Origin of the sequence: Sphingomonas montana (genome assembly GCF_001956315.1) — a bacterium.
Taxonomy (GTDB): Bacteria; Pseudomonadota; Alphaproteobacteria; order Sphingomonadales; family Sphingomonadaceae; genus Sphingomonas_R; species Sphingomonas_R montana.
Genome location: NZ_MOLY01000037.1, coordinates 57672 through 113759 on the forward strand (window position 1 = coordinate 57672; position 56088 = coordinate 113759).

Below are 56088 nucleotides of genomic sequence, written 5' to 3' on the forward strand. Positions count from 1 at the left end.
GTTCCGGCATCCCGTTGGCGCGCGGCCCCTGGAATCGCATGACCAGCACCAGGTCGCCGGTTAGCGTGCCGGCCTTGAACGCCTCCAGCACAGCATCCTGATCGGTGAACACCCGCGCCGGCGCTTCGATCGTCCAGCGGCTCGGGTCGACCGCGCTCGTCTTCATCGTCGCACGGCCCAGATTGCCCCGCACCAGCCGCATGCCGCCATCGGGCAGGAACGGATCGGACACCGGCCGCAACATCGTCCGGTCGAGCGGCTCGGCCGGCCCGTCGATCCAGGTCAGCCCGTCGTCCACCAGCAACGGATCGCGCGCATAGGCCTCCAGCCCGCCCTCCGCGATCGTCAGGATGTCGGCATGCAGCAGCCCATGGTCGATCAGCGTGCGGATGACATAGGCCATGCCGCCCGCCGCCTGGAAATGGTTCACGTCGCCCGACCCGTTGGGATAAACCCGCGCGATCAGCGGCACGACCGCCGACAGCCGGTCGATATCCTCCCAGTCGATCACGATTCCCGCCGCGCGCGCGATCGCCGGGATGTGGATCGCATGGTTGGTCGATCCGCCAGTGGCTAGGAGACCCACAACCGCGTTCACGATCGCCTTCTCGTCGATGCAATGCCCCAGCGGCCGGTAGTCGTCCCCGTCCCAGCCGATCGCCGCCACCCGCTGCGTCGCGGCGCGCGTCAGCTCGGTGCGCAGCTTTGTACCCGGATTGACGAACGCGGCACCCGGCACGTGCAGGCCCATCACCTCCATCATCATCTGGTTGGAATTGGCCGTGCCGTAGAAGGTGCAGGTGCCCGCACCATGATAGCTCGCCGACTCCGCCTCCAGCAGTTCGGCACGCCCCACCTTGCCCTCGGCATATAGCTGCCGGACGCGCTGCTTCTCCTTGTTGGCGAGGCCCGACGGCATGGGTCCTGCCGGCACCAGCACGGTCGGCAGATGCCCGAACCGCAGCGCACCCATTAGCAGCCCCGGCACGATCTTGTCGCAGATGCCCAGCAGTGCCGCGCCCTCGAACATGCCGTGGCTCAGCCCGATCGCGGTCGACATCGCGATCGTGTCGCGGCTGAACAGCGACAGCTCCATCCCGGCCTGGCCCTGCGTCACGCCGTCGCACATCGCCGGCACGGCGCCCGCCACCTGCGCCGTGGCACCCACTTCGCGCGCGAACAGCTTCATCTGTTCGGGGTAGCGATGGTAGGGCTGATGCGCCGACAGCATGTCGTTATAGGCGGTCACGATCCCGATGTTCATCGCCCCGCCCGCGCGGATTACGGCCTTGTCCTCGCCGCTGGCGGCAAAGCCGTGCGCCAGGTTGCCGCATCCCATCCGGCTGCGATCCACGCCGTTGTCCCGCGCACGCGCGATCTGGTCGAGATAGGCGGTCCGGCGGTCCCGCGATCGTTCCACGATCCGCGCCGTGACGGCCGCGACGACAGGTGCGATATCAGTCATTCCATGTCACTCCGTCGCGTTCGGTCAGCGCGATCGCCGCCGACGGGCCCCAGGTTCCGGCGGCATAGGGCTTGGGTTCCATCCCGTTCGCCGCCCAGCCCGCCCGGATCCCGTCGATCCATTCCCACTGCGCCTCCACCTCGTCGCGGCGGACGAACAGCGTCGGGTCGCCCTCGATCAGGTCCAGCATCAGCCGCTCATACGCGATCCGCCGGCGCGTATCGGCAAAGGCGTTGGCCATGCCGATGTCCAGCGGCACCTCGCGCAGGCGGATGCCGTCGCGGTCCAGCCCCGGCTGCTTGGTCATCATCGTCAAGCGGATATTCTCGGCCGGCTGCAACCGGATCAGCAGGCGGTTCGGCTGCGTCACTGCGCCTTTGGTGGCGAAGATCGAATGCGGCACCGGCTTGAACTGGATCACGATTTCGGAATGGCGCGACGGCATCCGCTTGCCCGTCCGCAGGTAGAAGGGCACGCCCGCCCAGCGCCAGTTGTCGACATGCGCCTTGATCGCCACGAACGTCTCCGTGCTCGACGCACGCCCCAGCTCGCTCGCATAACCCGCCACCGGCTGCCCGGCCACCGCGCCTTCGCCATATTGGCCGATCACGCTGTTGCGCGCCGCGTCGCCCGCCCCGATCCGGCGCAGCGACCGCAGCACCTTCACCTTTTCGTCGCGGATCGCGGTCGCGTCGAACTGCGCGGGCGGCTCCATCGCCACCAGCGCCAGCAGCTGGAGCATGTGGTTCTGCAACATATCGCGCAGACTCCCGGACCCGTCGAAATATCCGGTCCGCCCCTCCAGCCCGACCGTCTCGGCCACCGTGATCTGCACATGGTCGATGCCCGTCGCGTTCCACAATGGTTCGAACAACGTGTTCGCGAAACGCAGCGCAAGCAGGTTCTGGACGGTTTCCTTGCCCAGATAATGGTCGATCCGGAACGTGCGTTCCTCCGGAAACACCGCCGCGACCGCATCGTTGATGATCCGGCTCGACGCCAGATCCGCGCCCAGCGGCTTTTCGAGCGCCAGCCGGACGTTCGGCCCCGACAGGCCGGCGCGGTTCAGCCCGGCGATCGTCGCGCCGAACAGGCTGGGCGCGGTCGACAGGAAGATCGACAGTCCGGTCCGCGCTGCATCGCCCACCGCATCGGCCAGCGTCACGAACTGTTCCGGGTCCGACGCATCGACCGCGACATAGCGCAACCGGTCCAGGAAACGCGTCACCACGTCGGGCACCAGCCGGTCCGCGTCGATATGGTCGGCCAGCGCCTGTTGCGCGACCGCGCGGAACCCGGCGTCGTCCAGCACGCTGCGCGCCGTCCCGACGATCACCAGTCCGGGCGGCAGCAGCCCGTCCGCATCCAGCCCGAACAACGACGGCAACAGCATGCGCTGCGCCAGGTCGCCGGTCGCGCCGAACAGCAACAGTGCGTCTGCGGGGTGCTGCATCGTCCTCGTCCTCTCTTGGCCGGCCATGACCGCCGGACCCGGCATCGTCCCGGTGTCCGCCCTCCTACCCCGACGTTGACAACCTTGTCATCCATCATTCAAGTCGCGCCCAGCAAACGCACGACGCGACATGACACGGCGCCGCCCGTCCCGGCCGGCCGGACGCCGCACAGCAGGAGAGATGCACGATGGCCCTGGCCCCCACGAGAATGGCAACCCCGGACGATGACGATACCGGTCCGGCCGCCCCGGCCGAACTGCGCTGGTTCGTCTTCGCGCTGTTCTTCATATTCGGCGGCATCACCAGCCTGAACGACGTGCTGATCCCGAAGCTGAAGGACCTGTTCGAACTGTCCTATGCGGAGGCGATGCTGGTCCAGTCCGCCTTCTTCGCGGCCTATTTCTTCGTGTCGTTCCCGGCGGCCGCCATCGTCCGCCGCGCCGGTTACCTGCGCACCGCCGCGATCGGGCTGCTCGTCATGACCGCCGGCTGCCTGCTGTTCGTGCCGGCGGCGAAGGCGGGTGTGTTCGTCACCTTCCTGCTTGCGCTGTTCGTGCTGGGTGCCGGCATCACCATCGTGCAGGTCGTCGCCAATCCGCTCATCTCCCGGCTCGGCCGGCCCGCCACCGCATCCAGCCGTCTGACGTTCGCGCAAGGGTTCAATTCGCTCGGCACCACGCTCTTCCCGCATTTCGGGGCGATCCTCATCCTGGGTTCGCTGGCCGCGATCGATCCCGCGACGCTGTCGGCGGCGGGCCGTGCGGCCTATCGCGCCGCCGAAAGTGCGGTGATCGTGAACGCCTATCTCGGTATCGCCGCGGCGCTGGTCGTCATCGCGCTGGTCGTCTGGCTCCGCCGCAACGCGCTGGTCGAACAGCGGGCCGAGGGCGGTGGCCTGCGCGCCGCGATCGGCCTGCTGCGCCGTCCGCGTTTCGCCTTCGGCACGCTCGGCATCTTTCTCTACGTCGGCGCGGAGGTTTCGATCGGCAGCCTGATCGTCAACTATCTGATGCGCGCCGACACGCTGGGCCTGGCCCAGGATGCCGCCGGCAGCCACGTCGCATATTATTGGGGCGGCGCAATGGTCGGGCGGTTCATCGGGGCGGCCCTGCTGCGCTATGCGGCCCCGGCGAAGGTCCTGGCCAGTGCGGCGCTCTGCGTCCTCCTGCTGCTCGGCCTGTCCGCAGGCACGACGGGCGCACTGTCCGCATGGTCGCTGCTCGCCATCGGGCTGTTCAATTCGATCATGTTCCCGACGATCTTCAGCCTGGCCAGCGAGCGCCTCGGCCTGCGCACGCCGGAAGGGTCGGGGCTGATCTGCATGGCGATCGTCGGCGGGGCGATCGTGCCGCCGCTGACCGGGCTGCTGGCGGATCAGGTCGGGCTGCGCGGCGCGCTCGCCGTGCCGGCGCTGTGCTATGCGATCATTCTGGCGTTCGGGCTGTATGCGCGCCGGCCCGCGCCGCCGATCGATGATCTCGTCGCCTGATCGCGGACCCGACCGCCCGTTTGACCGTTACAACCCATGCCGGTGCCGCGCAGAGACGGCACGACAGATCAGGAGAGCCACGATGACCGATCAAGCCCGTACCGCAAGCGACGCGATGACCGGATCGATGAAGGCCGCGACCGACCAGTTGAAGGCAGCCGGCGGCAAGGCGGCCGAAACGTCGCAGGCCCTGAACGGCAAGATCCTCGACCAGGCCGAAACCAATGTGCGCGAGGCCTTCGCCGCCCTGCGCGCGGCCGCGACCGCCGGTTCGATGGGCGACGTTCTCAAGGTCCAGGGCGACTATGTCCGTGAACAGAGCGCGCGCAACATGGCGCAGGCCAAGGAAATCGGCGAGATGATCGCCAACTTCGGCCGCACCGCGATGGACGGCATGAGCAACATCCCCGGTACGCCCGGCACCGACAAGAACTGACGGGTTTGGTCGGCCCTTAGGGGCGGGATCAACAATCGGCGCCTTTAGCTGCTACGCTTGGCCTAATGTATCGCACCCCCGCAAAGGCGGGGGCCAGGGTCGCAAGCGATACCGTTTGTGGCCCTGCATTTTGTCCGAGCGAAGCACGCGCATGCTCCGACCGAGTGTAGACTCGACCTCCTGGGGGTATTCACCGTTGCATGGTCGGCAACCGCAACTCGGTCGTCACGCCCCCCGCGGAACGGACCAGCCGCATCTCGCCCCCATGCGTCCGCGCGATCGACCGTGCGAGCGCCAGCCCGGGGCCCTTCGGCTTCGTGCCACCGGCCCGGTCCGCCCGTGCCCGCAATCCCGGCGCGAACCCGCCCGATACCGGCCGTGGCGTATCGCCGATCGCGACGACCGCCATGCCATCCTCGACCCCGGTTCGCATCGACACCATCCCGTCCTGCCGGCGCGCATAGCCGATCAGCACGTCCAGCAGCCGCGTGATCGCATCGCCGTCCACCTCCACCCACAGGGGCTCGTCGGCCTCGGCAACCACCGGCTCGCCCCGTGCCGCCGCGGTCGTCGCCGCCGCCCGGACGAGGGCGGACAGATCATGCCGGACGAGCGCCACCGGGGCCGTAGCATCGGCCAGGAACAGCGCCAGCGCCGCGACAGCCTCCTCGATGTCGGTCACGTCGTCGTGAAACGCCTCGCGGATCTGGCGCGGCGCATCGTCCAGCCCGGCACGCAGCCGCTTCAGCGGTGCCTGCAGCTCGGTCCGCAGCGTGCCAGCAAAGGCGCTCCGGTCCGCGATCAGCGCCTGCACCCGCCCCTGCAAACGGGCCAGTGCCACGACCGCGGGCATCAGTTCCGGTGGCATCGCTCGCGTCGCCACCCCGTCCGCCGGATCGCGCCCGGCCCGTTCGGCCGCCGCCCCGAACGCGCGCAACGGCCGAACCAGCCATAGCGCCGCCACCCAGGTCAGTGGCACCGTGACCGCCAGCGCAACCAGGAACCAGAGCAGTACCGCCTGCTGCGCTGTCGTCGGGAACACTTCCGGCCGCGGCTCCACGATCGCCCAGCCGCCGGACGGCAACCGCAAGGCCGCGCGAAACGCCCCACGCAGCTCCGGCATCGGACCGCTCGACGGCGCGGGCATGGCTACCGCGGGCGTGGGCATGGCCGGGGCGGCGACCGGAACAGGCGCGGCCGCCACATCCGGAACGGTCGTGGGGACCGCAACGACCGCCGGCGCGGGAATGACCGGTGCCGCCGCCCGCGCCGGACGCACCCGCCGCGCCGGTCGTTTCGGCGGCACCGATCGCGCCGCCGGATCGGGTCGCGGCCCTGCGGTCGGCGCAGGCGTCGCCATGACCCGCGGCGGCGGGGCGGCCGGTGCCGGCACGGCGATCACCGGCGGCACCGGCTGTTCCTGGTCGATCAGTAGGAACCCCGCCCGGATCGTCGCCTGTCCCGCGGCCGCCTGCCGCTCCGGCCGCATCCGCATCGGCACTGCGATCGACAGGCGGACGTCGCGCGGATCGACGCGCAGGATCGCGGCCAGCCGCCGCTGCCCACCGGCCGCCGTCGCCCAGCGGTCGCTGCGCTCGGCCGGCGGCACCGCAGCGGTCGTCCGCGCCAGCGTCGCGTCGCCCGTCCCGCGCAGCGCAGCGGCGATCGCGTCCAGCCGCACCGCGCGCCCCTCCCCCGCCGGCACCAGCGCCGCCATCGCCATCGCGATCGCGCAGGCCAGCACGACCGCGACCACCGCCAGCCCGGTGAGACGGTGCCGCATCGCGAATCGCGATCCGCCGGACGGGAGGAGGAGCCACTGCATCGCCCCCGCTATGCCATGCCGCACTTCCCGCCGTCACCCGCATCATCCGTCGCGGCTACCCCGACCACCCGGTGCACCGCGGCGATTGCGGGGCCGCCGCCGGCGGCCTATCTGTCACGCACGCGCGGCCCGATCCCCCGGGCCTGCCCGACAAGGTGACGCCCGCATGAAGCAGTTGATCGCATTCGACCTCGACGGAACGCTGGCCGAAAGCAAGCAGGCGATCGACGCCGAAATGGCGGCCCTGCTCGCCCGGCTGACCCACGTCGCGACCGTCGCGGTCATCTCCGGCGGCGACTGGCCGCAATATGAATCGCAGCTGATCGGCAACCTGCCCGCCGACACCGATTTTGCCCGCCTGCTGGCGATGCCCACTTCGGGTACCAAGCTCTACCGCAACGACGGCACTGGCTGGAACCAGGTCTATGCCGACGATTTCAGCACGGAAGAACGCGACACCATCCTCGCCGCGCTCGACAAGGCGATTGTCGAGGCCGGGTTGCAGGACGATCCGGCTTGGGGCGACAAGATCGAGGATCGCGGCAGCCAGATCACCTTCTCCGCGCTGGGCCAGCAGGCCCCGCTCGACGCCAAGCATGCCTGGGACCCGGATTTCGCCAAGCGCAAGCGGATGCAGGCGATCCTCGAACCCGTCCTGCCAGACTTCACCGTCCGGACCGGCGGCTCCACCTCGCTCGACATCACGCGCAAGGGCATCGACAAGGCCTACGGCATCCGCCGCCTGGCGGAAATCAGCGGCATCGCGACGACCGACATGATCTTCATGGGCGATGCGATCTATCCGGGCGGCAACGACTATGCAGTCCGCGCGGCCGGCGTTGATTCGGTCGCGATCCGCGACGTCACCGAAACCAAGCGCGTGATCGAAACGATCCTGTTCTGCCTGACGCCGGCCTGACGGCGATGCCGGGGCGCGCCACGCATTTCTACGAACCATCGGCCGGCCACCGCCTGCCGCATGATCCGTTCAAGGCGATCGTGGCGCCGCGGCCGATCGGCTGGATATCGACGGTCGATGCCGACGGCCGCCCGAACCTGGCGCCCTACAGCTATTTCAACGCGGTCTGCGATGTGCCGCCGATGATCCTGTTTTCCAGCAACGGGCGTAAGGATACGCTGCGCAATGCGGAGGCGACGGGTGGTTTCGTCTGGAACCTGGCAACCCGTCCGCTCGCCGAACGGATGAACGCGACCTCCGCCCCGGTGGCCCCCGGCGTGGACGAATTCACGCTGTCCGGCCTCACCGCCGCGCCCAGCCGACTGGTCGCCGCCCCGCGCGTCGCCGAAAGCCCCGCCGCGCTTGAATGCCGGGTGCTCCAGGTCATCCCGCTCGCCGATCTGGACGGCGCGTCGGCGGATCACTGGATGGTCGTCGGCCAGGTCGTCGGTGTCCACATCGACCCTGCTTTCCTCAACGACGGCCTGTTCGACACCGCCGCCGCCCAGCCCATCCTCCGCGCCGGCTACCGGGGCGACTATACCACGATCGATGCGGGCTCGATGTTCCAGATGATCCGCCCGACCCGCTGAAGCACGACACAGCCGGCCATATCGCACCCCGGCGCAGGCCGAGACCTGCACGAACCGCTTCCACCTAGCCCCCGGCCTGCGCCGGGGTATGATGACCGGACGGCGGGACATGTTCCGCGACCAACGCCGCATCCGCCCGCGCCAGCGCCACCAGCCGCACCCCCGCCTCGGCCGCGCGGGTTACCGCCAGGCTGGTCGGCGCCGATATCGTGACCAGCATCGGACAGCCGGCGAGCGCGGCCTTCTCCACAAGTTCGTACGAACAGCGCGCGGACAGCAGCGCGAACCCGCCGTCCCACGCCCGCCGCGCCCGCGCCATCGCTCCCAGCAGTTTGTCGAACGCGTTATGCCGCCCGACATCCTCCCGCACGGTCAGGATCTCGCCATCCGCGGTGCAGCACGCGGCCGCATGCACCGCCCCCGTCTCCGCGTTCAGCGGCTGCACCGCTCGCAACCCGGCCAGCGCGCGGAACACCGCCGCATCCGCCACCGCCGGCGCGCCCCCAACCCGCGGCAACGGCCGCAGCGCCTGTTCCAGATTTTCGATCCCGCACAGTCCGCAACTGCTTTCCGACACGCGGTGCCGCACGCGCTCCACCACCCGCCCGCTCCGCGCCGGCACCAGCGTGATGCGCAGCACCATGCCCCCCGGTGCCGCATGGGTATCCACGTCGATCACGTCGGCCACCCCGTCGATCAACCGTTCCGACAGGCAGAACCCATAGGCGAAATCGTCCAGCGCCACCGGCGTCGCCATCATAACGGCATAGCCCAGCCCGTTGATCTCGACCGCGATCGGCATCTCCACCGCCAGCGTCCGGACCGCCGCCGTCGCCGCGCCGTCGGGCACGATCCGCAGGAACGGTGCCACGACGGTCGCTGCATCCATCATTGTCGGCGCCGCCGATCCGTCATGTTCCATCGACGCTCGCTCCGATCATGGGTATATGGGTCCGAAACGATCAGAGGCGCGTTACCGGCACCATGAACGATCGCCCCCTTCCCCGCCAGGCTGTCCTGATCGTCAACGCGCGTTCGCGCAAGGGACGCAAGCTGTTCCGCCATGCGGCGCGCAGCCTGAAGGCGGCCGGGGTCGATATCATCCGCTCCCATGCCGTGCGCGATCCGGCGAAGCTGAAGGTCCATGTCTGCGAAGCGGTCGCGGACGGCGCACCCATGGTCATCGTGGGCGGCGGCGACGGGTCGCTCTCCTCCTCCGTCGATCACCTTGTTGGGCATGACACGGTCTTCGCGCTGTTGCCGCTCGGCACCGCGAACAGCTTCGCCCGCACGCTCGGCATCCCGCTCGATCTCGACGGCGCAATCGCGGTCATCGCCAACGGCAAGCGCCGCCGCATCGACCTCGGCATGATCGATGATGACTATTATGCCAACTGCGCCACGCTCGGCATCGCCCCGCTGATCGCCGAAACCGTCCCGCACGGCTTGAAGAAGGTCCTCGGCCGGCCCGGCTACCTCGCATGGGCGGCGTACCAGATGTTCCGGTTCAAACCGTTCCGCCTGACCGTGGGCGAAGGGGCCGACGCCGAAACGCTCGACGCGCTCGAAGTCCGCGTCGCCAACGGCACCTATCATGGCGGCGCGGAAATGGTCGACAGCGCCTCGGTCGATTCGGGCGAGATCGTCGTTCAGGTCGTGACCGGCCGGATGCGTGGTCGCCTCGCCTGGAGCTGGATCGCCAGCGTATTGAAGCTGGAGGCGCGCAAGGACACCGTGCGCGAATTCCACGGCAAGTCCATCCGCATCGCCACCGACCGCCCGATGCCCGTCTCGATCGACGGCGAACTGCTCGCCACCACCCCCTTCACCGCCCGCATCGCCCGCGCGGTCATCGACGTCGCCGTTCCGGCCTGAGTAGTTCGGGGATCAGTCGAGGCGTCGTTGTAATTGGCCACGGACTGACCCGACCGTAGTGATAATGGATCCTGACCTCCGTCAGGATGACGGCAGAGCGGTCGGCGCGCGGTGCCGACCAATCGGCAAGCCACCAACCCCTTCCCCGTCATCCCAGCGGAGGCTGGGATCCATTATCACTACACGGCAGACGAACCCGACCCGTGTCACAACCCAACCAGCGCACCGGACGCACCCATCATCCTACCCCAGCCGCGCCAGCGCCGCACGCAGCCGGTCCGCCTCCGCCGACCGCAGCGCATGGTCCTCGCGCGCCTTGGCCACCGCATCCGGCTTCGCGCGCTCCACGAACGCCGCGCTGCCGAGCCGCCCGGCCAGCGCGTCGCGTTCCTTTTCCGCCACCGCGATGCCCTTGGCCAGCCGCGCGCGTTCCGCATCCAGATCGATCACCCCGTCCAGCGGCAGGACGAACGTCGCCTCGTCCACCACCACCTGCGCGGCCCCGCCGGTTGCCGGTTCGAAAGACACCGACGCGATCCGCGCCAGCCGCGCCAGCACGGTGGCCTGCGACGCCAGCCGCGCCCGCGTCAGATCCGACGCATCGCGGACATGCGCAACCAGCTTGGCCCCCGGCGGCACGTTCAGCTCCGCCCGCGCCGCGCGGATCTCGCCGACCAGCCGGATCGTCCAGTCGATCTCCTGGCTCGCGGCCGGGTCCATCGCACGCGCATCCGCCATCGGCCATGCCGCGACGATCAGGTCATGTTCGCGGGGGGCCAGCGCGTGCCACAATTCCTCGGTGATGAACGGCATGAACGGGTGCAGCATGACCAGTATCTGGTCCAGCACCCAGCCCGCCACCGCGCGCGTCTCCGCCGCACCGTCCGCATCGGCCTCTACCGCCAGCGACGGCTTGATGAGTTCCAGATACCAGTCGCAGAATGTCGCCCAGACGAACTGGTAGACGGTGTTCGCCGCCTCGTCGAACCGCAGGTCGGCCAGCGCCAGGTCCAGCGCCTGCACCGTCTTTGCGGTCTCCGCCAGGATCCAGCGGTTGACCGACAGCTTCGCACGCGGCGGCTCCAGCATTGCCGACCCGCCGATCCCGTTCGACTGTGCGAACCGCGCCGCGTTCCACAGCTTCGTCGCGAAGTTGCGATATCCCTCGACGCGCCGCTCATCCAGCTTGATGTCGCGCCCCTGGCTCTCCATCGCCGCCATCGTGAACCGCAGCGCATCCGCGCCATAGCGATCGATCAGCCCCAGCGGATCGACCGTATTGCCCTTGGACTTGGACATCTTCGCCCCGTCCGGCGCACGCACCAGCCCATGCAGGTACAGCGTCCGGAACGGCACCTCCCCCATGAACTCCAGCCCCTGCATCAGCATGCGGGCGCACCAGAAAGGTAAAATATCGAAGCCAGAAACAAGGATGTCGTTAGGATAGCGCCCGGCTAGATGCCTGTCCTCGTTTTCCGGCCACCCTAGTGTTGCAAACGGCCAGAGCGCAGAAGAGAACCAAGTATCAAGTACGTCCGGATCTCGTGTAAGGACAACATCTGGTCCTGCTTTGGACGACGCCTCAGCCTCGGTTTCGGCCACGTAGATGTTTCCATCGTCGCCAAACCATGCCGGGATCTGATGCCCCCACCATAGCTGGCGGGAGACGCACCACGGACGGATATTTTCCATCCAGTTGAAGTAGGTTTTTTCCCAGCTGTCCGGAACGATGCGGGTCGCGCCGGACCGCACCGCCTCGATCGCAGGCCCTGCCAGCGTCTTGGCATCGACATACCATTGATCGGTCAGCCATGGTTCAATCACCACGCCCGACCGGTCACCATACGGCGTCTGGATCGTGCGATCCTCCACCCGGTCGAGCAGCCCCGCTTCCTCCAGCGCCGCGACCACCGCGACGCGCGCATCGCGCACCGACAGGCCGAGATAGGCGTCAGGGATCAGCCCGTCCGCCACCTGCACCACATGCGCCTTCGCATCGAGCATGTTGAGCATGTCGCCTGCCGCGAACCCCGCCCGGCGCCCGACCTCGAAATCGTTGAAGTCGTGCCCCGGCGTGATCTTCACCGCGCCGGACCCGAGTTCCGGGTCGGCATGCTCGTCCGCCACGATCCGGATCTGCCGGCCGGTGATCGGCAACGTCACGGACCGGCCGACCAGCGCGGCATAGCGTTCGTCGGTCGGATGCACCGCGACAGCCATGTCGGCCAGCAACGTCTCGGGCCGCGTCGTCGCCACCGCGATATGCCCCGATCCGTCGGCCAGCGGATAACGCAGGTGATAGAATTTGCCCTGCACCTCGCGCGTCTCGACCTCTAGGTCCGAAATCGCGGTGCCCAGGCCCGGGTCCCAGTTCACCAGCCGCTTGTCGCGGTAGATCAGCCCCTTGGCGTGCAGGTCGACGAACACCTTCAGCACCGCACGCGAAAAGCCTGCGTCCATCGTGAACCGCTCGTTCGCCCAGTCGCACGACGCACCCAGCCGGCGCAGCTGCCCGGTGATCGTGCCGCCGCTCTCCTCCTTCCATGCCCAGACCCGCTCGACAAACTGTTCGCGGGTCAGGTCGGTGCGCTTCTGCCCCACGGCGTTCATCTGCCGCTCGACCACCATCTGCGTCGCGATGCCGGCATGGTCGGTGCCCACCACCCACAGCGCGTCCTTGCCCTTCAACCGCGCATGGCGGACGAGGATATCCTGCAACGTATTGTCCAGCGCATGGCCGATGTGCAGCGATCCGGTGACGTTGGGCGGCGGGATGACGATCGTGAACGGCTCCGCGTCGGGCCGCTCCGGCCGGAACCCGTTCGTCGCTTCCCAATGCGGATACCAGCGCGCTTCGATGGCGGCGGGGTCGAATGTCTTGTCGATCGTCATGCGACTGCCTTAGCGGGGCCGGTTGCCGTCCGAAACCCCGGACCGCGCGAAGCAGCCCCGCAGCCGCCCGACCACCACGCGCCGCCTGACCCGAACCCATTCGGTTCGAGCCTGTGAGGAACCGCTTGCAGACGCCCCCGACCGTTGGTTCCGAGAAGGGTTAAGCGCAGTCGATGACGCAGAAGCACGACAGGAGACAGGTCCCACCATCCTGCGGACCGAGCCCTGACCCCGTTCGGAGGTCAGATGGCTCTCCAAGACCCGTCCATCCCGAGCGAAGTCGAGGGACCGACCGAGCGAAGTCGAGGTCCCCAAGCCGCGCGCTTCTCGACTACGCTCGAAGAGGTCCCTCGACTGCGCTAGGGATGGGCGGATAACAGGCGATTGGCGGACAGAGGACCGGGCGGCAGACAACGGGAGCATGATCGCATCAGTTTGTTCTGACGGATGATCGGTTCGGTTCGAGCCTGTCGAGAACCCCACGAAAGGGTCCCGACACACTTGAACCAGAGGCGATTGCAGCAAGAAATTCCGATCGATCCGGTCGCGGCCCGAGCCGGGCGCAACCTCGAACCCTCAGCCCTGCTGCCCCGTAATCCGCGCGATCTCGCGCGCCACCAGCGTCTCGACCACTTCGGGCAAGCGCGCGTCGAGCCATTCCTTCAGCATCGGGCGCAGCATTTCGCGTACCATGCCTTCCAGCGTGATTTCGGTCGGTGCAGGCGACGGGGCGGGCGCCGCGACGGTCCGCATCATCAGCGCGGACAGCACGTCGAGCGACTGCTTGCTCGCCCCCGCCACGTCGGGCGATATCAGCGGCGGGGCGGGCTCGGTCAGTTCCAGCACGTCGGTCGGTGGCGCAGGCGGCACCGGCGCCGGCGTCTCCACTGGCGGCGCGACGGCGTCGGCGACCGGCCGGCGCGGACGCGGCGCGACCACGCTCGCGCCGTCGTCGGCGATGATGCGTTTGATGGAAGCCAGTATATCTTCCATTGACGATTCCTGACGTACGTCCCCCATCCGCCCGCTATTCCCTATTTCGCCGGCGGTGTCACCGGATTTACCGCCCCGGCGCGCGGCATGTTACCCGGTATGTCACGCGATGCCGCCGGCACCGCGGGGCCGTAGACCGTTTGCGGCAGGACGACGGTCGTCGGCGACGGCAGGCCCGCGGTCGACGCCGCCACCGGAACCGGGGCCGGATCGTCGCGCCAGTCGCTCAACGAATTGCGCACCCGCCGATAATTCACCGTCGGATCATAAAGTGGCCCGCCGTCCAGCCCCAGGTCGCGCGCCTCCGCCCGGCCCAGTGCCGCAAGCAGCGCGAATCCGGCGACATACGCATCGCGCCGCGCCGTCACCAGCTGCACCCGCACGTTCAGCAATTCCTGTTCGGCGTTCAGCACGTCCAGCACGTTGCGCGTGCCCACGCTGTTTTCCGCACGCACGCCTTCCAGCGCCAGTTCGCTGGCCGACACCGCCCGTTCGGACGACGCGATCACGCCGAGTGCCGCGGAATAAAGCGAATAGGTCGCGCGCGAATCAGCCACCACCGATCGTTCGACCAACGCGATCTGCTCGATCGCCTGGCTGGACCGTGCCTGCGCCTGTCGCACGCGCGCCGCCGGCAACCCGCCCTGGTACAGCGGCAGGTTCGCACTCAGTCCGATCGTCGCGGTCTTCTGCGATTGCTGCGCGCTTTCGACGATGGTGCCGGGCTGTGTCGGATCGCCCGTTCCGCCGCCCGGATTGACCACCACCGATCCCGGCCGTGATCCGAGGAAGTTGGTATAATTGCCCTGTGCGAAGCCCGACAATGTCGGCAGGCGCGATGCCTGCGCGGTCCGGATATCGAAATTCGCCGCCCGCGCCGCCGCCCGCGCGGCGATGAGGTCGGGGTTGTTCTCGATCGCCACGTCGGCTGCCGCATCCGCATTCGCCGGAAACAACGGCAGCGGCGGCGGCGGCTCAAGCGCGTCCGGCACCGCACCGATGATCCGCAGATAGTTTTCACGGCTCGAATCGAGCTGCGCCATCGCGGACTGCAACTGGCTCTGCGCGATCGACAGCCGCGCCTGCGATTGCGCCACGTCGGTGCGGGTCAGGTCGCCGACCTCGAACCGGTCGCTCGACGCCTGGACGTTGGTCTCCAGCACGCGGACATTGCCGCGGTTCAGTTCTACGATCGCCAGGTCGCGGATGACGTCCATGTAACTGCCGACCGCCTGGACGAAGATGTTCGCCTCGGTCGACCGCAATTGCGCGCGGCCCGAATCGACGCGCGCGTCCGCCGCCCGGATCGAACTGCGCACGCCGCCGCCCTGGTACAGTGGCACGCTGACGTTCAGCCCGGCATTGGCGGACCGCGCGGGCGAAAACGCCCCGCCGATCCCACGCTGCACGAATTCGCTGTACGACCCGGTGCCCGCCACCGTCGGCCGCCCCTGCGACAGCGCGATCGGCACATTCTCGTCGACCGCCCGCTGTCCGGCGCGTGCCCCGGTCAGCGTGGGGTTGCCGGTATAGGTACGGACCAGCGCCTCGCGCAGCGTCGCGCCGAACGTTGGGGCCGTCGGCAACGCCATCATGCCCGCAACCGCCCCTGCCGTCGCCAGCGCGATCGCCCTCGTCCCCGCCATCATGCCCGTGTCGCCCCCGCTCTATGCTTCAGAATGTGAAGGTCGGTGGTGCGGCGAACCCGGGCAGTATGACCGCCTCGGCATCCGCCACCGTCACCAGCCCGAAACCATTGCCCGCCCGCCGGCCGATCGCCAGCCGCGTCACGCCGCGTTCGACCAGCCCGGTCGCCAGCCGCCCACCGTCGACCAGCTGTTCGCTGACCGCCGCGGGCACCGCCTCGACCGCGCCGTCGATCACGATCAGATCATATGGCCCGCCCGCGGCCCAGCCGGCCGCCAGCGGCCCGGACACGAATGTCACGCCGTCCGTCGCGACCGGTGTCAGTGCGGCATCCTCCTCCAGCGCGGTCACCGACGCGACCAGCGGCGCCAGCACCGCGGCGGCATAGCCGGTGGCCGATCCGATCACGAGCACGCGGTCCGTCGCGGTCGGGCGCGCTTCCGAAATCAGCCGCGCGGTCGCCAGCGGCGCATTCAGCCAGCGTCCGCCGCCCAGCGGCACCGGCCGGTCGATATAGGCCGCCACCCGCGCCGCTTCGGGCACGAACCGCTCGCGCGGTACTTCGGACAGCACCGTCAGCAGCCGCGGCTCGCTGATCGTGTTGGGGCGCAACTGGCTGTCCACCATGGCGCGTCGCATCTGGTCATAATCTGGATGGGTCACGGAAAGCCTCGTCGCACGACTGTATTGAATAGGCAACACAGCTGGCCGCCCGTTCGTCGTCTATCCTGTCGCTTTCGTCGCGCCAAGCGCGAAGCGTGGGCACGGCGTCCAGCCCGGCGCGTGACGTTCATACAGATTGCGCATCGCCGACTTGCCAAGTGCGACGATCTGGACCTGACATCGAACCAGACGGCATCCCGAGAATGCTCTGATCCGACCCATCGCGCGCCACGGCGCGGTCCGCCAGCGATCTCGACAGCTTGGGGGAAAGCTGGAGGCCCGACCGGGAATCGAACCCGGGTGCGAGGATTTGCAGTCCTCTACGTCACCACTCCGCCATCGGGCCGATCGCTGTGGAGGCGCGCATCTGCAAGGGTTTCGCGTCAGGGTCAACCCGAACTTCGCAGCACCCCCGCAAAAACGGTCAATCCAGCGCCTCCAGCAGGATCCGCTTCACGCGGACCCCCAGCACGGTCAACCGCCACGCATTTTCCGACTTTGCCCGCCGTTCGATCAGCCCGCGCGCATCGCGGATCGCCAGCATCCGCTTGGCGGTGCGGTGATCGTCGGCACTCTCCCATCCGTCAGACAGCGCCAGCACGACGCGGCGCTGCGCCACGCCCAGTTCGGCTGCGACCAGCATCGCTTCCTCGTCGCCGTCGTCCTGATCGTTCTGGTCGTGCATGTCGGCTCGCCTCACCCCCGGCTGCCCTGCCGCCCGGCGCTCGAGGGGCCGGCACGGTCGGGACGAATACGGCTGGTGGGCGGTGACGGGTTCGAACCGCCGACATCCTGCGTGTAAAGCAGGCGCTCTACCGGCTGAGCTAACCGCCCGCCGCAGCGCGGTCGTTGCCACCGTCGGCGCGTCACTGCAAGCCCCAAGCGTCGCTTCTCAGGCCGCGTCGCGCAGCTGCACCGCCCGGACATAGGCGCTCATCGCGTCTGCCGTGGCCGGCGACAGCGTGATGAACACCCGCCGTCCGTCCTGATTGTCCGGCGTGCGGATCAACAGGCCACGCTGCGTCAGCGCCTGGATCCAGCGCAGCGCCGCCGTCGCCGGCACCGCCGCCGCGATGCACAGGCTCGACACCGCGACCGGGTTTCCCTCCAGCCGCGCCGCCGCCAGATCCAGCAAGATGTCCCACGCCGGATCGGAAAACAGCCCGTCGCCCAGATACAGGTCGCGCAGCCTGCGCCGCCGCAGGATCCGCCGGAACGCGTCGGCATCCACCGCCACCGCCTCGCTGTCCGCCGGCGCGACGTTCGCTGCCGGGCCGATGCTGGCCTGCGGCGAAGGCGACGTGGCCATTCCCGGATCCACCGCCGCGACCAGCCGGTCCGCGATCCGCGACAGTTCCGTGCTGATCGTGCGCAGCTGTTCCTCGCGGCCCGGCGTTTCCTCGCGCAGCCGGCAGGCACTTGCCGCCAGCGCCATCTCGATCGCGGCCAGCCGGTCGCCCGCCCGCCCGGCACACAGCAACCCGACCGGCGCATCGCCCAGCGCGGCATCGGTGACGTCGATCAGCTCGGGGCGGATCGCGACGACCGTCGCCTGCCCGCCACGCGCGCGACCCGCGGCACGCGCCAGCAGCGCGTCATAGACGACACCGGGGTCCGCATCGACCTCGATGAACAGCAGGTCGGCCGCGAACGCGCGATCTTCCGCCGCCGCGGCTTCCGCCACCGTCCAGTCGGCGGACAGCGTCAGCCCGGCGTCGCGCGCCGTCGCGGCCCCGCGCGCCCTGGCGGACGGTCCGTCCGACACCAGCACCATCGTCCGCCGGGCCGGCGACGCACCATATTCCATCATAGATTCCCGTTAGGTTATACCGGATCGGCAGGCAGCGATGCCGGCCTCGCCCCGTCCGCCTGGATCGCCAGCAGCAGTTCGGCGGCCATACCACCCTGCAACGCCATCGCCACCCCATTCCCCAGCCCGCCCAGCAACAGATTGACGATCAGCGTCGCCGGCGCGGGATGCATCAATTGCGCCAGCCGCGTCGCCATCGCCCGTTGCACCGCCGCCGGATCGCCGGCCGCCGGCATCATCGTGCCCATGTCGCCGATCTGGACCGCGATCGCGGGCATCAGCGCCACCATCGCCATCAGGCCGAGCAGGACATAACCGAGCAGCAGGAACCAGAACCGCCCCCTGCCCAGCCGCCATGCATCGCGGATCGCGATCCGCCCGCGCTGCACCGTCAACGGCACCGCCAGCGACAGCCGCACCCAGCAATAGAGCGCGCAGAACGGCGCCGCGACGATCAGCGCGCCGCCCATCACCACCGCGGCCGCCAAGGTCACCCCGCCCAGCGTCGCATTCGCCGCGCCGATCAGTCCCGCCAGCAGGATGATCGTCACGACCAGCGCCAGGTAGATCCCGAACCCCAGCAGCAGCATGACCGCCAGCACGCGCAATTCGGTCCCGCCGAACCGCAACCACGCCGGCCTGGACTGATACGGCTGCAACACGCTCCGCATCGCCGCCACCACGATCGCGACGCACAGCAAGCTCGTCAGGACACCGATCGCCCCCAGGCCGGCCAGCACGCCCGGCTGGAACCCGCCCGATGCTCCCGCCATCACGGCCGCCTGCCGCGCCATCAACGGCAACAGGAGGATGCTCGACAGCACGCCCAGTCCTGCCATCATGGCGCACCAGATCAGCACCGGCCGCCATTCGCGTCGCAACCCGGCGAGCGTCCGTTCGATGACCGTCCCGATATCCGCGTCCGCACCGGGCGCGCCGACGCGGTTGGTCAATGCGCCATCGCCTTCACGATATCGTCGACCATCTTCTTGGCATCGGCCAGCAGCATCATGGTATTGTCCATGTAGAATACGCTGTTGTCGACGCCGGCATAACCGACCCCGCCCATCGATCGCTTCACGAACAACACCGTCTTGGCCTTTTCCACGTCCAGCACCGGCATGCCGTAGATCGGCGAGGTCTTGTCCGTCTTGGCCGCCGGGTTGGTCACGTCGTTCGCACCGATCACGAACGCCACGTCGGTCTGCGCGAACTCGCCGTTGATGTCCTCCAGCTCGAACACATCGTCATAGGGCACGTTGGCTTCGGCCAGCAGGACGTTCATATGCCCCGGCATGCGGCCCGCGACGGGGTGGATCGCATATTTGACACGCACGCCTTCCTTCTTCAGCAGATCGCCCATCTCGCGCAGCGCATGCTGCGCCTGCGCCACGGCCATGCCGTAGCCGGGAACGATGATGACCTGTTCGGCCTGCTGCATCAGGAACGCCGCATCCTCGGCCGATCCGCGCTTCCACGGCCGGTCGGTCGCCGCGGCCGCCGACCCCGCCGCCGCATCGCCGCCGAACCCGCCGGCGATCACGCTGATGAAGCTGCGGTTCATCGCGCGGCACATGATGTAGCTCAGGATCGCGCCGGACGATCCGACCAGCGCGCCGGTGATGATCATCGCGGTGTTGCCCAGCGTGAACCCCATCGCCGCCGCCGCCCAGCCGGAATAGCTGTTCAGCATCGACACCACCACCGGCATGTCCGCCCCGCCGATCGGCACGATCAGCAGGAAGCCGATGACGAAACTGAGTGCGGTGATCGTCCAGAACACCCAGGCCGACTGGTCGATCGTGAAATAGCCGACCAGCCCGACGATCGCCGCCAGCAACGACAGGTTGATGACGTGCCGGCCCGGCAGCATGATCGGCTTGCCCGACATCTTGCCCGCCAGTTTCAAGAACGCGATGATCGACCCGGAGAAAGTGATCGCGCCGATCGCGACGCCCAGCCCCATCTCGATCCGGCTGGCGGGAGGGATGAACGTCTGAACCATCCCGCCGGCATAGGTCGTGCCGTCCGGCATCGTGTAGGCGATACCTGTCCGCACCACCTCCGCGATCCCGAACGCCACCGGGTTCAGATACGCCGCGGCCGCCACCAGCACCGCGGCCAGCCCGACCAGCGAATGGAACCCCGCCACCAGCTGCGGCATGTCCGTCATCGCGATCTTCTTCGCGGTGAACAGGCCGATGCCGCCGCCGATCGCGATCGCGATCAGGATCTCGGGCAAGCTCGCCACGTCGTGCGTCAACAGCGTCGTCGCCACCGCCACGCCCATGCCGAAAATGCCCAGCCGGTTGCCGCGCCGCGCCGTGGCCGGGCTGGAAAGCCCGCGCAGCGCCAGGATGAAACACACCCCCGCCACCAGATAGGCGATACCGACCCAGGCCGGCATATCGATCGCTTCATGCATGTTCAGTCCCCCCAGCGGTCCGGCGCTCAGCGCTCTTTCTTGCGGTACATCGCCAGCATCCGTTCGGTGACCGCGAAGCCGCCGAAGATGTTGATGCTGGCCAGCACCACCGCGAACAGGCCCAGCCATTTGGACGACACCGATCCGCCCGCGGCCGCCGCGACGAGCGCGCCGACGATGATGACGCTCGAAATCGCGTTGGTCACCGCCATCAACGGCGTGTGCAGCGCGGGCGTCACCGACCAGACGACATAATAGCCGACGAAACACGCCATGACGAAGATCGACAGGATCGCGATGAAACTCATGCGCGCAGCACCTTTTCTGCCAGCAACCGCTGGATCGCCACAGTGTCGCTGTTCCGGCTGACCTTCATCGCAAGCGGCAGGGCAGCACTCGATACCCAGATTTTCAGGTCGGCATCCAGATCGAGCGACCCCGCCGTCTCGACGGAGAAGCGGACGATCGACCGGTACGGCACGCTCTGCACATCCACCTTGCTGCCCGTGATGCCCTGCACGTCGACCAGGACGAACCGGTGCGTCGTGAAGAACGCCGTATCGCGGACCGTCTTGAATGCCTTCAGCACCGTCTCCCCTTCGATCAGGATGGCGCCAAATTTTGCGGTGATCTCCCCCGGCGTGATCTCATGTGCGCTGAACAACCCCATCTGCATCCCCCCTCTTGCTATTGCCGCCCCCGGACGGTCGTCCCGGCGGACGCCGGTATCCATTTTTAGAGCGCGTTCGACCTAGCCTGACGCGGCGCGATACCGGACTCCGGCGTCCGCCGGGGTGACGACGTGGAACGGTGCGGCGCGGCGTCCTGCCGGGCGACGGACCCGCACCCTGCTCATCCCAGCAGCCGCGGATGGACGACCGCGCCGCCGCGCGTCAGGCGCACCGCGTCGCCGATCTCGTCCCCGTCGGCCAGCACCGGCCGCCCCGCATCCTTGTCCCAGAACGCGGACAGAAAATTATACAGGTTGCGGGCGTAGAGGGCTGACGCATCGGCGGCCAGTCGCGACGGTACGTTCCGGTGCCCGACGATCCGGACGCCGTGGCGCACCGCCACTTCGCCCGCCACCGCACCCTCGACATTGCCGCCCGCCTCCACCGCCAGATCGACGATGACGCTGCCCGGCCGCATCGTCGCGACCTGCGCATCGGATACCAGCCGCGGTGCCGGCCGTCCGGGGATCAGTGCGGTCGTGATGACGATGTCTTGCTTGGCGATATGGGCGGACACCAGTTCGGCCTGCCGCGCCTTGTACGCATCGGACATCTCGGTCGCGTAACCGCCGCTGCCCTCGCCCTCGATGCCGGCCACGTCCTCGACGAACACCGCCTTGGCACCCAGCGATTCGATCTGTTCACGCGTGGCGGACCGCACGTCCGTCGCCGATACCTGCGCACCCAGCCGGCGCGCGGTGGCGATCGCCTGCAACCCCGCGACGCCGACGCCCATCACGAACACGCGCGCCGCCGAAATCGTGCCCGCCGCGGTCATCATCATGGGAAACGCCCGGCCATATTCGGCTGCCGCGTCCAGCACCGCCTTGTACCCGGCCAGGTTCGATTGCGACGACAGCACGTCCATCGATTGCGCGCGCGTGATGCGCGGCATGAATTCCATCGCCAGCGCCTCGAACCCGGCGGCGGCATATCCGTCGATCCGCGCGCGCGACGCAAAGGGGGCCAGCGTCGCCACGACCCAGGCGCCCGACGCGACACCGGCCAGCCCGTCCGGCGCGGGGCCCTGCACCGCCAGCACGATGTCGGCCGCCGCCAGCGTCGCCACCCGGTCGCCCACTGCGGCACCCGCCGCGGCATAACCGTCGTCCGCGATCGATGCACCCGCACCCGCGCCCGCCTCCACCGCGACGGTCGCGCCGAGCGCGATGAACTTCCTGACCGTTTCGGGCGTCGCGGCGACGCGTGCCTCGCCCGCGGCCTCTTCCTTCAAGACCGCGATCTTCATGACCCGCTCAGCTCGCGATCAGCAGGACGACGATCGCGACGATGATGATCGTCGCGATCGTCCCCCACTTCGCCATGTTCAGGAATCCGGTATAGGTTGCGACATGGGCCTTCTCATCCATGCCGCTGCCCTCGTTCGCCGCCATTGTCCGTGTCCCTCGCCCCATGTCCGTTGGGACCGGTGATAGCGACGCACGGCCCGCACGCCAAGCCCGCGCTTAATCCCGTCTTTACCTCGACCGCGCTAAGCCTCGACCCGAACTGGACAAGGACGATATCGGCAATGGCCGAGCCGAGCCGCACGCTGTTGCTGATCGACGACGAACCCGCGCAGGGCCGGCTGGTGTCGGCCATCGTCGCGCGGGCGGGGTGGCGCACCGTCCGCGCGCGTGACGCGGACGAGGCGATCGCGCTGCTCGGCGGCGCCGGCACGCCCGCCATCGATGCCGCACTGATCGATCGCTGGGCACCCGGCGACAGCGACGCCGCGGGCGATGCAGACGGTGGAGGCGGCGACGTCGCCATGCTGCGCGCCTGTCACCCGACGTTGCCGATCCTGATGATCGCGGCCAGCCCGACGGTCGCCGGCGCGGTCGCCGCGATGCGGACCGGCGCTACCGATTTCCTGGTCAAGCCGCTTGCGCCCGACCGGCTGCTGGCCGCACTCGACGCTGCGACGGACGGCCGCGGGGGGACCGGCGAACTGCGCCCGCTCGCCGAAAAACTGCCGCAGGTGCTGGCGTTCGACGAAATCGTCGGCTCGTCCTCCGCCTTCCGCTCCGCGCTGGCGATCGCGGCGAAGGCGGCGCGCGCCCGCGTCTCGATCCTGATCGAGGGCGAAAGCGGCGTCGGCAAGGAAGTCGTCGCGCAGGCGATCCATGCCGCCTCCCCGCGCGCGCGCCGGCCGCTGGTGGTCGTCAATTGCGGCGGCATCCCGCAGAATTTGATCGAAAGCGAATTGTTCGGGCATGAACGCGGCGCGTTCACCGGCGCGTTCGACCGCCGCATCGGCCGCTTCGAACAGGCCGATACCGGCACGCTGTTTCTGGACGAGGTCGGCGAACTGTCGCCCGACGCGCAGGTCCGGCTGCTCCGCGTCCTGCAATCGGGGGAAGTCACGCCGATCGGCGCGCGCGGCCACCGCATCGTCGATGTCCGCGTGATCGCTGCCACTAACCGCACGCTGCTGGACGAAGTCGCCGCCGGGCGGTTCCGCGAAGACCTTTATTACCGACTCGCCGTCGTGTCGGTCGCGGTGCCCCCGCTGCGCACCCGCATCGCCGACGTCCCGGCGCTCGCCCGCCACATGCTGGCGCGCATCGCGGATCAGCCCGGCCTGCGCGGCCTCGGCATCACCGACGCGGCGCTCGCGCTGCTGATGCGCTACGACTGGCCGGGCAACGTGCGCCAGCTCCACAACGCGCTCTTCCGCGCCGCCATCCTGTGCGACGGCGATGCGCTGACCGTCGCCGACTTCCCGCAAATCGCGGCCGCGACCAGCGCGGGCCGGTCCGCCCCGTCCGCCCCGCCAAGCGGCCCGCTGGCCGGCGGCGGCATCACCCTGTACGAACCCAATGGCCATATGCGCCCGCTGGACGCGATCGAGGCGGACGTCATACGGCTGGCGATCGGCCATTATCGCGGCCGCATGACGGAGGTCGCCCGGCGGCTCGGCATCGGGCGATCCACGCTTTACCGCAAACTCAGCGAAATGGGCATCGACAGCGCGGCATGATCTACGCGACTCCCGCCCCGCCGCCGTCCCGTTTCGATCATGCAGGGCTGGCGGCGCAACCGTTGCGCCTGCTCATGGTCGTCTTCACGCTCTATGCCGCCTGGACCGTCCCGTCGCTGCTGCCGCGCTGGGGCATTTCCTCGGGCGGGTTCCTGCTGCTGGCCGGCTGGGTTGGGCTGGCGGCGCTCGCGCTGCCGCTGGCGCGCGGGCGGATATCCGGCGTGCTGGGGCCTACCCTGCTGGTCGCGGTGGCGGTGCTGCTGCGGTTCGCCGCCTTGTGGGCGCTGTGGGGCCATGATGCGGTCGCCGATCCGCTGATTTACCGGCAGATCGCCGCCGCCATGATCGACGGCGGCCCGATGATCTTCCACGAACCGCGGACGGGGGTCGCGTTCCGGGCGCTCTACCCGCCGCTCTACCCGCTGTTCCTGACCGGCATCGGTGCGGTCGCCGGGCTGGGGCAGGGCGTGATCTGGCTGAGCAATCTCGCCTTCGACCTCGCCGCCGCCGCGCTGCTCGTGCGCATCGGTGCGCGCGCCGGGTCGCGCGCCGGCGGCCGTGCAGCGGCCTGGCTCTATCTGGTCTGGCCCACCTTCATCCTGGCATCCCCGTTCGCGCAGAAGGAACCGCTGGTCGCGCTGCTCGTCCTCGCCATCGCGCTCCGCATGACGCGTCTGCGCGCCGATACGCATCCCACGCCGATCGACGGTGCCGTCGTGGGCGCTCTCGGGGGCCTCCTGACCCTGACCCAGCCCGGCCTGCTCACCGTTCCGCTCATGTTCGGCCTCGCGCTGCTGCCCGTCGTGGGGCTCCGGCCGATGGTCGCGCTGGCCGTGCGCAGCCTGCCCGTCCTGCTGCTCGTCATGATGCCCTGGTGGGTCCGCAACGCGCTCGTGCTGGGTCGCTTCGTGCCGCTCACCACGACCGGGGGCATCGGGCTGTGGATCGGCAACAACCCGGCCGCCACCGGCAACTGGATGCCGCTTCCCCCCGCCCTCGGCCGCCTGCCCGAACTGGAACAGTCCGCCGCCGCCGCCGCGGTCGCCAGGGACTGGATCGTCGCCCACCCGGCCGACATGCTCCGCCTGAACGCTGCGAAGCTGTTGCGGGCTTTCGGCATCGAACAGTTCACGCTGGTCCGCTTCGGCCTCCTTCGGCCGGCGCTCGCTTCCGGCCACCCCGCCCTGCTGTTCCCGATGTTGCAGGGCGCGCTGCTCGCCACGCTCGCCGCTGCCACCGTCGCGATCGGGCGGCTGCGGACGCTGCCCGACGGCCGCCTCGCACTGCTCCTGACGCTCGCCATCGTCGCGCAACTGATCGTCTTCGACCTGTGGTTCGAATTCGCCGAACGCCACCGCTACGTCGCGATGCCGTTCCTGTTCCTCCTGATCGGAGCGGCAATGACGACCACGAACGAGCGGGACGCGACCCGACACAACGCGGTTCACGGCTGAAAACGCCTCGACCGCCTCCGCACTCACCGCGGCGTCAACGCCTCGTCGCGCAACCCGCGCCAGACTTTCAGCGCCTGCACCGTCTCCGCCACGTCATGCACGCGCAGCAGCTGCACGCCCTGCGCCGCGCCCGTCATCGCGATGGCCACCGAACCGCCCAGCCGCCGGTCGACCGGTGCCTCGTTCGACAGCGCACCGATGAACCGCTTGCGGCTCGCCCCCAGCAGCACGGGACACCCCAGCCCGTGAAAGAGCGACAGCCCGTTCAACAGCGCCAGATTATGCGCAACCGTCTTGCCGAACCCGATCCCTGGATCGACGATGATCCGCGCCCGCGCGATCCCCGCCGCCTCCGCCGCCGCGATCCGTGCCGCCAGCCAGTCATAGACCTGGATCAGCACATCGCCGTACGCGGGCCGGTCCTGCATCGTCTGCGGGTCGCCCGCATGGTGCATCAGCACGACGGGGCACCCCGCCGCCGCCACGACACCGGCCGATCGCGCGTCCCATGACAGCGCGGACACGTCGTTGACGATCCCCGCCCCCGCACCCAGCGCCGCCTCCATCACCGCCGCCTTCCGCGTGTCGATCGCCACCGCCACGCCGGCCCGCGCCATCCGTTCGACGACCGGGCGGATCCGGGCGATCTCGTCCCCCTCCCACACCGCGGCAGCACCCGGTCGCGTCGATTCGCCACCCACGTCGATCAGCGCTGCGCCCGCCGCCGCCATCGCCACCCCGGCACCGGCCGCCGCCGCCGCGTCGCCGTCATGCTGCCCGCCGTCCGAAAAACTGTCCGGCGTCACGTTCAGGATCGCCATGACCTGCGGCTGATCGAGCCGGATCGTCCGTTCGGCCAGGGTCAGCGCCGGCCGTGCCGCCACCAGCCGCGCCAGCACCGCCTCGCCCGCTGCCCGCTCCGCGTCGGGCAGCGCGGTCAACGCCGCGTCCAGCCGATCGACCGGCACCAGCGTCTGCGCCACGCGCCGCCCCGCCTCCACCCGGATCAGTTCGACCGCCGCGAACCACGCCAGCCCCCCCGCCAGCCGCAGCACCTGTCCGTCATGCCCGAACGGCGCATCCACGAACGCGGTCGGACGGAGGTAGAGGCCGGTCGTCATGCTGCTGTTCCCTGCAAACCAAACGCCGACATGCCGACCCCGATAGGCCGGCACCACCCCCGTCATCCTGACGAAAGTCAGGATCCATTATCACTCCGCGTCAGGCACCCCAAAACCGTACTGAGAATGGATCCCAGCGGTCGCTGGGATGACGGCAGTGACGCGGAACCGCCCCCTACAACCCCGCCGCCACCAGATGCCGCTGGCGAAACTCGTCGATCGCGATCAGGCCGTCCGGCCCCTCGACATGCCAGAACGTCCAGCCGTTGCACGACGGTGCGCCCTGCAACGTGGCACCCACCTTGTGGATCGACCCGCGCGCGCCGTCCGTCACCAGCGTACCGTCGCCGCGCACCTCCGCGCGCCAGCGCCGCTTCAGGTCGGTCAGCATCGTGCCCGGCGGGATCGCGCCGGTCTCGATCATCACGCCGAACGCCACCCGCGGCGCGCTGCGCTTCGACGGCACCGTCTGCATCGCGCTTTCGTCCAGCGCCAGCGTCGACGCGATCCGCGCGCGCGCCACGCTCACATATTTTTCCTCGCGCTCGATACCGATCCAGCGGCGCCGCAACCGCCGCGCCACCGCCCCTGTCGTCCCCGTCCCGAAAAACGGGTCCAGCACGATGTCGCCCGGCTGCGTGCAGGCCAGCATCACGCGGTACAGCAGCGCCTCCGGCTTCTGCGTCGGATGCGCCTTGTGCCCGTCATCGTCCTTCAACCGCTCGCCACCCGAACAGATCGGCAGCACCCAGTCCGACCGCATCTGGATATCGTCGTTCAACGCCTTCATGCTGGCATAGTTGAAGGTGTAGCGCGCCTTCTCCGATTTCGAGCACCAGATCATCGTCTCGTGCGCGTTGGTAAACCGCGTGCCCTTGAAATTCGGCATCGGATTGGCCTTGCGCCACACGATATCGTTCAGGATCCAGAATCCATGATCCTGCAACGCGGCGCCGACGCGGAAGATGTTGTGGTAACTGCCGATCACCCACAGCGTGCCGTCGTCCTTCAGCACGCGCCGCGCCTCGGCCAGCCAGGCGCGCGTGAACTTGTCATATGCCTCGAACGACGCGAACTTGTCCCATTCGTCGTCGCACGCATCGACCCGCCCGCCCTCGGGGCGCAGCAATTCGCCACCCAGTTGCAGGTTGTAGGGCGGATCGGCGAAGATCATGTCCACCGACCGGTCGGGCATGCCTTTCATCGCGGTGATGCAGTCGCCCAGCAGGATCGTGTCGAGCGACAACATGGTCAGTTTCGGCCGCGTCGCGGTGCGCAGGACGGGCACGTCGTCCATGTCTATCTTGTTGGCCGCACGCATTTTTTCGTCCCCGCTCTTCACTCGCGGACACCCTGATTCGTCCGGATTCGCGGGTCAAGGCCGCGCTGTGCGAACGCCGGCGACGACCGCGACTCGCTCATCCGAGATGCGGAGTCCCGACACCGCATATTGAGTCCGCGACACCGGCCGGACTCAATATACGGTGGTGTGGCGGCAAGGACTCGCTCCAGTCTTTATTTGTGGTGGAACCGGAAAGAAGGGGGCAGGTTCGCCTTTTCGGATCGGGGACGAGTGGTGGGGCGGCGCGTGGCGGGACATGTTCGGACAATGCTTGCCTCGGGTGCCGGCGCGCTCCTGTTCGGTACGGTGCTCGGCCTGTCCACGGTCGGCGGCCTGCGCGATCGCCCGCAACCCGCCGGCCCGATCTACCCGCGCGCGTCGCCGCCGTCCGACCCGATCTATACCGCCGACGCCCCGGATTGCGACGGCTGCACCAACTATGACGCCGGGTATCGCTGGGCCAGTGCGCGCGGCATCGCCACGGTCGACGACTGTTTTGGCGAGGACTGGGCGCGCCAGCGCGGCTGCCTTGCCTTCGTCCAGGGCGGCCGGATCGACTGACGCGACGGGACTCACCGAAGAGTATGCGTACCCCCGCGCAGGCGGGGGTCCAGGGCCACGAGTGATACCGTTTGTGGCGCTGGAACCCCGCCTGCGCGGGGGTACGGTATGGGGTCAGCCTTCTATTCCGTCGACTCAGACCTCGGGAGAGCATCAGCTATAAATGCCTGATATCGATCCCCCGTCAGATCAGCAGCAACTGCCGCACCGGCGCGAAGCTGCGGCGGTGGATCGGGCTCGGTCCCAATGCACCCAGCGCCGCCAGATGCGCCGCGGTGCCGTATCCCTTGTTCGACGCCCAGCCATAGCCCGGATGGGCGGCGTCATATTCCAGCATCATCCGGTCGCGCTCATGCTTGGCGACGATCGACGCCGCCGCGATCGACAGGCAGGATGCGTCGCCCCTCACCACCGCCACCGCGGGGTGCCGCCACTTCGGCAGGGCGTTGCCATCGACCAGCACCATCAGCGGGTCATGCCCCGCCGCGGCGATCAACGCATCGACCGCGCGCGCCATCGCCAGCATCGTCGCGTGGTAGATGTTGATCGTGTCGATCTCCGCCACCGTAGCGATCCCGACGCCCACCAGCGCCCGCCCGCGAATTTCGCCGCATAGTTCCGCGCGCCGGCGCGCGCACAACTTCTTGCTGTCGTCGATCCCCTTCGGCGTGCGCCGCCGGTCGAGCATCACCGCCGCCGCCACCACCGGCCCGGCCAACGGCCCCCGCCCCGCCTCGTCCACGCCCGCCAACGGCGCGGGATGCGTGCGCTCGATCCTGAAACTCGGTCCCGCCATGCCGCGCGTTACGCGCCGGACGCGACCGGTTCAATCCTTACCAACGCCACCCGGCCGTCATCCCGCCGGTAAAGCGCTCACTCTTAGTCCAAGGGAGATCCTGGCCTACGCGGCGATGACGACGGCAGCCAGCAGCGCGCCCGACGACCAAGGCTCACCCGGCCCGCATCGACTGCACGATGTCAACCAGCGTCCCCGCCGAAATCGGCAGTATGAACAACAATACCACGATGAACGCGATCACCACCGTCAGCACGCGTTCCTGCGCCTTGCGGGGCGCCGGTTCCGGCACCGGCTGCCGATTCCAGCCACTCCCGTCGAACGGCATCGCGCAATCCTCTGTCCCGCACGCCCGGCCGGCATGCATCCATTAAACAGAGGATATCGCCGGATGGTTGCCGCTGTCGACCGCCGTCTCCCCCGCCGGGGTAGGACAAATCAGCCCATGCCCCATCGGCCCATGCCCCGCGCCCAGCCCCGGTGCTGCCAGCAGGGCGTCGCGCACCAGCCGGCGCGCGATCGGGATGGCGCGGTCCAGCGGCAATCCTTGACCCAGCCCGGTCGCGATACCGCTGGCCAGCGTACAGCCGGTGCCGTGCGTATGGCGCGTGTCGATCCGCGAATCGGTCCACGCCGTCACCCCGCCCGTGTCGAACAGCCGGTCGGTCAGCACCGTGCCCGCCGCATGCCCGCCCTTCACCAGCACCGCGCCGCCGCCGCGCGCCACCAGCGCCGCCGCCCCCGCGGCCGGATCGTCCAGGCCGGACAGGGCCGCCAGTTCGGGCAGGTTCGGCGTCGTCACCGTCGCCAGCGCCATCAGCCGTTCGAACGCCACAATCGTGTCGCCATCGGCCAGCACCGCGCCGCTGGTCGCCACCATCACCGGATCGAACACGATGGGCACCGCGTGCGGCATCGCGGCGATCCGATCCGCCACGGCATGCGCCACCGCGGCCGATCCGATCATCCCAATCTTGATCGCATCGACGCCGATGTCGGACAGGACGGCATCGATCTGCGCCAGCACCATCGCGGCCGGCACCGCCATCACGTCGGTCACGCCCAGCGTATTCTGCGCGGTGATCGCCGTGATCGCCGTCATCGCATGACCGCCCAGCGCCATCACCGTCTTGATGTCCGCCTGGATCCCCGCGCCGCCGCCGCTGTCCGATCCGGCGATGACCAGAATTCTGGCGATCGGGACGCGGGCGACGCTCACGCCGCGGCGCGCCGCACGGCCTGGCACACCTCTTCGACGACTTCGGCGACCAGCGCCTCGTCTTCGCCCTCCGCCATCACGCGGATCAAGGGTTCGGTGCCGGACTTTCGGATCAGCAGCCGCCCGGTCCCGTTCAGCCGCGCCTCGGCCGCCGCGATCGTCTTCTGCACCGCCGCGTCCGCCAGCGGCTGTCCCCCGGCAAAGCGCACGTTCTTCAGCAGTTGCGGCAGCGGTTCGAACTGGCGCAGCAGCGTGCTGGCCGGCCGCCCCTCGCTCACCAGCGCCGCCAGCACTTGCAACGCCGCGACCAGCCCGTCGCCGGTGGTCGCATAATCGGTCATGATGATATGGCCGGACTGTTCGCCGCCGACATTATACCCGCCGCTGCGCATCGCCTCCACCACATGGCGGTCGCCCACATTCGTCCGGTGCAGCGTCAGGCCATGCCCCCCCAGATGGCGTTCCAGCCCCAGATTGGACATCACCGTCGCCACCACGCCGCCACCGCGCAACAGCCCGCGCCGGTGCCACGACACGCCGATCAGCGCCATCAGCTGGTCGCCGTCCACAATGGTGCCGCGCTCGTCCACCACGATCAGCCGATCGGCGTCCCCGTCCAGCGCGATGCCGATGTCGGCCCGCGTCTCCAGCACTTTTGCGCGCAACGCATCCGGGTCGGTCGATCCGGTCCGGTCATTGATGTTGGTGCCGTTGGGCGTCACGCCCAGCGCGATCACGTCCGCACCCAGTTCCCACAGCGCGGACGGCGCCACCTGATACGCCGCACCATTGGCGCAATCGACCACGACGCGCAGGCCGTCCAGCCGCAGATCCTCGGGAAAGGCCAGCTTGACCGCGTGGATATAGCGTCCGCGCGCATCCTCCACCCGCCGTGCGCGGCCGATATGTTCGGCCGGGGCCAGCGTCGGCGTGCCGTCCAGCAACGCCTCGATCGCCAGCTCGTCGGCATCGCTCAGCTTGTACCCGTCCGGCCCGAACAGCTTGATCCCGTTGTCCGCGAACGGGTTGTGACTGGCGGAGATCATCACGCCCAGGTCCGCCCGCATCGACCGGGTGAGCAGCGCCACCGCCGGCGTCGGCATCGGCCCGACCAGCACCACGTCCATCCCCACCGACGTGAACCCGGCCACCAGCGCCGATTCCATCATATAGCCCGACAGCCGCGTATCCTTGCCGATCACCACCCGGTGACGGTGCGCCCCCCGCAGGAAATGCGCGCCCGCCGCCTGCCCCACCTTCATCGCGATCTCGGCCGTCATCGGCGCCTGGTTCGTCCGCCCGCGAATGCCGTCGGTCCCGAAATACTTGCGTGCCATATTCGTCCTGCCCTGACTCGGTGGAGCCTCGCTACCGCATTTACCCTAACGATATGCTGGAAGTCCGTCATCCTGACGGAAGTCAGAATCCATTATCACGCCGCTCGGCCGTGGCCGGAACCGTAATGACAATGAATCCCAGTATCGCTGGGATGACGTCCGCGGGGTTACTGCCCTGACTTCCCCCTACCGCTCATACGCCTTCGGCAGCACGCCCTCCTGCGGCACGGCATAGCGGTCGCGCAGCTTCGTCTGGCGGTTGACCAGCGACTGTTCCACCCCGTCGATCATCACCGTCACCGGCGCGGACGACAGCTCCAGCGGATCGCCGTCCCAGATCACCACGTCCGCCCGTCGCCCGGGGCGCAACGACCCGATCTCCCCGTCCAGCCCCAGCGCCGCCGCCGGCCCCGAACTGATCGTCGCGAACGCACGGCCCCAGTCGAGCCCGGTCGCGCCGGGTACGCGGGTCAGCGCCACCAGATTGCCGGCATATTGCTTGATGAGCCGCGCCTGCCGCGCCTCGTCGTCGTTTATCATGCCGATGCCGACGGTCACGCCTGCGGCCTGCAACCGGCCGATGTTGGACTGTGTCGCGGCCAGCGCCTCGAAACTGGCCGGCAGGTCGGCCAGCGCGGACGCCAGCACCGGCACGCGCGCCGCCACGATCTGCGGCGCCACCATCCACGCCTCGGACGCACCGACCAGCACCAGCTTCAGCGCCGGAAACTCGCGTACCAGATCCAGCACCTGGACGATGTCGGACGCCCGCTCGACATGCACCAGCATCGGCACGCGGCCCTCGACCATCGGCACCAGTGCCGCCGCATCCAGCTTGGTCAGCATGCCGTCGGTGATCCGCCCGCCGCCGCCCGGGCCCGGGGCGCGCGCATAACCACGCGCCTCCAGCAACGCGTTGCGGAACATCGCGAACGCTGCCGGCCGGCTGCCGCCCGCGGTCGCTGCCGCCCCCTCGCCGAACTCGACGAACTGGAACGCGCGCGGGCGCATCACCGCATTGGCATCGGTGCCCAGGTCGATCACCGCACCTTGACCCGCAAAGATCGTCTTGCCCGTATCGGGCGCGACTACCGCGCGCGTGACTCCTTCCGCGCGGTTGATCGCGATCGGTGTCTCGCGTGGATTCACCGCCAGCGACACGTCCAGCGCGGCGGAAAAATCGGACTTGTCCGCCCCCGCGTCGTTCGTCTCGCGCACCCCGTCGACCTCGACGATGCCAAGCCGGCTGAAGCCCGCGACCAGCCCGGGCGACACCCACCTGCCCTGCGCATCGATGACGCGCGCGCCCCCGGGCACCGCGACGCCGCGCCCCGCCGCGGTCACGCGCCCGCCGCTGATGACGACCGTTCCGCCGTCCACCGGACCGCTGCCGTCGCCCACCACCAGCTTCGCATTGGTGATGGCCACGGTCTGCGCGGCCAGCGGCGTCGCGCCCAGCAGCGCCGCGATGATGGCAAGCCGCTTCACTTCACATCCCCTTCGCCCGGCTGGCCAAGCTCGAAATCCGACACCGGCCGCCGGCGCGGGTCGTTCGCATCGTACAGCAGCGCCCCGTCGATCCAGACCTTTTCCGGCCGGGTGTAGACGCTCAGCGGGTTGCCGTTCCACAGCACCACGTCGGCCATCTTGCCGGGTTTCAGGCTACCCGTCCGGTCCGCGATCCCCATCGCCTTCGCCGGATTGATCGCCAGCCAGGTCCACGCCACCTCGTCCGGGATCACGATCCCCATGCGCCGCCCGTCGGCCAGTGTCTTGGCGACTTCCTGGTTCAGCCGCTGGATGCCGTTCGGGTCGTCCGAATGGATCATCGCGCACGCGCCGGCCTTCTGCAGCAGCGGCAGGTTCTCGTTGACCGCGTCATAGCCTTCCATCTTGAACCCGTACCAGTCGGCCCAGACCGCCGCACAGATCCCGTTCGCCTTCAGCAGGTCGCCGATCTTGTACGCTTCGACCGCATGGTGGAACGCGGTCACCTTGTACCCGAATTCCTTGGCCATATCGATCACCTGCGCCATCTCGTCCGCGCGGTAACAATGGTTCTGCACGGTGATCTCACCGTTCAGCACGCCCATCAGCGTCTCGTTGCGCAGGTTGCGGCCGGGCTGGTCGGCGGATTTCGCGGTGCCGTCCTGCACCTTCTTCTCGTATGCGTCCCACTTGCGCTTATATTCGGTCGCGTCGATCCAGGTCTGGCGGTCCAGCGCCATGTTCCCCATCCGGGTCTGCGGCAGCTGCCCCTTGGATCCGTAGACGCGCTTCGGATTCTCGCCGCACGCCATCTTCAGGCTGTACGGCGCGCCGGGAAACTTCATGCCTTGCGCGGTGCGGGCATAGACGTTCTTCAACGTCACGCCGCGCCCGCCGAACAGGTTCGCCGAACCGGGCAGGATCTGCAACGTCGTCACCCCGCCATTGGCCAGCGCGCGGCTGAACCCCGGGTCCTGCGGCCAGACGCTATGTTCGGCCCACACCTCGGCGCGCACCGGCCCGGTCGCCTCGTTCCCGTCGGACAGGGCCTGTACCGAGGGACTGGGATAATCGCCCAGATGGCTATGGATATCGATGATGCCGGGCGTCACCCACTTGCCGCGCCCGTCGATCACGGTCGTGCCCGCGGGCGCCGCGATCGTCTGCCCGACCTCGACCACCTTGCCGTCCGCGAACAGCACCGATCCGTCGTCGATCCGCCCGCCCTCGCCGTCATACACGGTCACGTTGGTCACCAGCGTCGGTACGCCGGGATAGGCGCGATAGGTGGACGGATAGGGATCGCGGTCGAACGTCGGCTTCGCCTGGCCGCGCGGCGTGGTGGCCGATGCGCTCCGCGGTGCCGGCGTCTGCGCACAGGCGGTCAGCGCCAATACGGCACACGCCGTCGCCCAGATCGTCTTCACGCCTTATACTCCCAATCGGTCCGCGTACCGGCCGCGGCCGGCTCGGCCAGCTCGTCTCGCCCGGCCAGTTCCTGCCCGTCCTGCAACAGGTTCAGGTGCATCAACCGCACCACGAACGGCGCGATCAGCAGCACAACCACGCCGATTCCGATCGAAACCCAGCCGATCCGGCCATAGACCTCCAGCACCCGTTCCGGCCCGGCGCCCTCGCCCCCGGTCGCCTTGGCGATCACGCTGGCCAGGAAGTTGCCGGCCGCCGTCGCCAGGAACCAGGTCCCCATCATCAGGCCCACCATGCTGCCGACCGACAGGCGCGTCATCGCCGCCAGCCCGACCGGCGAGAAGCAAAGTTCGGCCGCGGTGTGGAAGAAATAGAGCAGCAGAATGAACAGCGCCGGCGTCGGCGCCCCGAAGTTCAGCGTTGCGCCGAACACCAGCACGAGGAAGCCCAGGCCGATGACGATCAACCCGATGCCGAACTTGAACGGCGCGCTCGGTTCCAGCCGCCGCCGCGCCAGCCACGTCCACAGGCCCGCGAACAGCGGGGCCAGCAAGATGATGAAGATCGAATTGACCGACTGGAACAGCGACGCCGGGATCTCGAACCCAAGCAGGCTGCGGTCCACCGCGCGGTCGGTATACAGGTTGAGCGACGATCCCGCCTGTTCGAACAACGCCCAGAACAGCGGGCATAGCGCGATCAGGAACAGCGCGCCGAACAACCGGTCGCGGTCCACCTTGGGCAGCGTGAACACGGCGCGGTACAGGATGAATCCGACCGTCAGCGTCGCGAACACGACCAGCAACGTGCCCACCACGCCGGTGCTCTGGATCAGCCACCATGCCACGCCCACCGCGACGATCGCGCCCAGATAGATCGCCCATTCGCGCGAGATGCCCACCGCGGTGCGGGCACGCAGCAGCGCCGGCTCCGGCGGCTCGCCCACGCCCAGCAATTCCTTGCGGAACAGCACGAACACCACCAGCCCCAGCAGCATGCCGATGCCCGCCGCGCCGAACCCCCAGGCCCAGCCCACCGTCTCGCCCAGCAGCCCGCAGATGATCGGCCCGGTCGCCCCGCCGATGTTGATCCCCATGTAGAAGATCGAGAAACCCGGATCGCGCCGCGCGTCGCCGCGCGGGTACAACTGCCCCACCAGCACGGAGATATTGGCCTTCAGGAACCCGGTGCCGATGATGATCGACGCCAGCCCCAGATAGAAGCCGTTGAGGTAGGACCCCTGCGCGCCCGCCGGACCCTCCAGCAACCCGATCGCCAGATGGCCCGCCGCGATGAACAGCCCGCCGACCAGCACCGCCCGCCGCGCGCCCAGATACCGATCGGCCAGATACCCGCCGATCACCGGCGTGACATAGACCAGCGAGGTGTAGGCGCCGTAGATCCCGAACGCCGGTTCGTCGCCGAACAGGAAATGCTTGGTCAGGTAGAAGATCAGCAGCGCGCGCATGCCGTAATAGGAAAAACGCTCCCACATCTCGGTAAAGAACAGCACGAACAGACCGCGCGGATGGCCCAGGAACGTGCGCGCGTCGCGCATCTCTGGGGTAAGGGATGTTGCCATGGGGTCGGGTGGCTCCGAACGTCGGGGAAAGGACGCACCGGCCAGGCCGGGCGCTGATGGTCGGAAGACTAGCGGAGAAATTGCGTCTGGGAAGAAGATTGTTGCGCCGCCGTGACACTGGTAATGCGGCCCCCATGTTCAACGACACGTCCGGCGCCGCCGCGCTCCTCGCCACCCGCCGGTCGGGCAAGCCGCGCGACATGGTCGCGCCCGGCCCGGACGTCGGGCAACTCCACGCGATCCTGTCCACCGCCATCCGCACCCCCGACCATGGGAAGCTCGCGCCCTGGCGGATCGTGGTAATCGATGCCGGCCGCCGCGCCGCGCTCGCCGCCCTGCTGCGCGCCGCCTGGCTTGCGGAGAAGCCTGCCGCCCGCTCCGCGGAACTCGACGCGCTCGACCAGTTCGCACATCAGGCGCCGACGCTCCTCGTCATCCTGTCCGCGCCGGTCCGCAGCAGCCCCATCCCGATCTGGGAACAGGAACTTTCGGTCGGCGCACTCTGCATGAACCTGCTCGCCGCCACGCATGCCGCCGGTTTCGTCGGCGGCTGGCTGACGACCTGGGCGGCCCGTTCGGATGCGGTGCGCGACGCGTTCGGCGGCCCGGAGGACCGGATCGCGGGCTTCATCTTTATCGGCACGCCCGCCCGCCCGCTGGACGAACGGCCGCGCCCCGCCTTCGACGCAGTCGTCAGCCACTGGGCCGGTTGACCGCCCTGCCGTATTAGTACAGTGGAGCGCATGGCCGACCAGGATCGCCCCGTCTATCTGCGGCTGCGGGACCGCATCTCCGACTCCATCCTCGACGGCCGCTACCGCGACGGCGATCCGCTGCCGTCGGTCCGCGCCTTCGCCGCCGAACAGGGCGCCAACCCACTGACCGTTGCCAAGGCGTATCAGAGCTTCCAGGAAGACGGCCTCGTCACCGTCCGCCGCGGCGTCGGCATGTTCGTCGCCGACGGCGCCACCGAACGCCTGCGCCGCACCGAACGCCAGATGTTCATCGACCAGGAATGGCCCCGCATCGCCGCCCGCATCCGCCGGCTGAGGCTGGACGCGAACGACTTGCTGACGAAGGTCGAGGCGTAATCACAACATAATTCCCCTCCCCTGAAGGAGAGGGGCTAAGAAGAAAGCCAGCAAAGCCCCCTCCCTTTCAAGGGAGGGGGTTGGGGGTGGGTGCAACAGCTCTCCAAATCCAACCCTGGAATAAAAGAACAGGTACCACCCACCCCCAGCCCTTCCTTCAAGGAAGGGCAGAAATCACGCCACCAGCTCCTCGACCCCCAACGCATACAGCCCCGCCGCCCCGGCCAGCGCTCCCGCGGCCAGCCCGGCCGCCTCCGGCACCAGTCGATCCAGATAGAAGCGTACCGCCCCCCGCTTCATCCGCGCAAAGGCATCGTCCCCCACCGCGGCCCGCCCCTGCCGCGCCATCAGCCAGCCCGCCGTCGCGACCGACAGCATCGTCAGGAACGGATAACTTCCCGCCAGCCGGTCGTCGCCATCGCCCTCGCGCAACGCAATGGCCACCCGCTCCACCGAATCGACCAGCGCCATCAGCCCCGGCTCGTCGCTCGTCTCGCCGCGGATCTCCGCCAGCAGCGCGGCCAGCCCCGCGCCGCCATCGCCGGTCAGCTTGCGCCCGACCAGGTCCGCTGCCTGTATGCCGTTGGTCCCTTCGTAGATCGGCGCGATCCGCGCATCGCGGTAATGCTGCGCCGCGCCCGTCTCCTCGACATACCCCATCCCGCCATGCACCTGGATGCCCATCCCCGACACCTCCACGCCCACGTCGGTGCCGTATGCCTTCACCAGCGGCGTCATCAGGTCGACGCGCACCCGCGCTGCCGCATCGCCCTGATGCGCGCGGTCCACCTGCCCCGCCGCATGGTAGCATAGCGCCCGCGCACCCTGCGTCAGCGCCTTCATCCGCAACAGCATCCGCCGCACGTCGGGATGCTCCACGATCGCCACCGATTCGCGCGATGCTGCCCCGGCGCGGGCCGACTGCACCCGACCGGTGGCGTAGTCGACCGCCGCCTGCGTCGCGCGTTCGGCGATCTCGACGCCCTGCAGCCCGACATTCAGCCGCGCATTGTTCATCATCGTGAACATCGCGCGCATGCCGCCATTTTCGGGGCCGACGATTTCGCCGACGCAGTCGTCGCGGTCGCCGAACGACATCACGCAGGTCGGCGACGCATGCAGGCCCATCTTGTGTTCGATCGACACGCACCGCACGTCGTTCGCCGCCCCGATCGTGCCGTCCGCCTCCACCCGGAACCGCGGGACCACGAACAGCGAAATGCCGCGCGTCCCCGCCGGCGCACCCGGCGTCCGCGCAAGGACGAGGTGAACGATATTCTCCGCCAGATCATGCTCGCCGTAGCTGATGTAGATCTTGGTCCCCTTGATCCGGTACGTCCCGTCCGGCTGCGGCGTCGCGGTGGTGCGGAGCGCGCCCACGTCCGATCCGGCCTGCGGTTCGGTCAGGTTCATCGTGCCGGTCCACGCGCCGGTCACCAGCTTGGGAAGGTACATCGCCTGCTGGCCCGCGCTGCCATGCGCCGATATCGCCTCGATCGCGCCCACCGTCAGCGTCGGGCACAGCGCGAAGGACAGGTTGGCGGTGCCCAGACTCTCCAGCACCGCGGTCGCCAGCGCGAACGGCAGTCCCTGTCCACCCGCCGCGACGTCCGCATCGATCGTGCCCCAGCCGCCTTCCACATAGTCGCGATACGCGTCGACATAGCCCGGCGGCATCGTCACGCCGGCCTCTGTCCGCCGCGCGCCCACGGTGTCGCCGATCCGATTGAGCGGCGCGAACCGCCCCTCGGCAAAGTCCGCCGCTCCTTCCAGCACCGCATCCACCATGTCCGGCGTCGCGTCGGCAAAGGCGGGCATCGCCGCCAGCGCTTCAATCCCGGCGACATGGGTCAGCAGGAAACGCTGTTCGGCTACGGGCACTGCAAACGGCATGTCATCTCCTATGGGCTTTCACAGCCTTTGCCGGTCGTTATAGCGTCGATGGGTGACCGCTCCAAACCCGCCAAAACGCCCCATCGTCCGCCCTTACGGCACCGCCGCGATCGATGCGGCCGCCGCCCACATCCGTGCGGGCGATCCGGTCGCGATCCCGACCGAGACGGTCTACGGGCTGGCCGCCGACGCTACCCGCGGCGAATCGGTCGCTGCGATCTATGCCGCCAAGGGGCGTCCCGCGTTCAATCCGCTGATCGTCCATGTCCTCGATCTGGCCACCGCCGAACGGATCGCTGTGTTCGATCCCGTCGCCCGCCTGCTCGCGACCACCTTCTGGCCGGGACCGCTGACGCTCGTCCTGCCAACCCGTGGGGATGGCGGCATCGCCGCACTCGTCACCGCCGGCCTGCCGACGATCGCGCTGCGCGTCCCCGCGCATCGCGCGATGCGCGCACTGCTCGCCGCGACCGGCCTGCCGCTCGCCGCCCCCAGCGCGAACGCCAGCGGCGGGATCAGCCCGACCCGCGCCGCCCATGTCGCCCGGAGCCTGGGCGGCCGCATCCCGTTCGTGGTCGATGACGGCCCCACCGCGCTGGGCCTGGAATCCACCATCGTCGCGTTCGGTAACGGCGTGCTGCGCCTGCTCCGCCCCGGCCCGATCACCGCAGCGATGCTTCGGGACGCGACCGGACTTGCCGTGACCGACACCGCGACCGGAACGATCGAAGCGCCCGGCCAGCTCGCCAGCCACTACGCCCCACGCCTGCCGATCCGCCTGAATGCGACGACGGCCGGCCCGGACGAATGGCACATCGGCTTCGGCGTGGTGGCCGGCGACCGGTCGCTGTCGCTGCGTGGCGACCCCATCGAAGCCGCCGCCGCCCTGTTCGACGCGCTGCACGTCGCCGATGCGTCGGGTCGGACCGCGATCGCCGTCGCACCAATTCCGGCCGACGGTCTGGGCGCCGCGATCAACGACCGGCTCGCCCGCGCCGCGGCCCCCCGCTAGCGATCAGGCTCCGGCGGTCACCCCGTCCTTCAAACGCTCGGCATAGGCCTTGCGGAACTTGCGCAGCTTGGGCGCGACGATCGCCATGCAATATCCGTTGCTGCTGCCTTCGCGGTCGAAATATTCCTGATGATAGTCCTCGGCGGGATACCAGGTCGCCAGCGGTTCGATCGTCGTCACGATCGGCTTGTCCACATCCGCCTGCGCCCGCTCGATCGCCGCGCGCGCTTCGGCCTGCTGCCCGGCGTCGTGCGGGAAGATGGCCGAACGATATTGCGTCCCGATGTCGTTGCCCTGCCGGTTCAGCTGGGTCGCGTCATGGACATGGAAGAAGATATCCAGCACGTCCGCAAACGTGATCTGCGCAGTATCGAACACGATCCGGATCGCCTCGGCATGGCCGGTATCGCCGTCGCACACCTGACGATAGGTCGGATTCGCGACATGCCCGCCGATATACCCGCTTTCGACCGACTCGACGCCGGCCAGGTCGTCGAACACGGCTTCCACGCACCAGAAGCATCCGGCGGCGATCGTTGCGGTTTCCTGGGTCATCTCTGCCTCGTTCATCATGCGTCGCCCGTAAAATGGGATGCCGCCCGGCGGATGCAATCGGCGCGGCCCGGGCGGACAGCTTCGCGACAATCTCCGAACGAAGATTTCATGGCCTGCCCTGCCGCGAAGACGTTACCACGCCCCGCGTCTGCCCGTCCGCTGGGCACCACGCCACCTGGACGGGAAGCACCACCCCCTCCCCCGTCATCCTGACGAAAGTCAGGATCCATGATTATTTCGCCAGAAGCCAGCCCCCGCCATAGTGATACCGGATCCCAGCAACCGCTGGGACAACAGATCGGCAAGCAGCGAAGCCATATCCTTACGCCTGCGACGCCAGCCCGGCCATCACCGCGACCGCGACGGAGGCATCACAGCAACCCGATTTACGCCGACGTTAGGAGAAACCTTACCCGTTCCCCGCTACACCGCCGGTATGACCACCCCCCGCCCCGCCCGAATTTTGCTCGTGTTCGGCACCCGGCCGGAAGCGATCAAGATGTTCCCCATCGTCCACGCGCTGAAAGCCAACCCACGCCTCGAAACGCTCGTCTGCGTCACGGCGCAGCATCGCGGCCTGCTCGATCAGGTCCTGTCGATCGGCAATGTCGTGCCCGATATCGACCTCGACATCATGGCGCCGAACCAGAGCCTCGACCAGCTCACCGCCCGCCTCCTGACCGAACTTGGCCGCGTTTATGACGAGATCCGCCCCGACCGCGTCGTGGTGCAAGGCGACACCGCCACCGCGATGGTCGGCGCACTCGCCGCCTACTACCGCAAGATTCCCGTCGGCCATGTCGAGGCGGGGCTCCGCTCCGGCGACATTTACCACCCCTGGCCGGAGGAGGTGAACCGCCGCATCGTCGCCACCATCGCCGACCTCCACTTCGCCCCGACCGACACCGCCGCCGCCGCGCTGATCGCCGAGCGGATCGACCCGAAGACCGTCCACATGACCGGAAATTCGGTTATCGACGCGCTCCACGCCACCCGCGCCCGCATCGCCGCCGAACCCGCGCTCGCCGCCGGCCTTGATGCACTGGCCGATCGGTTCTCGGGCAAGCGCATCATCGCCGTTACCACCCACCGCCGCGAAAATTTCGGCGGCGGCATGGACGCGATCGCCCGCGCGGTCGCGCGCATCGCGGATCGCCCCGACGTCGCGATCATCTTCCCCGTTCACCCGAACCCCGCCGTCCGCCGCGCGATGGATCCGATCCTGGGCGCGCGCGACAATGTCGCGATGATCGACCCGCTCGATTATCCCCACTTCGTCCGGCTGCTCGGGATCGCCGATCTGGTCCTGACCGACAGCGGTGGCGTGCAGGAGGAAGCGCCCGCGCTCGGCAAGCCCGTCCTCGTCATGCGCGAAACCACCGAGCGTCCCGAAGGGATCATCGCCGGCACCGCCCGGCTCGTCGGCACCGACGAGGACCGCATCGTCGCCGAAACGCTCCGCCTGCTGGACGACCCCTCCGCCCACGCCGCCATGGCACAGGCCCACAACCCGTTCGGGGATGGCCAAACCGCCCCCCGGATCGCAAGGATCATCGCCGATGCCGTCTGATACGCCGCCCACCGTCTCCGTCATCGGCCTCGGCTATATCGGACTGCCCACCGCTGCGGTCGTCGCGCGCTCGGGCTGCCAGGTGCTCGGCATCGACGTCACGCCGCACGTCGTCGACACCGTCAATTCCGGCCACGTCCATATCGAGGAACTCGATCTCGACGCGCTGGTCCAGGCCGTCGTCGCGCGTGGCACGCTGCGCGCCTCGCTCACGGTCGAGCCCGCCGACGTCTTCGTCATCGCCGTGCCTACGCCGTTCAAGGACGATCACGCCCCCGACACCCGCTTCGTACTCGATGCGGCTCGCACCATCGCGCCGGTGTTGAAGGTCGGCGACACGGTCATCCTCGAATCGACCTCCCCCGTCGGCACGACCGAGCAGTTGCGCGACCTGATCGCCGAACTGCGTCCCGACCTGCGCGTCCCCGGCCGCGGCGGCGACGGCGTGGACCTGTCGATCGCATATTGCCCGGAACGCGTCCTGCCCGGCCGCATCCTGCACGAACTGGTCGTCAACGATCGCTGCATCGGCGGCATCACGCCGCGGTGCGCGCGCAAGGCGATGTCCTTCTACCGCCGCTTCGTCCGCGGCCAGTGCATCACCACCAGCGCCCGCGTCGCCGAAATGGTGAAGCTCACCGAAAACGCGTTCCGCGACGTAAACATCGCCTTCGCCAACGAACTGTCGATCGTGGCCGACACGATGCAACTCGACGTGTGGGAGGTCATCCGCCTCGCCAACCTCCACCCGCGCGTCAACATCCTGTCGCCCGGCCCCGGCGTCGGCGGCCACTGCATCGCGGTCGACCCCTGGTTCATCGTCCATAGCGACCCGCAGAACACGCCGCTCATTCGTACCGCACGCGAGGTGAACGACCGCAAGTCCGATCACGTCGTCGAACGCGCCTCGGCCCTGCTCGCCGCGATGCCCGACGTGCCGGTCGCCTGCCTCGGCCTCGCGTTCAAGGCGAACATCGACGACTTCCGCGAAAGCCCCGCGGTCAAGGTCGCCGCCGCCCTCGCGCAACAGCACGGCGACCGCATCCGCGTCGTCGAACCGTATGCCAGCGCGCTCCCCGCCGTCTTCGACGGCACCGGCGCCGAATTGACCGACATCGACACCGCGATCGAAACCTGCCCGATCTTCATCGTCCTCGTCGACCACGACATCTTCCGCTCCGTCCCCTTGAGCGAACGCGCCACCAAACTCGTCTACGACACCCGCGGCATCTGGCCCGACCAGCCGGTGACGATCGACGGCGGGGCGAGAGTGTAAGGTGCAACCGCCGCTCAGTACCCCGGCGGAGGCCGGGGCCCGGACACAACCCCTCCCCACCGTCATCCCGGACTTGATCCGGGATCCCGCTTCTATTCGAAACGTGCAGAAAAAACGCGACCCCGGATTAAGTCCAGAGAGACGAGCAAGACAGTCAACAAACCAAACTCAAACCCAGTCCCGCGCATATCGCCGCCCAAGCCCGGTCAACAACTCATACTGCGAAACCCCGGTCAGCGCAGACGCCGTCGGCAGGCGATATTCCAGACCGAGCCAATCCCCCTCGACCACGTCGCATCCGGTCACATCCACTGCGACCAGATCCATCGAGATCCGCCCGATCAACGGCCGAACCTCACCCTCGACGACGGCGGTCCCGACCCCGGCAAACGCCCGCCGATACCCATCCGCATAACCGATGTTCAGCGTCGCCACCCGCATCGGCCCCGAGGCGATGAAGTCCGCTGCATAGCCCACAGCATCACCGGCCCCGACCGCACGAACCTGCAAGACCTCCGCCGACAACCCGACGACCGGCACCGGCTCGGCCCCCGGCCCCGGCTCTCCGCCGTAGAGCCCGATGCCCGGCCGCGTCAGATCGAACCGATATGCGGTCCCGAGACAGATCCCGGCCGAATTGGACAGGCTGTACCGCTTCGCCGCAACGACGCCGCGCAACGCCGCGAACCGCTCCGCCTGCAGCGCGTTCAGTGGATGCTCCGGCGTATCGGCACAGGCCAGATGGCTCATCAGCGTCGCGATCCGCAATCCGTCGACGATTTCCGACCCGGCCTCCGCTGGCGAAAGCCCCAGCCGGTTCATCCCCGTATCGACCATCAAATCGCACGGCCGCCCGTCCGCCGCCGCCTTCCACTGCGCCACCATTCCGGGCGTGTTCAACACCGGCCGCACCCGTCCCGCCAGCGCGCGCGGCAGATCCGCTTCCCGCAATCCATGCAGCACCGACAGCGACAGCCCGTCGTCCAGCGGACCCAGCGCCTCCGCCTCGTCCCAACTCGACACGAAAAAATCGCGACACCCCGCCGTCGCCAGCCGCGCGACCACCTCACGCGCGCCCAGCCCGTAACCGTTCGCCTTCACCGCCGCCCCGCATGCGGCCGTCTCCGACCGCGCGGCGTACCACCGCCAGTTCGCGACCAGCGCGGCACCGTCGATCGTCAGGCGAAGGGGGGAGTCACTCATAAGGCCACGCTGTCTTCAAATCAGGACCGGGAACTCGTCCTCAACCCCCTACTCGGCCGCTTCCGCCACCACCTCAGGTTCCCGCCACACCAGCACCGGCTTCCGCGCAGCACCGGTCTCGTCCAGCCGTCGCCGCGGTGCGAACACCGGCGCCGCCTTCAGCACCGGATCGCCCGCCCGCGCGCGTTCCGCCACGGACCGCAGCGCGCCGACGAACTGGTCGATCGCCCGCCGGCTCTCGGTCTCGGTCGGCTCGACCAGCATCGCGCCGTGTACCACCAGCGGGAAGTACATCGTCATCGGGTGGAACCCTTCGTCGATCAGCCCCTTGGCGACGTCCAACGTCGTGAACCCCTCGGCAAACCCGTCGTCGGAGAACAGCGCCTCGTGCATGCACGGCCCCGTCCCCGCGAACGGCGCGTCGAGCACGTCCTCCAGCGACCGCAGGATATAGTTCGCGTTCAGCACCGCATCCTCGGACACCTGACGCAACCCGTCCGCCCCGTGGCTCAGGATGTACGCCAGCGCGCGGCTGAACATCCCCATCTGGCCGTGGAACGCCACCATCCGGCCGAACGTGCCGGCATGATGCTCGCCCGCCGTCTCTTCCTCGACGAGGTGATAGTTCGCCCCGTCCTTCTCGACGAACGGCAGCGGCGCGAACGGCGCGAGTGCGGCGGAAAACACCACCGGCCCCGACCCCGGACCACCGCCGCCATGCGGCGTGGAAAAGGTCTTGTGCAGGTTGATGTGCATCGCGTCGATGCCGAGGTCGCCCGGCCGCACGCGCCCGACGATGGCGTTGAAATTCGCCCCGTCGCAATATACCAGCCCGCCCGCGTCATGCACCGCGTCGGAAATCGCCGCCATGTCGCGCTCGAACAGTCCGCAGGTGTTGGGATTGGTGATCATCACCGCCGCCACGTCCGGCCCCAGCCGCGCCTTCAGCGCTTCCAGGTCGACGCGCCCTTCGGCATCGGCCGGAATATTCTCGACCGCATAGCCGCAGAACGCCGCCGTGGCCGGGTTCGTCCCGTGCGCGCTCTCGGGCACCAGCACCACCTGCCGCGCATCGCCGCGCGCCTCCAGCGCGGACCGGATCGCCAGCAGCCCGCACAGCTCGCCATGCGCGCCGGCCTTCGGGCTCATGGCCACCGCCGGCATGCCGGTCAGCGTCTTCAGCCACTCGCCCAGTTCGTAGATCAGCGCGAACGCACCCTGGACGGTCTCGACCGGCTGCAACGGGTGAATGTCGGCAAAGCCCGGCAGCCGCGCCATCTTCTCGTTCAGCCGCGGGTTGTGCTTCATCGTGCACGATCCGAGCGGGAAGAACCCCAGGTCGATCCCGTAATTCTGCCGGCTCAGCCGCGTATAATGCCGTACCGCCTCCGGCTCCGACAGGCCGTACAGCCCGATCGGTGCCGCCCGCTCCAGCCCGCCCAGCCGCGACGCGACCTTCGGTGCCGGCGCGATATCGACGCCGGTCCGGTCGGTCCCACCGACCTCGAACAGCAACGCTTCTTCCAGCATCAGCGCCCGGTTGCCCGTGAACGTCTTGAATTCACCCTCGGTCCCACCGGTCTCCGGCCGGGTCACACGTCCTTCGCGGTTCATCGCAGGGCCTCCTCAAGCGCATCGGCAAGTTCGGTCACGTCGTCCTCGTCCACCGTCTCGGTCACCGCCACGACCAGCCCGTTGGCCAGTGCATCGACGCCCGGATACAGCCGCCCGAGCGACACGCCGCCCAGGATCCCGTCATCGGCCAGCGCCCGGATCACCGGCCGCGCTTCCTTGGACAGCTTCAGCGTGAATTCGTTGAAGAACGGCCCGCTGATCAGCTCCACGCCCGGCACCTTCGCCAGCCGATCCGCCGCCTGCACCGCATTGGCGTGGTTCAGCGCCGCCAGATCGCGCAGGCCCCGCTCGCCGAGCAGGCTCATGTGGATCGTGAACGCCAGCGCGCAAAGCCCCGAGTTCGTGCAGATGTTCGAGGTCGCCTTCTCGCGGCGGATATGCTGCTCGCGCGTCGACAGCGTCAGCACGAACCCGCGCTTGCCGTCCGCATCGACCGTCTCGCCGGCCAACCGCCCCGGCATCTGCCGCACATATTTGTCGCGCGTCGCGAACAGCCCGACATAAGGCCCGCCGAAGTTCAGCCCGACGCCGATCGACTGGCCCTCGCCCACCACGATGTCCGCACCCATCTCGCCCGGCGACCGGATCGCGCCCAGCGCCACCGGCTCGGTGACCACCGCGATCAGCAGCGCACCCTTCGCATGGCACCGCGCCGCGAGTTCGGACAGGTCGGCGACATGACCCAGGATGTTCGGGTTCTGCACGACGACGCAGCTGACATCGCCGTCCACCGCCGCGAGCAACCGCGCCATGTCGTCGCCCGGCGCACCGTCGGTCAGTTCCGGCACGGCGGTATCGAGCACATCGCCCGTGAACCGCGCCATCGTGGTGCACACCGACACATAATGCGGGTGCAGCCCGGCGGACAGCACCGCGCGCCCACGCCGCGTGATCCGCCGCGCCATGACGATCGCTTCCCAGCACGCGGTCGACCCGTCATACATCGACGCGTTGGCGACGTCGCAGCCATAGAGCCGCGCGACCTGCGTCTGGAATTCGAATAGCGCCTGCACGGTTCCTTGCGCGATTTCAGGCTGATACGGCGTATAGCTGGTCAGGAACTCACCACGCTGAATCAGGTGATCGACGCTTGCCGGCACATGATGGCGATACGCGCCGCACCCCAGGAAGAACGGCGCATCGCCCGCCGCCAGGTTCCGCCCCGCCATCCGCGACAGCTTGCGTTCGACCGCCAGCTCCGACGCATGCATCGGCAACCCTTCGATCGGCCCATCGAGCCGCGCATGTTCGGGCACGTCGACGAACAGGTCGTCGATCGTCTGCGCCCCCACGACGGCAAGCATGTCCGCCCGGTCGGCATCGGTCAGCGGTAGGTAACGCATGAGGTCAGTTTCCCATGTTGGGGAGGGTCACACCCCACCCCGTTCGGTTCGAGCCTGTCGAGAACTCAGCGCAGGGTTCTCGACAGGCTCGAACCGAACGATGCTGGGCAACAAAGCCCGGGCGAAATCAAAGCCCTTCGCAATAAACCTTATACGAGTCGGCATCCATCAGGCCATCCAGTTGGCCGGCATCGGACAATTTGACCTTGAAGAACCAGCCGTCCGTTTCCGGCGCGGTGTTGACCAGCGACGGGTCCGCTTCCAGCGCGGCATTGGCTTCGACGACCTCGCCCGAAACCGGAGCATAGACGTCTGATGCCGCCTTCACGGACTCTACGACCGCCGCCTCTTTGCCCTTGTCGACCGTCGTGCCGGCCGGCGGCACTTCGACGAACACGACGTCGCCAAGCTGCGCCTGCGCATAGTCGGTGATCCCGACCGTCGCGGTGGAGTCCTCCGCGCCGTCGATGCTGATCCATTCATGGTCACGGGTGAAATAGAATGCCATCGGTTCAGGCTCCCTTGCGGACATATTGATGGGGTACGAACGGCATCGCCGTCACTTCCGCGGCAAAACGCTTGCCGCGCTGTTCGATGTCGATCTTCGATCCCGGATTGGCCAGCACCGCGGGTACATAGGCCATCGCTATCGAACGCTGCAGCGAAGGCGAGAAGCCGCCGCTCGTCACGCGCCCTTCGACGCCGTCGATCGCTTCCAGCACGCGCGCGCCTTCGCGCACCGGCTGCCGCCCCTCGACGAACAGCCCGACGCGCTTGAATACCGGCCCCGCCGCACGCTCCGCCAGGATCGGCTCGGCCCCCAGGAACCCGCCCTCCTCGCGCCGCCGCTTGGACAGCGCGAAGCCCAGGTCGGCGGTCACCGGCGACGTCTCGGGATCGAGGTCATGCCCGTACAGCGGCAATCCGGCCTCCAGACGCAGCGAGTCGCGCGCGCCCAGCCCGATCGGCTTCACCTCCGGCTCCGCACACAGCCGCTCGGCAAACGCCTCGGCCGCCTCGGCGGGCAGCGAGATTTCGCACCCGTCCTCACCCGTATACCCCGACCGGCTGATCCACAGCGGCACGCCGTCCCAGTCGAACGCCCCCGCCGTCATGAACACGAGGCGCTCGACCCCCGGCACGATCCGCGCCAGCGCCTCGACCGCCTTCGGTCCCTGCACCGCGAGCAGCGCCTGCTCGTCCATATGGTTCAGCGTGATCTCGTCCTCGAGATTGTCGAGGATATGCGCGATGTCGTCATACTTCGTGGCGCCGTTCACGACCATATAATAGCCGTCCGCGCGCCGCGTCAGCATCAGATCGTCCAGAATGCCGCCCGTCTCGTTCAGCAGCAGCGAATAGCGCATCCGCCCCTCGCCCAGCGACGCGACATCGGCCGGCAGCATCTTCTCCAGCGCCTCGACCACGCCGTCGCCGGACAGCAGCAGCTGCCCCATATGACTGACGTCGAACAGCCCGGCCGACGTCCGTGTCCACAGATGCTCAGCCATGATGCCGTCGTACTGGATCGGCATGTGATAGCCCGCAAACGCCACCATCCGCGCGCCACGCGCCCGATGCCAGGCGTCGAGCGGCAGCGTGCCGGTTTCGATATCGTCCATTTCAGGATCGGTTACGGGGTCGCTCATACAAAGGCTCCTGGCAGGACGACGACGCGCGGCGGGCATCGCTGCCCACACCCGTCGCCCCCTCTGTCACGGAACCTGAGAGCTTTCGTCACGACCGCCAGGCGGCCAGGACTTACCCCTTCGGCGGCCCCCGTCAGGGGACTCTTTCCAGAGTGCTGAAGATGTGTCCGCGCGGTCCCGTATGCCTGAGAGATTCCGGGGCGGTTGCTCCTTCGGCGGCGGCCCGGTTTCCCGACCCGCACTCTCCCGCGCGGCCACCCGGAGTCGCCCCCGGCCAGCCCCGTCGGATTGGCCCGGCTTAGGGGTCGCTGTCAACGATCATGAAGCGGCTCCGACGATCATCAAGCGGCTTGCCGACTCACCGCCCGCGCCGCAAAGACACCCGGATGACCGTTACCATCGACATGGGCACCGGTGCCGGCGGCGCCCCGGCGCTGATGGAGCTGGAGGAACTGCTCGCCACCCGCCTGCTGGTGCAGGGGAACAGCGGCTCGGGCAAATCGCACCTCCTCCGCCGCCTGCTCGAAGGCGCCGCCCCCTGGGTCCAGCAGATCGTCGTCGATCCGGAGAGCGATTTCGTCACGCTGTCCGACCGCTACGGCCATTCGGTGGTCGAGGGTGCGGACTATAGCGAGGCCGAAATCCGCCGCATCGCCGCGCGCATCCGCGAACACCGCGTCTCCGCCGTCTTGAGCCTCGAAGGGCTCGATGCCGAGGCCCAGATGCGCTGCGCCGCCGCGTTCCTGATGGCGCTGTTCGATGCGCCGCGCGAGCATTGGTACCCCGCGCTGGTGGTGGTCGACGAGGCGCAGCTCTTCGCCCCCGCGGTCGCCGGCGAGGTCGCCGACGACGCCCGCCGCGCCTCGCTCGGTGCGATGACCAACCTGATGTGCCGCGGCCGTAAGCGTGGCCTGGCCGGCGTCATCGCGACGCAGCGCCTGGCGAAGCTTGCCAAGAACGTCGCGGCCGAGGCGTCGAATTTCCTCATGGGCCGCACCTTCCTCGACATCGACATGGCGCGCGCCGCCGATCTGCTCGGCATGGAACGCCGCCAGGCCGAACAGATCCGCGACCTCGAACGCGGGCAGTTCCTGGCGCTTGGCCCCGCGCTCTGCCGCCGCCCGCTGTCGATCCGCATCGGGCCGGTCGAAACCTCCGCCCGCACCTCCAGCCCCAAGCTGCTCGACATGCCAGCCGCCCCCACCGGCGAAGATGCGCAGATGCTGCTGTTCGCCGCCGCCCCGGTCGAACCGCGTGCCGCCCCGCCGATACCGCCGTCGCCGCCGCCGGCCTCTGCGGACGACCTGATCCGCGAGATCGCCCGCCCGCTGCCAATGTCCTCGCTGCTGGACAAACCCCAAGTCAGCGCCACCGAGCGCGAACGGATCATCGCTACCGTGCTGGGCGAGATCGTCGCCGAACCGGACAGCGCCTACCGCTCGCCGGCCGTGCTGTTCCAGGATTTCGGCGTCCGCTGCCGGATGCACGGCCTCGCCGACACCGGGCACGACCTCGCCCGCTTCCGCAGCCGCCTGTCGATGGCGCGCGCCGGCCTGACCGGCGGCCTCGCCGACGATGCGCGCTTCGCCCCCGCCGCCGAAATCGCCCGCGGGTTGGAAGAAGGGATGCAGGGCATCTACCTGCTCCTCGCCCGCGCTGCGCTCGACGGCGCGCCCTGCCCCGACGATGCGGAAATCGCCGCGGTCTACGGCACCCACTCGCTCGGCCGCGTCCGTCGCCTGCTCGCCTATCTCCAGACACAGGGGCTGCTTGCGATCCATACCGACATGCGCGGCGACCGCCGCATCGGCCTCCCCGCGCTCGGCTGGATCACCGCCGCCGCCGCACCCACCGCAACACCGGAGTAGTGGGCCGAGCCATACCCCGGCGCAGGCTGGAGCCCAGGTGAAACACCGCCGCAAACCTGCAGTGGAAAAGTAGAAAACCCAGCCCCTCCAACGTCATCTCAGCGGACGCTGGAATGACGACCGAGGTAACCACTCCGTTCAAACCGTCCAGCGCGCCGACCCCTTTACGCAAACGTAAAGCATCGCTTGCCTCCCGCGCGCGTTCCGATATCGTCCGTCTCCATGAGCCTCCCTCCTCTCTTCGATCGGCTGCGACTGCCCGTCATCGCATCGCCGCTGTTCATCATCTCGACGCCCGATCTGGTGATCGCGCAGTGCAAGGCCGGCATCGTCGGTGCCTTCCCGGCGCTGAACGCCCGGCCCGCCGGCGTCCTCGACGAATGGCTCGCCCGCATCACCGCGGAACTGGCGCAGCACGACCGCGACCATCCCGACAGCCCCGCCGCGCCGTTCGCGGTCAACCAGATCGTCCATCGCTCCAACGACCGGCTGGAAACGGACCTCACGGTCTGTGCGAAGTGGAAGGTGCCGATCGTCATCACCTCGCTCGGCGCGCGGGCGGACCTGAACGATGCGGTCCATAGCTGGGGCGGCATCACGCTGCACGACGTCATCGACGACCGCTTCGCGCGCAAGGCGGTGGAAAAGGGCGCAGACGGCCTGATCGCGGTCGCGGCCGGTGCAGGCGGCCATGCCGGCACGCTGTCGCCCTTCGCGCTGGTGCGCGAGATTCGCGACTGGTTCGACGGCCCGCTGATCCTGTCGGGCGCGATCGCCAACGGCGCGTCGGTGCTGGCCGCGCAGGCGATGGGCGCGGACCTCGCCTATATCGGATCATTGTTCATCGCCGCGACGGAGGCCAATGCCGACGCGGCGTACAAGCAGGGCATCGTCGACGGTCGCGCGGCCGACATCGTCTATTCCAACCTGTTCACCGGGGTGCACGGCAATTATCTGCGCGCCTCGATCGTGGCGGCCGGACTGGATCCCGACGCACTGCCCGAAGGCGACCTCAAGACGATGGATTTCGGCACCGGCGCCGGCAAGACCAAGGCCTGGCGCGACATCTGGGGGTCCGGCCAGGGCATCGGCGCTGTCCGCGCCGTTGAACCGACCAGCGCGATGGTGGCCCGCCTCACGAACGAATATGCGACCGCGATCGCCAATCTGCGGATCCGCGCGGGACTGAACTGACGCCGCGGTAGATCGCGCCCCGCACCGCTACCAGGCGCGCTCCAGCCGCCGGATCAGCGTCCGCGCCGGTCCGTCGGCGCCGGTCGTCCCCAGCGCCATGCCGGTTTCCAGGCGTCGCACCCGATCGTGCAGGTCGCGGCTGGCCACGATCAGCTGCTGCGCGACAACCGGCAGCGGCGCGATCGCACCGGCTTCGCTGATGACCGCATCGCCCAGCGGTCGCCGCGGCAGGCCCGACATGTCACGCACGCCCCCCGTACGCCGGGTCAACAGCCACGCCACGACATGCATCAGCCGCGTCGTGACCTTCAGCGATTCGCACGAGAACAGCACCCGGTCGCGCGGCGACAGCATGTCGCGCTCCGCCCGCCCCTGCGCGTCGAAATATCCACGCGCTTCATCCGCAAGGATCAGCGCCTCGGTATGCAGCGCATTGATCAGTCGCCCGGTCAGACCGTTTCGGTCGTCGTCCCCCACCGCCGTCTCTCCATCACGCGTTCCCTTGATCGATGGCACGTCCGCCGCGGCGCGGGAACCGGCTAAACATGCTTAACGCCGCCGCGTGCGACGAACCGCATGTCCGGCCACAGGGGTGGTCAGGCGATGATGTCTGGGACCAGCATGTCCTCTGCCTGCGCGATCTCGTCGCGCAGCCGCAGCTTGCGCCGCTTCAACCGGGCCAACTGCAACTCGTCCCGCACCGTCGCCGCGTTCAGCGCCGCGATCGCGTCGTCCAGGTCGCGATGCGCGATCCGCATCTGTTCGATCCGCCGCGTCAGCTCATCCATGCCAAATGTTCCCGACCCGCGCTGCCACGCTCCCGGAATAGGGACGAAACGAGCGCCGCTCAAGCTGTATGGAACGCCTGGCTCGACTGGTCGCGCTCTGGCCTGCGGCCCGTCTATAATCGTGCTTAACGGGCCTGACAGCGTGCCCGATCGATGATCTAATGCGTCGCTTCTGATGGCTTGAAAAGGAGACCCTCTCGATGGAGACCGGACATTCCTCGGCGTTGATCGCCAAGCATGCGGGGCTGGATGCGCGCATCCACGCGGAACGCACCCGGCCCGCGCCGGACGAAACGCTGCTCGCCCGCCTGAAGAAACAGAAATTGCGGATCAAGGAAGCCCTGTCGGACGACTGACCGCCGCCCCGGGTCGCCGGCCGGACAATCGTTTCCTGCGGCGGCCCGATCGTTCGCGTTCATACGTGAATCATGTTCCGGCTGTCGTCGGCGGATCGTTCTCGGCTGTCGACGCGTCCGCCGGTTCCGACGCGGTATCCATGCTGGTCGCATGTATCCTGCGGACGTGCCGTGGATCGACCGGCCGGTCGAACGCAATGCCGACCTGTCCCGGCCTGATCCATGCGACACGCGCATCGACGATGCCGATGCTGCGCAGTTCCATTGTCAAACGCTCGCCGACCGCGAACGACTGCCCGGTTTCGGCCATCATGCCCCCGGCGGACAGGTTTCGCACGCGAAGCATGGCCACTGGCTCGCCGAGCCGTACGGCCGTCGCCTCTAGGAACATGCCGTCCTTGGCGTGGATGCGTTCCTGCGCGCCTGCCACTTCGTCCTGATTCCGCGCGATAGCGAAACGATCGTCCACCTTGTCGCTCCTGCCCTGTCCCCGCCGCAGTGCCGGCTGGCTTGGAATAGAACGACAGGTTCGGCGAAAGCATTAATCGCGTTAAGTCATTCCTCCCGCGAAACCTTTTCGTTGCGTTCGTGGCGTTCCTGCGCCTCGACCGTCATCGTTGCGATCGGCCGCGCCTCCAGCCGGGCCAGCGAGATCGGTTCGCCCGTGACGTCGCAATAGCCATATTCTCCCGCATCGATCCGGCGCAGTGCCGCCTCGATCTTGGAAATCAGCTTGCGCTGGCGATCGCGGGTGCGCAGTTCGATCGACCAGTCGGTTTCGCTGGACGCACGATCGGTCGAATCCGCCTCGCGCAGCGTATCGGTCTGCAACTGGGCCAGCGTCCCCTGCGATTCCTTCAGGATCGCGTCCTTCCAGTCGAGCAGCTTGCGCCGGAAATAGCGTTGCTGCGCCGGGTTCATGAATTCTTCGTCGGACGACGGTCTGTAGTCGGGACGGGAAACGTCCTGCGCCAGATCGCCCGCGTCCGCAGCCTCCGTTGCCGCCGTCGCCATCATGGTTTCCGCTCTCCTCGCACCGCCACGATCCGATGATCGGCAGGGCATCCGGGGCGGGCCTATATCGCCCGCGGGTGGCAGGCACAAGCAGACCGAGCCATGAAGCAACATGCTGGGAAACCGCGGATTGTCATGCTTTCGCAGCATTTCCGGATCGGCCGCAAACCCGCATCGATTCGCGCGGACGATCCCGAATGGTCGCCCTCCGGTTGCAAAGATCTTTCGTCCCGCTGTGGGACGGTCGCCGTCCACGCCCAGCGCGCGACGTGAAATCCAGCTGTTCCGCCAATCAAAAGACGGTTAACAAGTTTGCGGTTAGGAAATTATTCTGCATTTCATCGTCTATCACCGGTGGGACGATCCCGGGTCATGGCGTGATCGCTAGGACTCCGGCGATGGAACAGAACGGAAAGACACAACGATGTCGGTAAAGATGGCTTTGGCGAAACTCTGCGCCTGCGCATGTGGGGGTGCCGTGATCGGCGGCGGCGCGGTGCATGTCGCTGAGCGCCCGGCCCGTGTCCATTACGCGAAGGGCAAGCAGGTCCAGCGCGTCGCGGCCCGCAAGGTCCATCGCCCGGTCCGCACTGCCAGCCGGGTTCGCCGCACCGTCACCACCACCACCTGCGTGCCGGGGACGACGACGGTCGTCGCGACGCCGGCCGCTGCACCCTATCTGCCCGCACCCGCCTTCGCCGAAGGCCCCGTGGTGGGTGCCGGCGGCGGGGCCTTCCCGGTCGTCCTCGGCGGATCGAGCGGCTTCGGCGGCGGCGGTTTCTTCGGTGGTTTCTTCGGCGGCGGATCGGGCGGGGGCAGCAGCAGCGGCGCATACTCCATTTCGTCCACCACCAGTTCGTCGAACGGCATCAGCTCGACCTCCGGCGGCGACATCAGCTCCACGTCCGGCGGCACGGTCAGTTCGACCACGTCGACCGGCGGCGCCGTGTCCTCCTCGACATCGACAGGTGGCCCGGTTGTGGTCGACGTCAACAACAGCAACACGAACACCAACAGCGCCAATAACGGCGGCAACGCGAACAACAACAATGTGACACAGAACAATAACAATAA

General features: G+C 68.5%; 53 protein-coding genes, 2 tRNA genes and 2 riboswitches (2 of these 57 running past the window's edge). Of the genes, 17 read left to right on the plus strand and 38 right to left on the minus strand.

What is annotated here, in order from left to right:
- Together edd and zwf are read right to left on the minus strand one after the other, a co-directional pair.
- A protein-coding gene (edd, locus tag BKY59_RS10715; RefSeq protein ID WP_076071360.1) for a phosphogluconate dehydratase crosses the window boundary here: on the minus strand, nucleotides 1-1465 show its 5' portion. It extends 359 nt beyond the left edge of the window; the window shows 1465 of its 1824 coding nt (coding positions 1-1465); it begins with the start codon at nucleotides 1463-1465; its stop codon lies beyond the left edge, outside the window.
- Nucleotides 1458-2918 (minus strand): glucose-6-phosphate dehydrogenase, encoded by a 1461-nt coding sequence (gene zwf, locus BKY59_RS10720; protein WP_076071362.1) that lies wholly within the window; start codon nucleotides 2916-2918, stop codon nucleotides 1458-1460. The genes edd and zwf overlap by 8 nt, the downstream gene beginning before the upstream one ends.
- 188 nt (nucleotides 2919-3106) lie before the next feature.
- Here zwf and BKY59_RS10725 point away from each other — a divergent pair, with 188 nt between their 5' ends.
- Nucleotides 3107-4408, plus strand: coding sequence for a sugar MFS transporter (locus BKY59_RS10725; RefSeq protein WP_076071364.1), 1302 nt, complete (start codon nucleotides 3107-3109; stop codon nucleotides 4406-4408).
- 82 nt (nucleotides 4409-4490) lie between these two features.
- Nucleotides 4491-4844: a phasin family protein gene (locus BKY59_RS10730; RefSeq protein WP_076071366.1), complete on the plus strand. Its 354-nt coding sequence runs from the start codon at nucleotides 4491-4493 to the stop codon at nucleotides 4842-4844.
- A 190-nt stretch (nucleotides 4845-5034) separates the two neighbouring features.
- Here BKY59_RS10730 and BKY59_RS18235 read toward each other — a convergent pair whose 3' ends face one another.
- On the minus strand, nucleotides 5035-6669 hold the full coding sequence (locus tag BKY59_RS18235) for a sensor histidine kinase (RefSeq protein ID WP_076071368.1): 1635 nt from the start codon (nucleotides 6667-6669) through the stop codon (nucleotides 5035-5037).
- A 166-nt stretch (nucleotides 6670-6835) separates the two neighbouring features.
- Here BKY59_RS18235 and BKY59_RS10740 point away from each other — a divergent pair, with 166 nt between their 5' ends.
- A complete protein-coding gene (locus tag BKY59_RS10740; protein ID WP_076071369.1) occupies nucleotides 6836-7588 on the plus strand; it encodes an HAD-IIB family hydrolase in 753 nt (250 codons plus the stop codon).
- A gap of 5 nt (nucleotides 7589-7593) precedes the next feature.
- Nucleotides 7594-8220 (plus strand): flavin reductase family protein, encoded by a 627-nt coding sequence (locus tag BKY59_RS10745; RefSeq protein ID WP_076071371.1) that lies wholly within the window; start codon nucleotides 7594-7596, stop codon nucleotides 8218-8220.
- A gap of 64 nt (nucleotides 8221-8284) precedes the next feature.
- Here the strand turns inward: BKY59_RS10745 and fdhD are convergent, their stop codons facing one another.
- The gene (gene fdhD / locus BKY59_RS10750; protein ID WP_076071534.1) at nucleotides 8285-9109 is read right to left on the minus strand and encodes a formate dehydrogenase accessory sulfurtransferase FdhD; all 825 of its coding nucleotides are present in this window, start codon (nucleotides 9107-9109) and stop codon (nucleotides 8285-8287) included.
- A 95-nt stretch (nucleotides 9110-9204) separates the two neighbouring features.
- On the opposite strand from fdhD, the gene BKY59_RS10755 reads away from it, so the two are divergent.
- Complete coding sequence (locus tag BKY59_RS10755) at nucleotides 9205-10095, plus strand: diacylglycerol/lipid kinase family protein (protein ID WP_076071373.1); 891 nt, start codon at nucleotides 9205-9207, stop codon at nucleotides 10093-10095.
- A gap of 243 nt (nucleotides 10096-10338) precedes the next feature.
- On the opposite strand, the gene BKY59_RS10760 is transcribed toward BKY59_RS10755, so the two are convergent.
- The 14 genes from BKY59_RS10760 to BKY59_RS10825 form a co-directional block, all read right to left on the minus strand.
- A complete protein-coding gene (locus BKY59_RS10760) occupies nucleotides 10339-12987 on the minus strand; it encodes a valine--tRNA ligase (protein ID WP_076071374.1) in 2649 nt (882 codons plus the stop codon).
- 576 nt (nucleotides 12988-13563) lie between these two features.
- Nucleotides 13564-14007 carry a DUF2497 domain-containing protein gene (locus tag BKY59_RS10765; protein WP_076071376.1) on the minus strand — a complete coding sequence of 148 codons (444 nt, stop codon included), beginning with the start codon at nucleotides 14005-14007 and terminating at the stop codon, nucleotides 13564-13566.
- Nucleotides 14008-14021: 14 nt separating this feature from the next.
- Entirely contained in the window at nucleotides 14022-15626 is a 1605-nt protein-coding gene (locus BKY59_RS10770) for a TolC family outer membrane protein (RefSeq protein ID WP_083672070.1), read from the minus strand.
- A 28-nt stretch (nucleotides 15627-15654) separates the two neighbouring features.
- Nucleotides 15655-16290 (minus strand): protein-L-isoaspartate O-methyltransferase family protein, encoded by a 636-nt coding sequence (locus BKY59_RS10775; protein WP_076071381.1) that lies wholly within the window; start codon nucleotides 16288-16290, stop codon nucleotides 15655-15657.
- Nucleotides 16291-16562: 272 nt separating this feature from the next.
- Nucleotides 16563-16636 (minus strand) — tRNA-Cys (locus tag BKY59_RS10780).
- A 78-nt stretch (nucleotides 16637-16714) separates the two neighbouring features.
- A complete protein-coding gene (locus BKY59_RS10785; protein WP_076071383.1) occupies nucleotides 16715-16975 on the minus strand; it encodes a hypothetical protein in 261 nt (86 codons plus the stop codon).
- Nucleotides 16976-17048: 73 nt separating this feature from the next.
- A tRNA-Val gene (locus BKY59_RS10790) sits at nucleotides 17049-17124 on the minus strand.
- A gap of 58 nt (nucleotides 17125-17182) precedes the next feature.
- Nucleotides 17183-18100, minus strand: coding sequence for a helix-turn-helix domain-containing protein (locus BKY59_RS18240; protein ID WP_076071385.1), 918 nt, complete (start codon nucleotides 18098-18100; stop codon nucleotides 17183-17185).
- Between the two features lie 14 nt (nucleotides 18101-18114).
- Nucleotides 18115-19053: a hypothetical protein gene (locus tag BKY59_RS10800; protein ID WP_076071387.1), complete on the minus strand. Its 939-nt coding sequence runs from the start codon at nucleotides 19051-19053 to the stop codon at nucleotides 18115-18117.
- Nucleotides 19050-20525 (minus strand): NAD(P)(+) transhydrogenase (Re/Si-specific) subunit beta, encoded by a 1476-nt coding sequence (locus BKY59_RS10805; RefSeq protein WP_076071389.1) that lies wholly within the window; start codon nucleotides 20523-20525, stop codon nucleotides 19050-19052. The genes BKY59_RS10800 and BKY59_RS10805 overlap by 4 nt, the downstream gene beginning before the upstream one ends.
- A gap of 26 nt (nucleotides 20526-20551) precedes the next feature.
- Nucleotides 20552-20833: a proton-translocating transhydrogenase family protein gene (locus BKY59_RS10810; protein ID WP_076071391.1), complete on the minus strand. Its 282-nt coding sequence runs from the start codon at nucleotides 20831-20833 to the stop codon at nucleotides 20552-20554.
- A complete protein-coding gene (locus BKY59_RS10815; protein ID WP_076071393.1) occupies nucleotides 20830-21195 on the minus strand; it encodes a PH domain-containing protein in 366 nt (121 codons plus the stop codon). Before BKY59_RS10815 ends, BKY59_RS10810 begins: the two co-directional genes overlap by 4 nt.
- Before the next feature lie 182 nt (nucleotides 21196-21377).
- On the minus strand, nucleotides 21378-22505 hold the full coding sequence (locus BKY59_RS10820) for an NAD(P) transhydrogenase subunit alpha (protein ID WP_076071395.1): 1128 nt from the start codon (nucleotides 22503-22505) through the stop codon (nucleotides 21378-21380).
- Nucleotides 22506-22512: 7 nt separating this feature from the next.
- Nucleotides 22513-22650 carry an aa3-type cytochrome c oxidase subunit IV gene (locus BKY59_RS10825; RefSeq protein WP_129586355.1) on the minus strand — a complete coding sequence of 46 codons (138 nt, stop codon included), beginning with the start codon at nucleotides 22648-22650 and terminating at the stop codon, nucleotides 22513-22515.
- 137 nt (nucleotides 22651-22787) lie between these two features.
- On the opposite strand from BKY59_RS10825, the gene BKY59_RS10830 reads away from it, so the two are divergent.
- The gene (locus BKY59_RS10830; protein WP_076071397.1) at nucleotides 22788-24239 is read left to right on the plus strand and encodes a sigma-54-dependent transcriptional regulator; all 1452 of its coding nucleotides are present in this window, start codon (nucleotides 22788-22790) and stop codon (nucleotides 24237-24239) included.
- Nucleotides 24236-25693: a hypothetical protein gene (locus BKY59_RS10835; protein ID WP_076071400.1), complete on the plus strand. Its 1458-nt coding sequence runs from the start codon at nucleotides 24236-24238 to the stop codon at nucleotides 25691-25693. Before BKY59_RS10830 ends, BKY59_RS10835 begins: the two co-directional genes overlap by 4 nt.
- Nucleotides 25694-25716: 23 nt before the next feature.
- Here the strand turns inward: BKY59_RS10835 and folP are convergent, their stop codons facing one another.
- Together folP and BKY59_RS10845 are read right to left on the minus strand one after the other, a co-directional pair.
- Nucleotides 25717-26814, minus strand: a complete 1098-nt coding sequence (gene folP / locus BKY59_RS10840; RefSeq protein WP_076071536.1) for a dihydropteroate synthase — start codon at nucleotides 26812-26814, stop codon at nucleotides 25717-25719.
- A gap of 175 nt (nucleotides 26815-26989) precedes the next feature.
- A complete protein-coding gene (locus tag BKY59_RS10845; RefSeq protein WP_076071538.1) occupies nucleotides 26990-28111 on the minus strand; it encodes a site-specific DNA-methyltransferase in 1122 nt (373 codons plus the stop codon).
- Nucleotides 28112-28423: 312 nt separating this feature from the next.
- Between BKY59_RS10845 and BKY59_RS10850 the strand changes: the two genes are divergently transcribed.
- Nucleotides 28424-28717 carry a hypothetical protein gene (locus tag BKY59_RS10850; RefSeq protein WP_076071402.1) on the plus strand — a complete coding sequence of 98 codons (294 nt, stop codon included), beginning with the start codon at nucleotides 28424-28426 and terminating at the stop codon, nucleotides 28715-28717.
- Between the two features lie 184 nt (nucleotides 28718-28901).
- Here the strand turns inward: BKY59_RS10850 and BKY59_RS10855 are convergent, their stop codons facing one another.
- The 7 genes from BKY59_RS10855 to BKY59_RS10880 form a co-directional block, all read right to left on the minus strand.
- Complete coding sequence (locus BKY59_RS10855; protein ID WP_076071404.1) at nucleotides 28902-29513, minus strand: ribonuclease HII; 612 nt, start codon at nucleotides 29511-29513, stop codon at nucleotides 28902-28904.
- 154 nt (nucleotides 29514-29667) lie between these two features.
- Nucleotides 29668-29841, minus strand: coding sequence for a hypothetical protein (locus BKY59_RS17730; protein ID WP_165374835.1), 174 nt, complete (start codon nucleotides 29839-29841; stop codon nucleotides 29668-29670).
- 42 nt (nucleotides 29842-29883) lie between these two features.
- Nucleotides 29884-30732 (minus strand): bifunctional hydroxymethylpyrimidine kinase/phosphomethylpyrimidine kinase, encoded by an 849-nt coding sequence (thiD, locus tag BKY59_RS10860; RefSeq protein ID WP_083672071.1) that lies wholly within the window; start codon nucleotides 30730-30732, stop codon nucleotides 29884-29886.
- Nucleotides 30729-32069, minus strand: a complete 1341-nt coding sequence (gene glmM / locus BKY59_RS10865) for a phosphoglucosamine mutase (protein ID WP_076071408.1) — start codon at nucleotides 32067-32069, stop codon at nucleotides 30729-30731. Before glmM ends, thiD begins: the two co-directional genes overlap by 4 nt.
- A gap of 186 nt (nucleotides 32070-32255) precedes the next feature.
- Complete coding sequence (locus BKY59_RS10870) at nucleotides 32256-33557, minus strand: amidohydrolase family protein (protein ID WP_076071410.1); 1302 nt, start codon at nucleotides 33555-33557, stop codon at nucleotides 32256-32258.
- On the minus strand, nucleotides 33554-34984 hold the full coding sequence (locus tag BKY59_RS10875) for an amidohydrolase (RefSeq protein ID WP_076071412.1): 1431 nt from the start codon (nucleotides 34982-34984) through the stop codon (nucleotides 33554-33556). Before BKY59_RS10875 ends, BKY59_RS10870 begins: the two co-directional genes overlap by 4 nt.
- Complete coding sequence (locus tag BKY59_RS10880) at nucleotides 34981-36567, minus strand: peptide MFS transporter (RefSeq protein ID WP_076071414.1); 1587 nt, start codon at nucleotides 36565-36567, stop codon at nucleotides 34981-34983. The genes BKY59_RS10875 and BKY59_RS10880 overlap by 4 nt, the downstream gene beginning before the upstream one ends.
- A gap of 134 nt (nucleotides 36568-36701) precedes the next feature.
- On the opposite strand from BKY59_RS10880, the gene BKY59_RS10885 reads away from it, so the two are divergent.
- Together BKY59_RS10885 and BKY59_RS10890 are read left to right on the plus strand one after the other, a co-directional pair.
- Nucleotides 36702-37280 carry a nitroreductase family protein gene (locus BKY59_RS10885; protein ID WP_076071416.1) on the plus strand — a complete coding sequence of 193 codons (579 nt, stop codon included), beginning with the start codon at nucleotides 36702-36704 and terminating at the stop codon, nucleotides 37278-37280.
- 30 nt (nucleotides 37281-37310) lie between these two features.
- Nucleotides 37311-37658 carry a GntR family transcriptional regulator gene (locus tag BKY59_RS10890; protein ID WP_076071418.1) on the plus strand — a complete coding sequence of 116 codons (348 nt, stop codon included), beginning with the start codon at nucleotides 37311-37313 and terminating at the stop codon, nucleotides 37656-37658.
- A gap of 174 nt (nucleotides 37659-37832) precedes the next feature.
- Here BKY59_RS10890 and BKY59_RS10895 read toward each other — a convergent pair whose 3' ends face one another.
- The gene (locus tag BKY59_RS10895; RefSeq protein ID WP_076071419.1) at nucleotides 37833-39551 is read right to left on the minus strand and encodes an acyl-CoA dehydrogenase; all 1719 of its coding nucleotides are present in this window, start codon (nucleotides 39549-39551) and stop codon (nucleotides 37833-37835) included.
- A gap of 52 nt (nucleotides 39552-39603) precedes the next feature.
- Here BKY59_RS10895 and BKY59_RS10900 point away from each other — a divergent pair, with 52 nt between their 5' ends.
- Nucleotides 39604-40563: an L-threonylcarbamoyladenylate synthase gene (locus BKY59_RS10900; RefSeq protein ID WP_083672064.1), complete on the plus strand. Its 960-nt coding sequence runs from the start codon at nucleotides 39604-39606 to the stop codon at nucleotides 40561-40563.
- A gap of 3 nt (nucleotides 40564-40566) precedes the next feature.
- Here the strand turns inward: BKY59_RS10900 and msrA are convergent, their stop codons facing one another.
- On the minus strand, nucleotides 40567-41118 hold the full coding sequence (gene msrA, locus BKY59_RS10905) for a peptide-methionine (S)-S-oxide reductase MsrA (protein WP_076071542.1): 552 nt from the start codon (nucleotides 41116-41118) through the stop codon (nucleotides 40567-40569).
- Between the two features lie 436 nt (nucleotides 41119-41554).
- Between msrA and wecB the strand changes: the two genes are divergently transcribed.
- Both wecB and wecC read left to right on the plus strand, forming a co-directional pair.
- A complete protein-coding gene (wecB, locus tag BKY59_RS10910; protein WP_076071421.1) occupies nucleotides 41555-42688 on the plus strand; it encodes a non-hydrolyzing UDP-N-acetylglucosamine 2-epimerase in 1134 nt (377 codons plus the stop codon).
- Complete coding sequence (wecC, locus tag BKY59_RS10915; protein WP_076071423.1) at nucleotides 42678-43964, plus strand: UDP-N-acetyl-D-mannosamine dehydrogenase; 1287 nt, start codon at nucleotides 42678-42680, stop codon at nucleotides 43962-43964. Before wecB ends, wecC begins: the two co-directional genes overlap by 11 nt.
- 168 nt (nucleotides 43965-44132) lie before the next feature.
- Here wecC and alr read toward each other — a convergent pair whose 3' ends face one another.
- From alr to gcvT, 5 genes are all read right to left on the minus strand, one after another.
- A complete protein-coding gene (gene alr, locus BKY59_RS10920; RefSeq protein WP_076071425.1) occupies nucleotides 44133-45167 on the minus strand; it encodes an alanine racemase in 1035 nt (344 codons plus the stop codon).
- A gap of 48 nt (nucleotides 45168-45215) precedes the next feature.
- Nucleotides 45216-46781 (minus strand): aminomethyl-transferring glycine dehydrogenase subunit GcvPB, encoded by a 1566-nt coding sequence (gene gcvPB / locus BKY59_RS10925; RefSeq protein WP_076071426.1) that lies wholly within the window; start codon nucleotides 46779-46781, stop codon nucleotides 45216-45218.
- Complete coding sequence (gcvPA, locus tag BKY59_RS10930; protein WP_076071428.1) at nucleotides 46778-48145, minus strand: aminomethyl-transferring glycine dehydrogenase subunit GcvPA; 1368 nt, start codon at nucleotides 48143-48145, stop codon at nucleotides 46778-46780. The genes gcvPB and gcvPA overlap by 4 nt, the downstream gene beginning before the upstream one ends.
- A gap of 127 nt (nucleotides 48146-48272) precedes the next feature.
- Nucleotides 48273-48653 (minus strand): glycine cleavage system protein GcvH, encoded by a 381-nt coding sequence (gene gcvH, locus BKY59_RS10935; protein ID WP_076071430.1) that lies wholly within the window; start codon nucleotides 48651-48653, stop codon nucleotides 48273-48275.
- A gap of 4 nt (nucleotides 48654-48657) precedes the next feature.
- Complete coding sequence (gene gcvT / locus BKY59_RS10940) at nucleotides 48658-49794, minus strand: glycine cleavage system aminomethyltransferase GcvT (protein ID WP_076071431.1); 1137 nt, start codon at nucleotides 49792-49794, stop codon at nucleotides 48658-48660.
- A gap of 53 nt (nucleotides 49795-49847) precedes the next feature.
- Nucleotides 49848-49955, minus strand: a riboswitch (glycine riboswitch).
- Nucleotide 49956: 1 nt separating this feature from the next.
- Nucleotides 49957-50053, minus strand: a riboswitch (glycine riboswitch).
- 127 nt (nucleotides 50054-50180) lie between these two features.
- Here gcvT and BKY59_RS10945 point away from each other — a divergent pair.
- Together BKY59_RS10945 and BKY59_RS10950 are read left to right on the plus strand one after the other, a co-directional pair.
- On the plus strand, nucleotides 50181-51662 hold the full coding sequence (locus BKY59_RS10945; protein ID WP_076071433.1) for a helicase HerA domain-containing protein: 1482 nt from the start codon (nucleotides 50181-50183) through the stop codon (nucleotides 51660-51662).
- A gap of 222 nt (nucleotides 51663-51884) precedes the next feature.
- Nucleotides 51885-52856, plus strand: a complete 972-nt coding sequence (locus BKY59_RS10950; RefSeq protein ID WP_076071435.1) for an NAD(P)H-dependent flavin oxidoreductase — start codon at nucleotides 51885-51887, stop codon at nucleotides 52854-52856.
- A gap of 27 nt (nucleotides 52857-52883) precedes the next feature.
- On the opposite strand, the gene BKY59_RS10955 is transcribed toward BKY59_RS10950, so the two are convergent.
- Together BKY59_RS10955 and BKY59_RS10960 are read right to left on the minus strand one after the other, a co-directional pair.
- The gene (locus tag BKY59_RS10955; RefSeq protein ID WP_076071437.1) at nucleotides 52884-53333 is read right to left on the minus strand and encodes a DUF1465 family protein; all 450 of its coding nucleotides are present in this window, start codon (nucleotides 53331-53333) and stop codon (nucleotides 52884-52886) included.
- A gap of 119 nt (nucleotides 53334-53452) precedes the next feature.
- Entirely contained in the window at nucleotides 53453-53644 is a 192-nt protein-coding gene (locus BKY59_RS10960; RefSeq protein WP_076071439.1) for a YdcH family protein, read from the minus strand.
- A gap of 200 nt (nucleotides 53645-53844) precedes the next feature.
- Between BKY59_RS10960 and BKY59_RS10965 the strand changes: the two genes are divergently transcribed.
- Nucleotides 53845-54000, plus strand: a complete 156-nt coding sequence (locus tag BKY59_RS10965; RefSeq protein WP_076071441.1) for a YdcH family protein — start codon at nucleotides 53845-53847, stop codon at nucleotides 53998-54000.
- A gap of 70 nt (nucleotides 54001-54070) precedes the next feature.
- Here BKY59_RS10965 and BKY59_RS10970 read toward each other — a convergent pair whose 3' ends face one another.
- Both BKY59_RS10970 and dksA read right to left on the minus strand, forming a co-directional pair.
- Nucleotides 54071-54469 carry a PilZ domain-containing protein gene (locus BKY59_RS10970; RefSeq protein WP_076071443.1) on the minus strand — a complete coding sequence of 133 codons (399 nt, stop codon included), beginning with the start codon at nucleotides 54467-54469 and terminating at the stop codon, nucleotides 54071-54073.
- Nucleotides 54470-54555: 86 nt separating this feature from the next.
- Nucleotides 54556-55014: an RNA polymerase-binding protein DksA gene (gene dksA / locus BKY59_RS10975; RefSeq protein WP_076071544.1), complete on the minus strand. Its 459-nt coding sequence runs from the start codon at nucleotides 55012-55014 to the stop codon at nucleotides 54556-54558.
- A gap of 436 nt (nucleotides 55015-55450) precedes the next feature.
- Between dksA and BKY59_RS17735 the strand changes: the two genes are divergently transcribed.
- On the plus strand, nucleotides 55451-56088 hold the 5' portion of the coding sequence (locus BKY59_RS17735; protein ID WP_076071444.1) for a hypothetical protein. Its footprint extends 268 nt past the window's final position; only the first 638 of its 906 coding nucleotides appear in the window; its start codon is at nucleotides 55451-55453; the stop codon falls past the right edge of the window.

What these genes read in the sequence shown, in the direction of transcription:
- gcvH (WP_076071430.1), bottom strand. Translation starts at nt 48,653, where the DNA reads ATGGCATTCTATTTCACCCGTGACCATGAATGGATCAGCATCGACGGC.
- BKY59_RS10835 (WP_076071400.1), top strand. Translation starts at nt 24,236, where the DNA reads ATGATCTACGCGACTCCCGCCCCGCCGCCGTCCCGTTTCGATCATGCA.
- BKY59_RS10895 (WP_076071419.1), bottom strand. Translation starts at nt 39,551, where the DNA reads ATGCCGTTTGCAGTGCCCGTAGCCGAACAGCGTTTCCTGCTGACCCAT.
- msrA (WP_076071542.1), bottom strand. Translation starts at nt 41,118, where the DNA reads ATGACCCAGGAAACCGCAACGATCGCCGCCGGATGCTTCTGGTGCGTG.
- gcvT (WP_076071431.1), bottom strand. Translation starts at nt 49,794, where the DNA reads ATGAGCGACCCCGTAACCGATCCTGAAATGGACGATATCGAAACCGGC.
- alr (WP_076071425.1), bottom strand. Translation starts at nt 45,167, where the DNA reads ATGAGTGACTCCCCCCTTCGCCTGACGATCGACGGTGCCGCGCTGGTC.
- gcvPB (WP_076071426.1), bottom strand. Translation starts at nt 46,781, where the DNA reads ATGAACCGCGAAGGACGTGTGACCCGGCCGGAGACCGGTGGGACCGAG.
- zwf (WP_076071362.1), bottom strand. Translation starts at nt 2,918, where the DNA reads ATGCAGCACCCCGCAGACGCACTGTTGCTGTTCGGCGCGACCGGCGAC.
- wecB (WP_076071421.1), top strand. Translation starts at nt 41,555, where the DNA reads ATGACCACCCCCCGCCCCGCCCGAATTTTGCTCGTGTTCGGCACCCGG.
- fdhD (WP_076071534.1), bottom strand. Translation starts at nt 9,109, where the DNA reads ATGGATGCAGCGACCGTCGTGGCACCGTTCCTGCGGATCGTGCCCGAC.
- BKY59_RS10890 (WP_076071418.1), top strand. Translation starts at nt 37,311, where the DNA reads ATGGCCGACCAGGATCGCCCCGTCTATCTGCGGCTGCGGGACCGCATC.
- BKY59_RS10740 (WP_076071369.1), top strand. Translation starts at nt 6,836, where the DNA reads ATGAAGCAGTTGATCGCATTCGACCTCGACGGAACGCTGGCCGAAAGC.
- BKY59_RS18235 (WP_076071368.1), bottom strand. Translation starts at nt 6,669, where the DNA reads ATGCAGTGGCTCCTCCTCCCGTCCGGCGGATCGCGATTCGCGATGCGG.
- BKY59_RS10765 (WP_076071376.1), bottom strand. Translation starts at nt 14,007, where the DNA reads ATGGGGGACGTACGTCAGGAATCGTCAATGGAAGATATACTGGCTTCC.
- BKY59_RS10850 (WP_076071402.1), top strand. Translation starts at nt 28,424, where the DNA reads ATGCTTGCCTCGGGTGCCGGCGCGCTCCTGTTCGGTACGGTGCTCGGC.
- dksA (WP_076071544.1), bottom strand. Translation starts at nt 55,014, where the DNA reads ATGGCGACGGCGGCAACGGAGGCTGCGGACGCGGGCGATCTGGCGCAG.
- BKY59_RS10820 (WP_076071395.1), bottom strand. Translation starts at nt 22,505, where the DNA reads ATGAAGATCGCGGTCTTGAAGGAAGAGGCCGCGGGCGAGGCACGCGTC.
- BKY59_RS10885 (WP_076071416.1), top strand. Translation starts at nt 36,702, where the DNA reads ATGTTCAACGACACGTCCGGCGCCGCCGCGCTCCTCGCCACCCGCCGG.
- BKY59_RS10845 (WP_076071538.1), bottom strand. Translation starts at nt 28,111, where the DNA reads ATGGACGACGTGCCCGTCCTGCGCACCGCGACGCGGCCGAAACTGACC.
- BKY59_RS10810 (WP_076071391.1), bottom strand. Translation starts at nt 20,833, where the DNA reads ATGAGTTTCATCGCGATCCTGTCGATCTTCGTCATGGCGTGTTTCGTC.
- gcvPA (WP_076071428.1), bottom strand. Translation starts at nt 48,145, where the DNA reads ATGCGTTACCTACCGCTGACCGATGCCGACCGGGCGGACATGCTTGCC.
- BKY59_RS10880 (WP_076071414.1), bottom strand. Translation starts at nt 36,567, where the DNA reads ATGGCAACATCCCTTACCCCAGAGATGCGCGACGCGCGCACGTTCCTG.
- BKY59_RS10945 (WP_076071433.1), top strand. Translation starts at nt 50,181, where the DNA reads ATGACCGTTACCATCGACATGGGCACCGGTGCCGGCGGCGCCCCGGCG.
- BKY59_RS10950 (WP_076071435.1), top strand. Translation starts at nt 51,885, where the DNA reads ATGAGCCTCCCTCCTCTCTTCGATCGGCTGCGACTGCCCGTCATCGCA.
- BKY59_RS10730 (WP_076071366.1), top strand. Translation starts at nt 4,491, where the DNA reads ATGACCGATCAAGCCCGTACCGCAAGCGACGCGATGACCGGATCGATG.
- BKY59_RS10815 (WP_076071393.1), bottom strand. Translation starts at nt 21,195, where the DNA reads ATGGGGTTGTTCAGCGCACATGAGATCACGCCGGGGGAGATCACCGCA.
- BKY59_RS10725 (WP_076071364.1), top strand. Translation starts at nt 3,107, where the DNA reads ATGGCCCTGGCCCCCACGAGAATGGCAACCCCGGACGATGACGATACC.
- glmM (WP_076071408.1), bottom strand. Translation starts at nt 32,069, where the DNA reads ATGGCACGCAAGTATTTCGGGACCGACGGCATTCGCGGGCGGACGAAC.
- wecC (WP_076071423.1), top strand. Translation starts at nt 42,678, where the DNA reads ATGCCGTCTGATACGCCGCCCACCGTCTCCGTCATCGGCCTCGGCTAT.
- BKY59_RS10965 (WP_076071441.1), top strand. Translation starts at nt 53,845, where the DNA reads ATGGAGACCGGACATTCCTCGGCGTTGATCGCCAAGCATGCGGGGCTG.
- BKY59_RS10830 (WP_076071397.1), top strand. Translation starts at nt 22,788, where the DNA reads ATGGCCGAGCCGAGCCGCACGCTGTTGCTGATCGACGACGAACCCGCG.
- BKY59_RS10755 (WP_076071373.1), top strand. Translation starts at nt 9,205, where the DNA reads ATGAACGATCGCCCCCTTCCCCGCCAGGCTGTCCTGATCGTCAACGCG.
- BKY59_RS10760 (WP_076071374.1), bottom strand. Translation starts at nt 12,987, where the DNA reads ATGACGATCGACAAGACATTCGACCCCGCCGCCATCGAAGCGCGCTGG.
- BKY59_RS17730 (WP_165374835.1), bottom strand. Translation starts at nt 29,841, where the DNA reads ATGCCGTTCGACGGGAGTGGCTGGAATCGGCAGCCGGTGCCGGAACCG.
- folP (WP_076071536.1), bottom strand. Translation starts at nt 26,814, where the DNA reads ATGACGACCGGCCTCTACCTCCGTCCGACCGCGTTCGTGGATGCGCCG.
- BKY59_RS10745 (WP_076071371.1), top strand. Translation starts at nt 7,594, where the DNA reads ATGCCGGGGCGCGCCACGCATTTCTACGAACCATCGGCCGGCCACCGC.
- BKY59_RS10855 (WP_076071404.1), bottom strand. Translation starts at nt 29,513, where the DNA reads ATGGCGGGACCGAGTTTCAGGATCGAGCGCACGCATCCCGCGCCGTTG.
- BKY59_RS10805 (WP_076071389.1), bottom strand. Translation starts at nt 20,525, where the DNA reads ATGCATGAAGCGATCGATATGCCGGCCTGGGTCGGTATCGCCTATCTG.
- BKY59_RS10825 (WP_129586355.1), bottom strand. Translation starts at nt 22,650, where the DNA reads ATGGCGGCGAACGAGGGCAGCGGCATGGATGAGAAGGCCCATGTCGCA.
- BKY59_RS10770 (WP_083672070.1), bottom strand. Translation starts at nt 15,626, where the DNA reads ATGGCGGGGACGAGGGCGATCGCGCTGGCGACGGCAGGGGCGGTTGCG.
- BKY59_RS18240 (WP_076071385.1), bottom strand. Translation starts at nt 18,100, where the DNA reads ATGATGGAATATGGTGCGTCGCCGGCCCGGCGGACGATGGTGCTGGTG.
- BKY59_RS10960 (WP_076071439.1), bottom strand. Translation starts at nt 53,644, where the DNA reads ATGGATGAGCTGACGCGGCGGATCGAACAGATGCGGATCGCGCATCGC.
- BKY59_RS10785 (WP_076071383.1), bottom strand. Translation starts at nt 16,975, where the DNA reads ATGCACGACCAGAACGATCAGGACGACGGCGACGAGGAAGCGATGCTG.